Genomic DNA, 57,671 nt, shown 5'->3' with positions numbered 1-57,671 from the left:
TAATCGGTTGATATGTTCCACAATTTCATCAGTCAATTCTTTATGCTGTCTGCAAAGCTTTTTGATACTGTTAACGGTATCTGAGTGTGTAATTGTTTCGTTGTAATTCTTAATACGATATAGTAACGCTATATTATATGCATCTGTTTTATCTGATTTAATTTTTCGGATATTGATATTTTTCAATGCTCCACTTTGAATCGGATTAATTACAATGACTTCGTAATTATGCTTACGAAAAAAATTAGCTAAAATTTGATGATAGTGTGCAGTAGCTTCCATGATAATTACTGCTCTGTCTTCGTACTCATCTTCTACCTTTTCAAGTACATATATGAGCGACTTCATACCATTAATATCATTAGAAATTTTAAGTCTTTTGATGATGTCATTATTGGTTGATAGAATACAGATATCACTGAAAACCTTACTCACATCAATTCCTACAACAATTTTTTCTGACATAATATACCTCCTATAATTTGGGATGCCCTGTTAATCCAAAACCACAACAGGCTCACGAGTTATACAGGTAATCAATAAATGAACCTAACCAACCGAAAAGATGAAAGGCAATGGAATGAGGGTGGAGTCTATTAAATGAGTAATTCCTAGATTGGAAACCCAGCAAGCACATAAAACAATCCCATTTCATCCCTAATATCTATAATTTTATCATAGATGATTAGGTTCATTTTTAAGAACTATGCTTAAAGCTGTTCTTATACTATTAGTATATGAGCAAGCACAGTAAGTGTACGGACACTTACGAAAAAATTGATGAAGCAGCCCTTCGGGATCTGCTTCTTTTTTTATCAATTTTTAGCTTGTTAGGGGGAACCCTAAGACCCCGAAATACATTCAAAGGAGGAACTACCTATGGTAAATAGAGTACGAAACGAAAGACTTGAAATTAAACTAACAAAAGAAGAAAAGGCTCTTTTTGAGGAGAAAAGAAAACTTTCAAAGTGCAGAAACATGAGCCATTTTATCCGCAAATGCGTTTTGGAAAAGGAGATTTATCAAGTAGATTTAGAACCTTTCCGAGATTTACAAGGCTTACTTTCCAATGCTACAAACAACATCAACCAGATTGCAAAACGAGTAAATTCGACAGGTGTAATCTATAAGGATGATATAAATGATATGAAAAAACAAATTGAACATTTCTCAAAAGAGCTATGGCAAATTCATTCACTGCTGCTTAACAGGACTTCCGGAGGTGATTAGTTTTTATGGCTATTACAAAAATACATCCAATAAAATCGACTCTTAATCTTGCAATCGAGTACATTGTAAATGGAGATAAAACAGACGAGCAGCTTTTAATCAGCACTCATAAATGCCATCAAGAAACTGCCCATACACAATTTTTAAGGACACGAAACGATGCAGGAACAAAAGGAACCGTTCTTGCAAGACATCTCATTCAATCCTTTTTACCGGGAGAAACAAATCCTGAAATGGCTCACCAAATCGGTATGGAGCTGTGTAAAAAGATACTCAAAGACGAATACGAATTTGTCTTGTCTACCCACATAGATAAGGGGCATATTCACAATCACATCATCTTTAATAATGTAAATATGGTAACGGGTAGATGTTACCAGTCTAATAAAAAAAGCTATCATAAAATCAGGTATCACAGCGATAAGCTATGCAAAGAAAACAGCTTATCCGTCATTGACGAGTTCTACGAAAGCTATAAGAAGAAGTATAGGACTAACGGTAAGTCTTGGTATGAAAACGAACAGGCAAAGCGTGGCACTTCTTGGAAAAGCAGGCTCCAATTTGACATTGACAGAATGATAAAGCAGTCTAAGGATTGGAATGAATTTCTAAAGAAAATGGCTGAACTTGGCTATGAAATCAAGTACGGCAAGCACATTGCTTTTAAGCCAAAAGATAAAGCGAGATTTACAAGGGCTAAAACCATCGGAGAAGATTATACTGAAGAAAGGTTAAAAGAGCGCATTGCAGAAATATCGTCTATTAAAACCCCTGCCGTCAAAAAACGCATTGGCAATGTTATTGACATGAATACCAATGTGAAAGTAAAAGAAAGCAAAGGCTATGAATATTGGGCAACCAAACATAACCTTAATACAATGGCTGAGTCTGTTATATATATCAGAGAACATGGTATTAAATCCGTTAAGCAGCTTGACGAGTACATCCAAAAAGCAGCCGATGAAAGACAAAATTTACAGGATAAAATCAAGGTTATTGATAAGGAAATGCAGGAGCTTTCTGCCGCTATGGAGCAAGTTCATACCGTTAAAAAATACAGGCAATACTACAAGGAATATAAGGCTAATCCATCTGACAAGGCATTTTTTGAAGAGTACAAAGCTCACATTACTCTCTATGAAAATGCTCTTTCAGAGCTTAAAAAATCCTATTCCAAGCTGCCAAATTCGAAGGATATTTTAGCTGAGCTTGATAAATTACAAGAAAAAAAGAATACCCTAATGCAAGAGTATTCTTCCTCAAAATCTACTATGGACGAGTTTTACAAGATACGAAAAAATTACGGAATTTATATGGGTAAGGAGATGGAGAGATGACATTTATTCATCTCTCTATACGTTAAAAAGGGCATTCACTTTCTGACAGATTGAAATCAATTTCGTCGCCTGTAGTTTCTTCTATATTTAATTTATTTACAATTTCAACTAGCAATTCATAAAAAAACTGCAAAACAGGAACGTCATATTCTTTTTCATTCACTATCTCAAACGAAAAATTATCACCATTTGAATAACTTAAAAGTTCAAAAATTTCATTTGCTTGGATTTTTCGGTTGTCTTTTTTTATCGTAATTATTTCATCATTATTAACGCTAATTACAATATCTTTATTTTCATTCATTTCAATTTTTATTTTTTTATCCATATACTTTTAACCTCTTTTCAATAGAATCTTTTCCACCATCCATGTTTTCTGCAATAAGTTCTAGCATATTAACGCTATCGTCTTCAAATTCCAAACAACCTGAAGTTATATTTATTTTATTATTATTTTTTTCAACATAAATCACTTGCTCAACATCCTGATTCACTACCAGTAACGGATTATGGGTGACAATAATTACTTGTTTCTTATTTCTAATCGAGTTTAAATACTTTATGAGCTTTTTACTAATATTATTATTTGAAATATGATCTTCTGGTTGATCTACTAAAAAAATACATTTTTCTTTTTCAAATTCCGTTATATATTTAAAATATGCCAAAGATTGTTCTCCTAAAGTACTTCCCAAAGATTTCTCTTCATTAGATATATCTACAATATAATTTTTACATTCACACATCTTACTCAAAAATTTATTTAAATTGTTACTATAGTTGGTTTCTAGCTGATCATACGATGTACAACCAGTTATCGCCGCTATTAAGGTTTCCGTATCTTTTATCGTCTTTAATTTTTCTATGTCAGCATAATTTTGGTTAAACATCTTAGATAAAAATTCGTCATGTACATCCTTTCCGTTATAGTTAGATTCTGAATTAAAACTGAATCCACAACTAGGTTTTTTGCTACATCCCTCAAATATATTGGGCTTTTGAGGAAATTCTATTTCTTCATTATCTTTCTTTATTGCCTCAATAATATTTGCAATAAAATCAGCTTTCCTTAAGCTATAATCTCTTTGATCCCTTTCTTGAGTTGAAGCTGCTTCTTCTATTTTCAAATTATATGTTGAAAGCTCCGAAGCTATAATATTCTTTAACTTTTCTTCCATTTCTATAATATTGTAATTTTTATCTATCTCATCAAATATTGACTTTAATAGCTCAATAGCTTTCTTAATTTTAGTTGCATATGTTTTAAAATACTCTTTACCCAATACTGTTTCTAATTTATCTATAATACTTGATAGCTCTTTTTTGGGTGTATTATGAATATTATCTATATTAGAAAAATCTTTATCACATTCAATTTGAATAAAGTATGTAGCTATATTGTTTAATTCACTATACTCTAAATAATTTTTTCTTAATCCATTTATTGCTTCTTCTTTTTTTATATTTTTTTTGATGTATGATAATATATCTTCGGCATAATTAGAATAAGCATCCCTAAAAGAATCATGTGAAACCTGTAAAAAGTTATCTTTTGGGAATAGTGTGCTATTAGCAAACATCTGAACAATTTCTCCTTGCCCGATAAATAGTTTTTTTGCTGAATATTTATTTTCACAATATAATTGATTGATTTCAACTAGATTTTTTACATACTTCGGTGTACTAACTTTATTATTCAAAAGGTTTAGCAATGTGGATTTTCCTGAGCCATTTTCTCCAATTATTGCATTTATTCCATTTACAAGTTTAACTTTATCTTCTCCTATTTTGAATTCTTCAATATAGTTTAAATTTTTACTATTTTGTTGATTTATTCTGGTCTCAGGAGATGTAATAGCCATCAATAATCCTTTGAATGTTGGTAAAATTTTAGCACGAGAATGAGCGAATTGATTATTTCCGTTTTTCTTGTCGTGATTTGGATACTCGTTCCAATCATGGCAATCACTCCCCATTACTAAACCAAGATTTACAGGAATACCTCTCAAATTATTTTTTAAAATACCTTCTACATTCGGTCTTTGAAACTCTAAAGCATTTATATATCCAGTCATAATTAAACCCTCTGAATCCTTAGTTGATTCGCTCAATGAATTATGTTTACCGTCATGTTTATCTAAACTGTTTCTTTGACAGGCAATCAATATCACATCAAGACCAATTTTTTTTAGAATAGACTCGAATTTATCTCTTGTATAATAATCTTCTTTCTTCTCTAGTTTATTTTCATCAATACATTCTTTTATTTTTTTATAATTATCCTCTTTGTTTTTTGCATCAAAAATTGTAATAATATGGCATTTCCCCATATCACTATCTATTTGAACATCAAATTCAACACCTGCAACAATACCTTTTACATTCTCATACTTTCCAGTTTTTATTTCACTGTCTAATTTATTATATAACTCAACATTAAATCTGTTGTGGTCTGTGATAGAAAATAATCCGACTTCATTTTCATCTAACTTGTTTAATAAAACTTCTGCATTATCTATGGTAGAATTATCCACAATGCCATCACTCTCTTTATATTTACTAGCAATGGAATGGATATGTAAATCAAATTTCATATATATTTTCCTTTCCTAAATATCATCATTATTTTCTGTATCAAACTCACTTTGTATCTTAATGCACTCCACTATTTTATCAATATCACAATCTAAAGCATTGCAAATCCTAAGTAAAACATCTGTAGTTACATTTTGCCCATTCTTCATTTTATAAAATGTACTTTTACTTACCTTCGCTTTTTTCATCAGCTCATTGTTTGTCATCTCTAAATCAATGAGTTTTTTGAACAGTCTTTTATAGCTAAATACCCTCATTTATATTATCATCCTCTATAATTGCATTTAGAACCACATATGGCTCTTTTAGTTTAATAAAATCGTCTAATTTTATTCTTCTTCCAAGATATAAAAAATCCATAATATCATTAAATTCTTTTATTTCTTCACTATCCTCATCTATAATTCCATATTGCTTGTAATACGGCAATGCACTTTCAAAATCAATATATAAATGACCTTTCGAATCTATTTCATTTCCGATTTTCATAATTTTATCAATACACAACTCATACATATTTTTATAAGGTGAACTAAATCTAATAAATTCTGCGATTTCTATCCCTTTATTTTTTGCAATCTCAGCAAACACTTTATCTGACATTGTGTCTAAATTAATCAAGTTGTTTTTTTCTTCTTCAATCCATCTGATTGCTTCTTCTTTATCAAATGCTTTAACAATAGCTAATGCCAATCTATCAATAACATGAATGTTATTGGGATATTTGTTATATAAAAATATTAACACCTTGTATCGCACTATTGGAGGTAACAATGAAAATGACCGTAAAACATCACTTCTTGATCCAAATTTATAAGTTTCAAAATAATTAATAAGCATAAAAGAAAGCATATCCAAAAGCTTATCAACAATTATATCAAATTCATTAGATGTAACCTCTCCTAAATACTCAGTATGTGTAAATTTATTACCATCCTGTTTAATATTCTCTAACGCTTCTTTTAAAAACTTACTATTTTTAAGAGTATCAATTTTTTTAGATATTTCATTCGCACCAATCGTCATCTTTTGACTTGGGTCAATGTCTAAAATTTTTCTCACTATCACTTCTGCATACTGGCGAATGGTAGCAATTTTATTTCGATTAGATGTCTCCGAATAAAAAATATCCCCCATTAAATCTTTTGCTAATATTTGATATTTTTCATTATCAAATTTTTTCATTCAACAACCTCCCTTCAAGAAAACTATATTTAGTATATTATATCACAAAATATACTTTTTTCATAAATATATTCTCTTTATTCGAACTCTTGCAAATAAAAAAAAGAGTTGGTGCAGTCCTAAGACCACACCGACCATAAATTTATCTCTCAGCTTCTTTGGAAGCTTCTTTCTTTTCTTTAGGCTTTTCCTTATCTTCAGCCTGATACTTTTTGATAGCTCCAAGCACAGATTCTTTCTTTTCTTCCTGTCCTTTCATTTGTTCTTTTGCCTTTAAGATCTTTGAAGAAAGTATCCTTACATTGCTGTGCTCCTTACCGTTATCATCAATGGAAGTTCTGATTTGTCCAAAGAACTTAACAAAATCTCCCTGCTTAAAATCCTTTGGAATATCGCTCTTTTCTCCGTATGCGGAGCAATTATGATACACCTTATTTCCATCATCATCTTTAGAAACAACAGAGAAATTTGCCACCTTAAAGGCTTCTCCGTTCTTATTTTCCCTTTCAACTACATCTACCATACCTACAATATTGCCCACGATATTTACAAGATTGTCTTTCTCTTCTTGAACATATGGCAAGTCTTTTACCTGTCCCTGTTCTCTTAAATCCTCAATCATGTAATCAAATTCCTCATGCAGTAAATTAAGGCTGTCATTGTCCATATAAGCCTCATAGAGCTTATCTAAAGCACTTTCATCGTTGATACCTTTTTCCATGCTGATAACCGCCTTAACAAAGTCCTTGTGGTTATCACTTACAATATCTTCTATCTGATTTCTTATTGTTTTGTAATCCATGTTTTTATCTCCTTTCATGGTAAAAGGGAGGTTTCCCTCCCTTATCGTACATATTCTTGTTCTTTTGTTGTTTGTTTTTCTTCTGTTTTGCTTTCATTTTGATAGGCTCTTATCTGATCTAAAATAGACGGCTTATCCTCTGTTTTCTGTGTAACTTCCTCTTTGGTATGCAGGTTATCCTCCACATCATAGGTTGACTCAAAATAATCACTGTCCTTAAAGTCATTGTCATATCTATCAGAAATACCGTCATTATCGAGGTCTTTAGAAAGCGGATCATAGAAGTTGCCTTCATCGTCAATATCAAGTCCCATAGCCTGCTTTAATTCTTCTTCATCTACCGAAACAAAGGTATTAAACTCTCCATTTTCCATTTCAAACTTCATAACATCAAGAGCTTTTTCAACGCTACCATTTTCTTTTACATAATCATAATGGCTTACCGCCACATCATTTACATATTGAGTAGCTGTATATTCCTCAAGGTTTAACTCAAATTGAATACCATGCCTTTCATCCGGTGTATTGGTATAGGCGATACCGATATGCTTCAAGTCAGGATACAAGGTATTAAATTCATCATAGCTGTGATTTTCTTCGTACTCTCTGTTGCAGAAGTCAATGATTGCTCTTTTTACATCTTCTACAAGCGGATTATCATTTCTCTTTTCTTCCACTTCTCCCATATCAAGGAGCTTATTTAACTCTGCCAAGCGAAGCACTTTTGATTTTAGCTCATCTGCTTTTTCAAAAGGCTTTTTGAGTTCTTCTTTGGCATTTTCAAGTTGTTCCTTTGCGCTGATAAGTTTTTCTTCAAGCCTGTTTAATTTTTCAGGCATTTTCTCAAGAGCATTATCCAGTCTTGTAATGTTACCATCCGCACTTGTTCCAAGCTCTCCTGAATGCTTTGCAGCACCGTTTAGGCTAAAGTTATGCTCATTGGTAAAGAAGTTATAGCTTACCTCTAAATCCATATTTCTATACTTTCCTATAACCTTGCTTTCATTGATTTTAACCTTTGAAATAGCTTCAAGTAGTCTTTCTCCGGCTAATTTCTTATCGGTAATTTTTTCTCCTGCAATGGTAATGGAAGTAAACTTTTCCTCGCCTTCCGCTTTAGGCTCTACATCAGATATGTCTTTCTTGACAGCTTCTATGAGCTTTTCCGTTCTTGCGATTTCTTCAGGATAATTTTTCGCCACCTTATCCTCTAATCTGTAACGGTTAGACTTATAGTTCGCTTCAAGCATTTTTAGTTTTGTAACCTCATTGTCTAAGTCCATCTTCTCTTTAATCTTTGGATCACCTGTGGCAAGAGCTTTAATCTCTGCATAGTTAAGGGAGCTTTCGTCCACATCTTCTGCAACTCTGACGGGAGTCTTACTGGTCATAATCTGAGAAATGAATTTCTGTTTATTTTCTATCGCCTGCCAAAGGTAGGCATCAAAGGTATTCTCCGTAACATAACGATAGATATTTACCTTCTCATTTTCATTTCCCTGTCTTACAATTCTCCCTGCTCTTTGCTCTAAGTCAGCAGGACGCCATGGAACATCAAGGTCATGCAAAGCAATCAGCTTGTTTTGCACATTCGTTCCGGCTCCCATTTTCTGCGTTGAACCCATTAAGATACGAACTTCGCCTTTTCTTACCTTTGCAAAGAGTTCATCCTTTTGCTTATCTGAATTCGCTTCATGGATAAAGGCAATCTCTTCTTTCGGTATTCCCATTGCTACGAGTTTTTCTCTAATGTCATCATAGATGTTAAATTCTCCATCTCCTTTTGGTGTAGACATATCGGAGAAAAGTAGCTGTGTTGACCTGTTATCTTTTGTCTTATCCCAAATAGCAAATACATTTTTTACGCATACATTAACCTTACTTTCAGGATTATCAGGAAGCAAAGGATTGATTAAACGCTGATCTAAGGCAAGTTTCTTACCGTCATTGGTAATCTTTAGCATATTATCAACATCTGGTTCTACAACCCTATTTCTGACATCATCTGCTCTTTCAGAAAGGCTCTTTAGGATTTCCTTTTGTTCTTCAGAAGGCTCTGTTTTAATAACCTCATAGTTAACTTCAGGTGTAGGAAGATTAAGCATATCCGCAGTCTGAATATCTGCTACTTCCTTAAACATACTCATAAGCTCAGGCAAGTTATAGAACTTTGAAAATCTTGTTTTCACCCTATATCCTGTTCCTTCAGGAGATAGTTCAAAAGAGCTTTGTGTTTCTCCAAAAGTGGAAGCCCAAGCATCAAAATGCTCTAAATGTTTTTTCTTTAGGCTCTCATACTGAAGATACCTTTGCATGGTATAAAGCTCTGTCATAGAGTTACTTACAGGTGTTCCTGTAGCAAAGACCACACCTTTCCCACCTGTCATTTCATCCATGTATCGGCATTTCATAAACATATCGGAGGATTTAAAGGCTTCACTTTGTCCGATTCCCGCTACATTACGCATTTTGGTATGAAGGTACAAATTCTTAAAACTATGAGCTTCGTCCACAAAGAGTTTATCAACGCCTAATTCCTCAAAGGTAATCACATCGTCTTTCTTAAAATCATCATTTAATTTCTCAAGCCTTGTTTCCAGTTTTTTCTTTGTCTTTTCAAGCTGTTTTACTGTAAAGTTTTGGTTTCTGTCATGCTTGTATTCTTCTACATAGTTTACGATTTCATCAATCTGATCTTGGATGTGCTTCTCCTGATATTCTTTTGACATCGGAATTTTTTCAAACTGCGTATGTCCGATAACAACCGCATCGTATTCCCCTGTGGCAATCTTGCCTATAAATCTCTTTCTGTTTTTCGGCTCAAAATCTTTTTTATCAGCCACCATAATATTCGCTGATGGATATAGCTGCATAAACTCACGACCGATTTGTCCTGTTAAGTGATTTGGTACAACAAACAAGGACTTACTGCACATTCCAAGCCTTTTACTTTCCATTGCAGAAGCCACCATTTCAAAGGTCTTTCCACTGCCTACTACATGGGCAAGCAAGGTATTTCCTCCATAAAGACTTCTTGCTATGGCATTTCTTTGATGAGGTCTTAAATCAATCTCCGTATTCATTCCCTCAAAAGAAAGATTGCTTCCATCATATTCTCTATTACGGATGGAGTTAAAACGCTCGTTATACAGTTTTACAAGACGGTTTCTTCTTTCCTGATCATTAAATATCCAGTTCTTAAATTCTTCTTTTAGAAGCTCTTGTTTTTGTCCTGCAAGCATGGTTTCTTTTTTATTTAAGACAGAAGTTTTAGAGCCGTCAGGATTTATAATCTGGTCAAATACCTTTGTTTCTTTCAGGTTTAAGGCATCTTCAATCAGCTTATAGGCATTTACCCTTGATGTACCATAAGTCATTTCAGCAAGGTCATTTCCTCTGTCTTTGCTTTTTCCCTCAATATTCCATTCGCTTGTAAGATTTGAAAATTTAACCTTAATATCCCATCTTGCCCAGCCCGGCGTTTTCAGTGTTTCAAAGATAAACTTTTCAATATCTTTTATTGGTATCCAAGTAGCACCAAGCCTTACATTGATTTCACTTGCTTCAAGCTCCTTTGGTAAAACTTTTGTAAGCTCTGCCTTTTGGTATTCCAATCGGTTCATTTCATAGCTTATAAGTTCTTTTTCTTTTCCGTTTTCTTCATATCCAAGATGAGGCAGCTCTCTTTCGGTCTGTCTGAGCTTTGATAGATAGCTATCTACTATGGCAATCTTGTCCCTGATATTTCCGCTTAGATACTCATCCTTTGTTACATAGCCGTACTTATATGAATTACTGCCGTTTGCACAAGCAAAAGGTAGATCTCCATCTTCAATGTTAAAAGATAATGGTCTATAAAAGTTTTGTTCTTCTCTGATGTTTAGATAGATTTCTCCTCTAAGTTCTTCTATCAAAGTCGGTCTGTCTTTATCTGTAAGGCTTCCCATATACTCAAAATCCACATATCCTTTTTCAGATACCGATAAAACAAGAGCTTCAAGGGAAGTGTCTACATGGTCGATTGTCTTTGCCTTTGTGATTGTTCTTTTTGAAAAAATATCTCCCTTAGCCTTAAAGTTTTCTTCTTCATCAAGGATTTCTATGGAAGATACAAGCGGAAAGTTACTATCTTCTTTTAAGGCTCTGGTATTGCTTAAATTATTTATAAAGCCATGCTTCTTTGAAAAGTTGTCATAGACTTCATTGAGCTTTTCTTGAGCTTTCTTTACCTCATCATCGGAATAGTCCTCTTTCTGCTTGTAGATAACATCTTTAAGGGCAGTATTCAGTTCAAGATAGTCCTTAATCTTTTCCTTATTCTTATCCGTTACTTCTTTCTTTACGAAAAGTGAGTTTTCTCTGTAATAAACCTCATCATCAATAACGGTATATGAAAAGTTCTTGACATCATCCGTTGCAGGAATTGAAGTGATTTCATCATCTAAAAGCTCTATTTCTTCATAAGTTGATCCTTTGGATATTTCTTCACTTGCTTTTGTCAGAAGCTCTTTTAAGTCGGCATTTTCTTTCGGCAGGCACGCAAGTGTGTTTCCAAATCTTCCTGAAACTTCACGCATTGTGCCGAGTACCTGCTCAGGATGATCTACAAAATATTTGTTATATACAAGTCCCTTTTCATCTTCAGATAGATGTATCCAGTCCTCATCTCTTTCTCTGATACTGTCCCTTTTCTTTAGGAAAATAATGTCCGATGTTACTTCTGTTCCTGCAACGCCCTTAAAGGTATCGTTTGGAAGTCTGATGGCTCCTAAAAACTCCGCCCTTGCTGCAATGTAGCGTCTGACACTCTCGTCCTTTTTATCCATTGTGCCTGAAGATGTGATAAAGGCGATAACACCGCCATTTCTGACTTTATCAATGGATTTCGCAAAGAAATAATCATGGATCAAGAAGTTATTTTTGTTATACTCTCTGTCATTTACCTTATACTCGCCAAACGGCACATTTCCAATCACAGCATCGAAGAAGTTATTGGAAAAGCTCGTTTCTTCAAACCCTTTAATCTGCACTTCACTTTCAGGGTATAAGAGTTTTCCTATGCGACCGCTTACCGAGTCAAGCTCCACACCATAAAACTTTGACTTACTCATTTCATCGGGAAGATTACCGATAAAGTTTCCAACTCCCATACTTGGCTCTAAGATATTACCGCTCTTAAATCCCATACCCGCAAGTGTCTTATATACGCTGTCAATCACTGTTTTCGGTGTGTAAAAAGCTGTTAGGGTAGACTCTCTTGCAGCTTCATATTCAGATGGTGATAAATTTTCCTTTAAGAAACTTCTTGCAACTTCCCATTGTCCCTCTTTACTTTCGTCAAATACATCAGCAAGTCCACCCCAACCGACATACTTTGAAAGGACTTCCTGAGCGTTAATATCTAAATCTCTCTCACCTCTTTCAATTCTATTTAACATAGAGATTGCTTCAAAATTATTGTTTAATCTCTCACTTGGAGATAACTTTTCAGGAAGTGTTTCTTCTGTGATTTTAAAGTTATGAGCCTCAGTTTTCTTTACTTCTACTTCCTCAATAGTCTTTTCATGTTTCGTATAGGTCAGATTTTCAAATAGCCTATCAAGGTCGCTTTCAAGACGATAAGGGATTACATCGGAGCCTGTTATCATACCACCAAGATATTCGGTATTGTCCTTGACTGTTATTGTCTTTAGGTTATTTCCCATATCATCAAAGCGTGTGATGGTATAGTTTTTATCCTTATATTTAACTTCATCTCCAACGATAAACGCAGGTCTTTCAGGGCTTACTTGTCTTAATAAATCTTCATTATCCGTAAAGGCTACAATAGGGATTTGATGATTTCCACTTCTTGCCGGATCAATCCATAAATCATTTCTTCTTGTGATTTGGTTTTTAGAAATCTCCCTTACAGTGTATTCTTCATGGTTGAAATATACGGTATCGCCTGTTTTAACTGCAAATTCATCTGCAAGGCTTTCCTCTTTTTCATTAAGCTCTACTTCTTCTCTTTCTTTGAGGTAATCAAATAGTGTTCCCTGAACAGGTGTTGCAGCTATTCTTTCTTCTACTTCTTCAGGTACTTCAAGCTTTGTTTCTTCTTCAAAACTAAGTTCTCCGTTAAAGACTGATTGAAGCTCCTGCTCATCCATCTGCTTAATAAGTTCTGTGTCCTTAAGCTCTCTAAAGGTTTTTGGGAAATCTTCTAAAATAAGCCTTTGAGCATTTAGTTCTTTCAATTCTTCAAGATTGAAATATCCCCATTCAGGTTCAATACCAAGTACAAGTCCAAAGGCATCTCCACTTTCCCTATCGTATTCTGTCATATACCAAGTCCAATTACTTCTAAACGGAATGATATATGCAGCATGAACCTCTTTATCCGCTAAAGATACATCTTCCTGTGCATAAAGCTCAGGCACTCTTTCAAGCATTTCATCGGTAATTAAGTTTTCAGGATCATCTTTAGAATAATATTGTGTTTCTTTTGCTTCTTCTATCTCTACCTTACTTTCTATTTTCTTTTCCTCAAGATAAAGATTTTTAGAAAGCAGCTCATCAATATGCTTTGCCACGCTTGACCAAGTAAGAAATACATCACTGCAATCTTTCTTTTGCAATTTAAGTCCCTTAGCATCGTGCCATTCATCGCTTCCCATTGCACCTGAAACAGCATGAGAGCTTCCACCTATGCCATACTCATCTTTTAAGAAATTTGCTTTTTCTTGAAGTGTATGGTTTTCTTTGAAAAATTTTGTAATTCGCTCTTTTCCCTTATCTATTCCGCTTCCTCTTGACAGGGTAGCAAGAACTTCGTCATCTGTAATAAATGGCTTTACTTTAGGAAGTTCTGTCAAATTGGTGCTATATTCCTTTCGTGGTAGCTCAAGTTCTTGTAATTTCTGATAAAGGCTATCTACCTTGTGATAATGAAATCTTAGTACACCTCTGTTTTCTTTGTAGCCTGCTAAGAACCTACTGTATTCTTTAATTGTGTCCTTTAGGTATTCAGGATTTTTTAATGCCTCAGATAGTCTTTTCGTTTCTTCCGGAAAGCCACCACCTCTTTCTATAAAATCAAAATAACCCTGTGCTTTTCCTTCTTCGCTTAAATCATGGTATAGATACCATAATGACTCTGAAATTCTGTCCCTTTCATAATCATATGCTTCAGAAAGTTCTACATTTGTGGCAAACTCACCGCTATTAAGAAGCCCGTTTATTTTACTTGCTGCATCATTCCAGCTTAAAATTTGCGTATCATCTTCTCTTGCCGAAGTCCCATACGCTAAATGAATGCCTTTATCCGAATACCAGGAAGATACCTCTCTTTCATCAATATATAGTCCGTTTCCACCCTTAAAGGTATCTTTGAAGTATTCTCCTAATTCTTCATTGCTCTTTCCTTTGGAAAACTCAGCAATGATAGGAAGTCTACCACCATCATGGTTTCCTCCGTTAATAAGGACGGTATCTATATCCCTCTGAGTTAATGGAATGGTAAGCCTTATCTGTCCATAGGTATTTTTAGGTAAAGAAAAAGAAGCATTTTCAGCTTCTCTTATCTCTTCCTCAGTATGTTCTTTTAGATTTCCACTACTTCCTTGATGGTCACTTCCTTTAGTGCTGAAATCATCGCCCCATACTGCGGATTGTTCTCGCCCTCTATCTTCCAAGCTGCCATCAGCTTCGGCTTCTCTGTTCTCATAAACTCTATCGCTTGTTTCTGAATATCCATCAGGTGTCCTGTCAGCTTCTTCTCCTTGTATAGATCCAAAAGCATCTCGAAGTGGCTCTGCTCCTCGCTCTGTGAAAGATAATCCAGCCTCATCACTGCGTAAGTCGGATTCGGGAATTCTTTCATGAAGTCCGCCTGTTCCTCCAAGCTGTTTAGCGTATTCTCCCTGATTTTCTCTATTATCTCGTCCGTACTCTCCATTTCGGAGAACTCGCTCGTTTTCATTTCTTTTCTGATCATCTCGTCGAAGTACATTTTCTTCTACCTCCTCAATTTCTTCTCTAATCTTATTATATTCTGCTTCTTTACCTCTTAAAACCTCTTTATCAAGCTCTTTACTTTTCTGAATGGTTTCATCAATAATATTCCCACTAATATCCGATACGGTTTCACCAAGACTCATAAGAGATATACTATCAAGTCTTTGAAAATTTTCTCTTAAAAGTTCGTTATCCATCGGATAATCTAACTTAAATCTTGAAGCTACCGCATAGCTTACCGAGTCCCTTACAAACTTGGTAAATGATATTCTATCCTCATCCGCTACTCTAAGTTCATTCATTAAGGTATCTATTTTTTCATCTCCGTAGAGTCTGCTTAAAGAAAAGATGTTTTCAAGTGTGCTTTCACTTTCCTCATAGCCCTCGCTTTTTATCATTTCCTTTAAGACATCTTGATGGGCTTCTTTATAAAATCTCCAAAGATTGACCTCGTTGACATCCCTGTTTTTTGAAACTGTCTGGCTTATATCAAAGATATAGTCCACTTTTTTGTATGTGCCGTAGTCCTCTAAAATTGGGATACCTTTCTGCCCTCGCATAACTGTTCGGTTAAAGCGTTCCCTCCAGTAGTCGAACTTGGCACAGGCTGTCGCTTCAGGATTTCTATCATAGATACTTAATTGACTTCTAAAGTCATACCTTTGATTGTTTCCTACAACCTTTAGGAGCTTCAGATATTCTGCTTCACTATGAAGCACATCTTGTTTTATTAGCTCTAAAATGTTATGAAAATCATTTATTCGCATTTTTACCTCCTTCTTTTTTACAAACAAAAAAGGTGTTAGATTTTACTCTAATCACCTCTAAATTCTGTGTATTGCAACTTACTGCTATTTAAATTAAGTTTAATATGTTCCTGTTAAATATATAGAAAATTCTATCAATTAAATCTTAAATGTATAACCAGTGTCCTGTTCCATCTATCTGCAAAATACATATATATTTTTGTACTTAACTTTAATCCATGACAATCCTTTAATGCCTTTTGGAAAAATCCATCTACTTCTAAAAGCTTGGTGTTCGTATACTTTGCAAATTCCTTTGGGTTATCTACACTAAAATACATTTGTGCATTTGTATTTCCCGTTTTCTTCACATATTTGTTGGCAAGTTTTAACCCTTTAGAATTTGTAGCATCAAAGACTAATTCTCCATTAGGAATTTGAGCTTTCATCTTTTTAATCATCTCTATAATTTTAGACTCATCAAAATACTGATAAACACCCGAAACAGAAATCAGTGTTGGAAGTATTGTATCTATTTCTTTAATCCAATCAAGCCTGAACATATCACCTGAAATAAGATTTTCGTTATTGCCATTTCCAAGCACTCTTTTTCTAATTTCGATAACACTCGGCAAATCTACTTGATAAAAGTTGGCAGTTTTATTTCCTATGCGATGATAAGCAGTTTCTAAGCCTGCACCTAAAAACACTACATTTCCATCAGGATTATCTTTAAGAAAACTTATTATCTTTTCATCTATTGTCTTTTGTCTACAAACACTCGCCATATAAAAATATTCATTGCTGTTTTTGTCTATGCTGTCTGTCGGTATATGTGACTCTAAGGATAAAGCCTTTTCATCATAGAAAAATTCAGGGAACTTTTTTGTTGCATATATTCTTCCTACAAGCGGGATATACAGGGTATCTTCCACACCATTTAGCATGCTTTCAACACTCATCATTTCACTCCTTTCTTCATCTTAATTGCCTGCAAATCAAAGCTTCTCCTATAGTATTCCTTTTTCATTTTTCCTCATTTGCTTCTACTTTTTCCTCTGCAATTTCTGTATACTCTTTCAGCTTTCTTTGCAACAGACTCTTATCAATAAGTTTTAATGTATACTCCGATACCATTGTAGGCGAAAGACTTCTACTTAATGCAAATTCTACTACCTCATCATCTTTTGAAGCACAAAGGATTACTCCCACGCTTGGATTTTCAGTTTGTTTCTTTACTTCTCTATCCAATGCTTCTAAATACAGGTTCATTTTTCCGATATATTCCGGCTTAAACTCTCCAATTTTAAGTTCAAAGGCTACTAAGCAGGACAAACCTCTATGATAAAACAACAAGTCAATATAGTAATCATGATTGCCAACCTGTACCCTATATTCATTACCTATAAAGGAAAAATCTTTTCCAATTTCTAAGATAAAGTTCTTCAGATTTTCAAGAATTGATTTCTGGAATTCTCTTTCATTTCCAATCTTGGGAGTATCAAGAAATTCCAATACATAGCTATCCATAAATAAATTATGTGTTTCCCGTTTTACTCATTGTATAGTAGGTAAATTATTACCATTTGAAAGCATATAGCGTTCATAATATCCGCTATCCATCTGTCTTTCCAATTCACGCTTTGAATATCTTTCTTTTATTGCTAATTCAATATAAAATCTTCTCTCTTCTTGGCTTTTAGAAGCTGACATTATTTTCAAGTGATTAGTCCAGCTCAATTGTGTCACCAGTGGTGACACTTTTTCATCGTCCTTATACAGCTCATAAAATTGCTTCATTCTGTAAAGACCTCTGCGGTTAAAACCTTTTAATTCAGGATAATTAGTTGAGAAAAATTCAGCTACATTATCAACGAAACCGGAGCCATAAGATGCCTCCTTAGTTTTTTCACTAATGTATTTTCCCACTTCCTGATACATCAAAATCAGTTCTTCATTGACTTTTTTATAAGCACGATCCTTTGCACTTTCAACAATCTTAACAATATCCTCAAACAGATGATTATCTTTTCCAATATCTGTATTCTGCAATGCCACCTTATCCTTATTCATTGTTTCACCTACCTCTAAAAATGTGCCGTTATTTTTTAATGTTTTCTTCAATCAAAACATTGGAATTTTGAATTTCAACTCTATCTTTATTGACTACAAAAGTAACATAATCTCCATTTTCTAAATTCAAAAGTTCTCTTATCCTTTTTGGGATAGTAACCTGTCCTTTTGCCATAACTTTTGCAGTATCCATAAATATATCTTTCATACTTACTTCCTTTCGCCCTACTTTTCCTACAAAAGATTATAGCACTTTTAGGACATTTTTTCCACTCTGAGATTAGTTGCCTCTTACTTTGTATATGTCAGAACAACCTCTTTTATCTCATTTTCAATATCTTTCAAAAATTCTTCCTTTGAAGATTTTCCCTGAGCAATATCCGATAATTCCATTTCCCACTTCGCTGTCGTTTCTGCCGACTTAAAGCTATCCGCTACAATCGTTACAAGGCTAATTCCTTTATGAGTGGCTATAAGATTTTTCTTATCTCTTTCAATAAAGCCTTTGTAAATTAGGTTTTCTATGACCCCTGCTCTTGTTGCCGGAGTGCCAAGACCTTTTCTTTCCACTTCTACACCTTTTTCTAAGGCATCATTTCCTGCAATCTCCATAGACTTTAAGAGCGTATCTTCAGTAAAGTGTTTCGGAGGTTGGGTATATTTTTCTTTAATCTCTTTATTTTCAATGCTCAAAACATCATCAACACTTACATCAGGAAACTCTGCATCCTCATTCTTCTTGGACTTATACTCTTTAATATATTTTGTAAACCCCTCATCTTTAATTACTTTTCCTGAACTTGTAAATTCAAAACCGTCAAATACAGCTACAATCTTTGTTGTGTTTTCCACTAATGGATAGCCCACACTTGCGTGAAGCTTATTAGAAATAAGCCTATATACCTTTGCTTCACTCTCAGGAAAACCTGATAAATCTTCACTCAGCGAGCTTACTGTCGGGATAATCGCATGATGATCTGTAACCTTTTTTGAGTTAAACACCGTCTTGATACGCTCTGTATCAAAGTCGTTCTTTCCTAAAATATTATTGACCGTACTCACAATCATATCTTCTGTTAAACATCTGCTATCCGTTCTTGGGTAAGTGATGAGCTTTTTCTCATATAGACTTTGAGCATAATCAAGCGTCTGCTTGGCACTATATCCAAAATATTTATTGCACTCCCTTTGAAGTGTTGTAAGGTCAAAAGGTAAATCAGGCTTAGTGATTTTTTCTTTTTGAATGACATCTGTGATTTCAATCTTATCTCCCACTAAATTGGTTAGCTGTTCGGCAGCAACCTCATCATCAATCCTATCTGTCGATAATGTAAATCCGTTCATAGAAAGCTCTACCGTATAGTATTTTTCCTTTTTAAAGTTTGCTATCTCATCATCTCTTTTTACGATCATAGCAAGAGTCGGTGTTTGTACTCTGCCAACACTGTAATTTTGCTTATACAAGCAAGAATAGAGCCTACTTATATTCATTCCGACTAACCAATCCGCAATGGCTCTTGCCTGTGCCGATTCAAAGAGATTTTCATAGTCCTTTCCGTCTTTTAGATGATCAAATCCCTCTTTAATGGCACTATCTTCCATAGATGAAATCCAAAGGCGTTTCATCTTCTTTTTGCAATTTGCCTGATTATATACAAGTCTAAAAATACTCTCTCCTTCTCTACCTGAGTCGCACGCATTGATAACTGTATCAACCTCTTTGTCGTTCATCAGCTTTTTAAGGATGTTAAACTGCTTCTTGGTTGACTTTGCCACTTCATACTTATAGTCCTTGGGGATAATCGGTAAATCAGCCATATTCCACTTGGCATACTTTTCATCGTAAGCATCCGGATTTGCCATCTGAATTAAATGACCAACACACCAAGAAACCCTATATCCATTTCCTTCATAATATCCATCTTTCTTTTTATTTGCTCCAATAACCTTTGTAATGGAGATTGCAACACTTGGCTTTTCTGCAATAACTAATTTCATTTCTGTACTTCCTCCTGTTTTTCAATATAAGAGGGCGAAAGATTTTATTCTCCCGCCCTTGATTTTGCACCAAATACTGTATTTTTTTGGTGCAGCATTACTGCTCATCTTCATCCTCTACTTCATCTACATCATTTGTTTCTTCTTCGCTTTCAGCTTCAGAAAAGAAATCATCATCTTCTTCCTCTAAGGCTTCAAGCTCCTTATCTTCTTTCTTTTTTACAACCTTAAAGTAGTATCCTGCTCCCAATGCTCCGCCTACAACAAGTAAAAGAATAATATATGCTCCTAAATTACTCTTTTCTTCTTTTTTCTCAGGCTTTACTTCTTCCTTAACAGGTTCTTCTTTTACTACTTCCTGCTTTGGTGCTTCTTTTTTCTCCACCATGTTAAGTAGGTCATCTTCAGATACTTCTGTTAAAAGCATTACATTCTCACTATCCTCATCGTGGTTGATGATGAGATGAAAAGTCTTACCATTTTTAGTCTGAAAGGTAATAAACTGCCTTGCATCTGCTGAATACATATTCGTTTCTTTGTTATCGCTGCTATCTCCATGATGGATCGGGTAGTCCTTATTTGCATTATCCTTATTCTCCGTAACGGAAGCTCTTGCCTTTGACGGTGCGGAAGCCACACCCTTATTGGTATTTACACTCTTACTTGTACCGTCCATAGATGAATCCTGACTGCTGTTATTAGCAGGAGCTTTTGCTGTCAATTTATTTGGATAGCGAACTTCCTTTTCTTTCTCCTTTGCTTCTGTTTTACCTGTATCTTTTGTGGTATTGCTTGAACTTACTGTATCAGATGAGCCTTTACCGGAACTCTGTGGTGTTTGAGGAGAAATGCCCGAACTTGTTTTAATTCCGGAAATAGGACTAATCGGCGTAATCGAGTGAGATGTTGAAGGCGTACTACTTACTTCTTTCTTTTTCTCAAGCTCTTTGACCTTTTCATTCAGCTTATCCATTTCCTTTTTCATATCTTCTGATAAGTCTTTATTTCCCTTATCTTTCTTCATTTTTTCTTTCAAACTTTCAATCTCATCCTCAAGGTCTTTGATTTTTTCTTTCTGCTTATCACTCAACTTATCCTTGTCTTTAAGCTCACAATTTAACTTATCAAATTTTTCCTGAAGCTCCTTAGCCTCTTTTTCCATTTTGGAAATATCATCTTTAGAAAGCTCCGTCTGTGTTCCCTTATCTTCAGTCTTTTTATCTTCCGTCTGTGTGCTTTCATCCTGCTTTGGCTTTTCTTCCGTCTTAGTTTCTTTATCCTTAACCTCAGTCTTTGCTACCTTACGGATAATCTCATCTTTTCCATCTCCCTTTACCTCATAAAATAGAAATTCATCAATAAATTTCATATCATCAGGGAGCATTGGAAGATCTCCATTATCGAGAAGCTGTCCTTTCTCAGCCTTTATCTTTTCTTCCTTAAAGACCTTTTCATCTTCAAAGATATACTTTACATTTACTTCAACTTCCGTTTGAACAGCTTCATTTTTGGTAGGAGCTTCCGACTTTTGCTCCTTGGCATAAACAACCGTCCAAAGACCTAAAATACAGCTAATACTTACAATTACTGCAAGTGCTACTGTCCAAAATTTATTATTCTTTTTCAAACTGGTTTTCATTTGTCCTCTCCTTTTTCAGTTATGCTTTTTCTCTATTTACCTTTGCCATCAAATCACTGATTGTGATGTTGTTCTTTCTGCAAATGGCAATGATTTCTTCATTTTCAAGCTCTTCTTCACGAATGAATAAAGGCTCCAATTCTTCATCAATCAGAGCCTTTTTATCCTTTAACTTCTTTATTCTGTTTTTTACTGTTGTAAGTTCCTTTTTCAAATTGTTACCTCCTATTTCTTTACATTTGGCGGAAAACCGAATCCTACGGGATGGTGCTTACAAAATGTTGCTATCCAATCATCTAAGGTAGTTACTCTTATTCGACCGATGTTATCAATCACTTTTCCATCTCCAATGTAAATACCTACATGACCATAGGTAAGCCCTGCACTGCTTCCGCTACTGCTGCTTTCAACTGCCACAATCATTCCCACTTTTAGCTTTGACCTGTCTGATGTAAAGGTATAGTTTCGGTACATATCACAGGCATTCCCGCCTATATATCCAAGTCCTGCATTTTGATAGACCTGTGATACCCACATGGCACACCAGCCTGCACCCGGAGATGGCGTAATGTATGCAGCATTAACAATCTTCTTTTGTACTTCCGTAGATGCCTCATACTCTTTTCCACCGCCGATACCTCCATTTGCACTGATAAGGTCAGAATTACCAAAGGCTTCTCTCATATTGCCTTGTGCAAGGAACAAGGCTTCATAGTGCTTTAGATTATCGGGATAGTTTGCAAAGACCTTTCGGATAATACTGTCCATCTCTTTTTTATGAAGCGTTACGATGAGTTTTTTATACTCATAAGGTTCTTCGTGGCTTTCGGTATATTCATTGCCATCTTCATCGGTATAGGTTTCCGTAACCGTCCTGTATCTGATTTCAATTTCTTCCCTATACTCAAGGTCATACATGGACTCAAATAATTCTTTTAATATGGATTCTACTTCCGATACACTCTTTACCTCTCCGCACCTTGATGTAATGTAGGATAAAAGCTCATGGACATTATGACCGATGTATTCTGTATTATTTAAGATATATTCATCATATCCAGGATAATTTTCTTTCACATAGTCAACTTCACTTTGAAGCTCACCCTCCATATCTGAAAATTTCTGATTGATTTCACTTAGGACATTTGGCTTTGATAAATAGCTTGTTGTAAGCACAGAGCTTGTAGAGTTCATAAAGCCTGTCATTCCCGTTCCTGCAAAGTTAATCACAAAAGTCCCTAAGATAATGATACCTATGAAAATAAGCATTAGTCCTTTTGCTTTTCGGATAATCATATCCTTTGAGCTTTTCAGTGTTCCGATAAGTCCCTCTTTAATTCGATCTCTAAGCCTTGACTTATTCTCACGAGAAATTGCTGCCTTTACCTGATTTTTCTTTTGAAATCTTTTATATGCACTTGCTCTTTTATACTCATCCGTCTTTTTCAGTTCCTTTTTGGCATCACGAAATTCCAACTTTGACTTACGCTTTCTGATTTTATAGTCCTTATTTGTAAGGTCATAGCCTCTTTTAGCTCTTTTCTTATCAGAGTACTTCTTTATGCCATGAATGAGCTTGGAGCTTGTATCTGCTGTCTTTTCTCCTGCTTCCACTCCTTGATTTTCATCACTTCCATGAGACAAGTAATCTCTTACAGTTTCACTTCCTTTAGCAAGTCCTGAAAGGGCAGATACCTTTACCATGTCTTTTTTTAGCTTTTTCTTTTGGTCTTTTGATAGGCTGCTATAAACTTTTCCGCTGACAGCATCTTTTCCCGCCTTTTTATCATCAGCCTTATTTCCCTTTGGTGCATCGTCCTTTTTCCTTGTATAAAGGCTTTCAGAATAGTTCTTCCTCTTGTACCTGCTTTTTTGAGTCTTATGATTTTTAAAGGAATTTTCTAATGATTTTTCTTTATGGGAAAGATTATCCTCCACATCATAGGTCGATTCAAAATAGTTGCTGTCTCTAAAGTCATTATCGTATCTGTCTATAATCCCGTCATTATCAAGGTCTTGTCCTAAAGGATCATACACTTTCCCATTCTTAACCTCAGTATCATAGTCAGTTTTCTCTGTTTTATTTATCTGATTTATACTGCCTTTGTCGGAAGCTCTATACCTTGCATTTCTTTTGGAAGTTCCCTCTATCTTCTCATTATCAGAGCTTACCTTACTTATCTTTTCATGAACCTTATCCTGAAATCTTTCTTTGTCATGAACGATTTTCCCTCTATAATCATCGTTATGCTTTAGCTTACCTTCTTCGGGTATGGAGCTTGTTTCAGCTTTAAGCATTTCTCTTTCAAGACTTGCCTTATACCTTTCTTTAAAGTCCTTTTTCGGCTTCTTTCCCATAGGCTACCTCACTTCTTCCGGCTTAGTAGTCATCTTCTGATAAAGAATTGTATCTTTCGGAAACTTATCAAGGAAAGGTACAATGGTATTTCCAAAGAATAAGAGTCCCTCACCCTCATTAGAGTTAGTTACATATCTAAGCTGAGGAAGTGAGATTTTAAGTTTTCTTGCTAAGATTTCTCTATCTCCCGAAGCCTGATTTAGCATTAAGACAAAGTCCGTATTATCAAAGATATTTTCTATCTCCTTACTCATAAGCAGGTCTTTGACATTTTGCGTGATACCTGTCGGGATACCTCCCCATTTTCTAAAACGCTTCCAAATCTCTACCGAGTATGAAGCTGTCTGCTCATCTTTTAACAGCAAGTGAAACTCGTCGATATAGTATCTTGTAGCCTTGTTTCCTCTGTTTTGCGATACCTTGTTCCACACCTGATCCTGAATGACAAGCATACCGATTTTCTTTAGCTGACTTCCAAGCTCCTTAATATCAAAGCAAAGGAGCTTCTTATTTAAGCCCACATTTGACCTGTGATTAAAGACATTTAGTGAGCCTGATACATAGATTTCCATCTCCGTTGCCAGCTTCTTACCGACCTTTTCTTCCTGCCCTTTTAACATATCGTATAGGTCTTGAAGAATCGGCATATTACAAGGCTCCGGATTTTCAAAATACTTTTCATAGATTTTAGGAAGGCACCTATCAATAACCGACTTTTCTTCTGCTGTAAGTCCGCTGCCACCGACTACAAGTTCAAGCATAGACATAATAAAGTTTGCCTTGTCTTTCAGCGGTGCATCTCCATCGCCATAGTTCATGTTTATATCAAGGGGATTTAAGTAGTCTTTTGACTTACTGCTGACCTTAATGACTTCTCCCTTAAACTGCCTTACAAGGTTTCCATACTCTCCTTCCGGATCGCAGATGATAACATCATCGTCAGTTACCAAGATGGCATTTGCCATTTCACGCTTTGCTGAAAACGACTTACCACTTCCGGGAGTTCCAAGAATTAAGCCATTTGGGTTCTTTAATTTCTTTCGATCCGCCATAATCAAGTTATGACTCAGGGCATTTAAACCGTAATACAAGCTGTTTGATGAGTTGATAAACAGCTCCTCTGTGGTAAAAGGCATAAAGACCGCTGTTGATGAACTTGTCAGTCCTCTATCTATTTCAATCTTGTTTACCCCAAGAGGCAGCACACTGATAAGTCCCTGTTCCTGCGTATGATCAAGTCTTTTCAATTTACAGTTATGCTTATTGGCAATGGAGCTTATCTGAGAAATGGTGTTATCGAGCTTTTGCACTGTCCTTGCAAAGTTCATAAAAACAATACTTACAACAAACATACGCTCATCTCTTGTCTGTAAATCTTTTAAAAGACTTTTTACATCTTCTCCGTAAGTAATTAAATCACTTGGAAGAATGTCCATGTCATAGCCTGACCGTACCGCCTTCTTGTTTTCCTCAATTCGCATCTTATCAATATCGGTGTTTTTTCTTTTTACCATCTTAATGGCTTCCGACTGGTCGATTGCCTTAATATGAAAAGAGATATTGATGTTATCATCAATATCCAAAAACTCCGATAGCATACGGTCTGAAAGCTCACTTGCAAGGATTTGAAAATGACTTGCTGCTCCGATAAACTTCCCAAACTTGAAATACCTGCTTGGCATAAAGTTAAATTCATCAGGCACGATATATGTTTTGGTACTTTCCTTTTTCTTCAGGTCTTTGTAGGAAAACTCAAAGGTCTTATTCGGATTTAATATATCGTGAAGAATCTTTAGCCTTTCCTCTCCTGTAAGACTTTCAGCTCTTACCCCCATGCTTTTGAGATTAGATAATATATCTATCTCCAGTCTTTCAAGTTTTGATGTTGCCTGCTCTAAATTATCCGCTTCTACTGTAAAGGTTACATACTTTGATTTTTTCAATCCGTTATTTCCCTTTACAATCTGACTTTTTAGCATCTCTCTAAACTCAAGTCGTATATCGTCAAATCCGTCCCCTTTATCCGGTATCTGAATTGCCGATTTCATTTCTTCGTTTCGTCCAAGCTGATTGATGTAGGAAAACTCAATCGCTATGCTTGGATCAAAGGAATTTAGAAAGTTTGCAAACTGATTAAAAATCAAATCCCTATCTTCATCTAAAGCAAGCTGATAGTTAATGTCCTGAAAGGCTATGCTCTTGCTGAAATGTTTTTCGTCAAGCTGGCATATCCCGCTTTTTAAAAGTCTTAGATAGGGAATGGTATCTTCTACCGTATAGCGTTTTTGTTCTTTCTTAAAGATAAGGTCAAATAGTCCGCTCTTTTCTTTTTTTGCCTTTCCCTTACTTTGCTTTAAGTCCTTTCTCTCCCTTTTTAATGCTTTTTTGTTTTCTTCTAACTTTAGCTGCTGAATTTTTCTTTTCTTGTTCAAGGTAAACCTCCTTTCTCACTCTCTTTTTTGGCTGATAAAACTTATGAAGATAAATATGCTTAAAATATTTCTCAAAGGTCAGTCCGTCCTTTTCAAAAAGTGTGATGAAAAAGATAGGAAGCGTTGACACAATCAGAAATATGACGGCTATATCATTTGGCACTACCTTTCTCATAAATAAATAGACAGGTATTCCAACAAGTCCTGCAATGGTAAATCCGATGAGTTGCCTTTTTGTAAGGTTAAATGCCACCTTTGTCTTTACCTTCTTTAAGTCTTTTGGGATTGGTACATATGCCATAGCTTACCTCCCATCTTCTTTGTCCTTTGACAGCTCCTCAAAGTGTTCATATACAGAGCCGATTTCATCTCGAATAATTGCAAGCTGTTCATCTGTATTCTTGTTATATCTTTGCTGCATTAAACAAAAATCATTGTGGCAGCGACCGATGTCCTCTGTTCTTTCTTCCAATTCTTCTACCTTGTTATAAAGTCTGATTCTGTCAATTACCGCCATAATGCCTGCTCCAATTACTACTGCTGTAAATACTGTTTTTCTTTTATTCATACTGTCTTTCCTTTCTTTTTTAGTGTGCATTTAATACGCTTTTGGCCAGTGTTCCGCTCTTTAGCATCATTAACCCCAGCAAAACCGCATAGCCAAGTATCGTCATGGTACTTGTGTGTATATCTGTTATTTCAATTGTCTTAACTAGTACTGCGTATATTCCAAGACAAACCATTAAAAAGAGTCCTTGTAGACCAAGTGCAAAAAGTCCTTTGATATAGTTTGTTCCAATCTGTCCCCATTCTTTGTTTCCCATCGTAGCAAACGGAATGGCTGATACCGATGAGTAAACATAAATTTCAAACATTCTTCCGTAAACCACAAGCATGATTACAATGGAAATTGCCTCTATGGCAACCTTTATGATTGAGGTTTCAAAGAGAATCATGACAAGCTCCCCAAGCCCCTTATCTTTTAAGGAATCAACCATTGCCACAATCTGATCTCCGGAAACTATGGCAGAGGTGTTTATCACCCCTGCCGCTTTGTTTACAATGTGCTGTGCAACATCAAAGACCGCCATTGAAAACTCAAAGGCATGAGATACAAGCCATACAGCAATCCACATCTTGATGATGTACTTGAAAAATTCAAAGGTATCCGTATCGTGCATATTGTTCTTTTGCATTACCATGTTGATAAGCTCGATACAAAGGACTGCTGTGATGATTAGTCCCGCTATGGGAATAATGACCGAATCGTTAATGCTTTTAATAAAGGCAAATACATCTCCGTTCCACCCCATAGGCGTTTTCCCTACATCTGTTGCAACTGCACCAACCTTGTCGTTGATGTCAAGAAACATGGACTCTAAGTTTGCTTGGATACCGCCCAGTAGAAGCTCTTTAAAGAATTCTTCTATCTTGTCGAATATTCCAAACATCTAAGCTCTCCTTTTCTTCTTACTTGAGTACATTGGCAAGAAGTGGAATCAGCTTAAGTCCGATAAGGACAATACCTCCTCCTGCCATAAGTTGTTTTATCCCCAATTAGGTGTAAAACTCTGCTCGATGGCGGGCGGCGGCGTACAAAAAATCTATATGGTGTTTTTAAGAGAACCGTCCCGGCGGGACAGGTCAGGCAGTGACCTGTTCCACCTCCGGGATGGGTTTGAGATTAAAATGAATTTCGATAGAAATGTGTCTTGTTTTATCTTCGTCAATGCGCTCATGCACGACGATTTCTTTGATTAAGCGGTTAAGGGTGGCTGCGTCCAGCTCTGTGATGTTGGCATATTCCTGAATGGCTTCCACCCATTGTTTTGCGTCATTGGCAAGCTGGACTTCATCGGACAGCCGCTTTCTGCCCTCGGACACTTTTGCTTTAAGCTCCGTCTGCTCGGTCTGTGTCTTTTCCAGCATGGTGTTGAAGTTCTGCTCACTGATACGCCCGGCAATCATATCCTCATACAGCCGCATGATCATTTTGTCCAGAACCTCAATCCGTTCCTCGTCCCTTGTAAGGGAGCGTTCCATTGCTTCCCGCTGTTCCCGCTGCTCTGCTTCACAGGTATTGGTTAGGCGGTCGGCAACCGCTTCTCCGTCCATCAGGGCAGCTCTGGCACATTCCCGGATTTTCCGCAGCACATGGCTGTAAAGGGTGTCATAATCAATCCGGTGCTGGGTGCAGTGGTTCTTTCCAAAGGCATTGTAGGTCTTGCAGGAATAAATCCGCTGGGGATGTTTTGCGTTTGTGTAGCGTACCGTCAGCGACTTCCCACACTCGCCGCATTTTAGCAGTCCGGCAAACAGGCTGATTTCATTGCTCTGCCCCGGACGCTGGCGGGATTTCAGCTTGTTCTGCACAATGTTAAAGCTCATGCGGTCAATCAGCGGTTCATGCTGTCCCTCCACCACAATCCAGTCCTCCGGCTTCTTTTCCCCAATCGTGCCGATTTTGAAACGGTAGTCCTTTTTCTGGGAAGCAATCGCCCCGGTGTAGACGGGATTCATCAAAAGATCTTTGATAACGGAGAAGTCCCACATATACCGCCCGTTTTCCGGGTCTTTCTTTTCCCATTTGGTGCGGGTGTTGCGAAGCCCCCGTTCCCGGTTCCACCATGTGGGGCAGGGGATTTTTTCTTCCTCCAGCCGTCTGCGGATATAGTTCGGACCATGACCGTTCAGGGCATATCCGAAAATCAGCCGCACAATCGGGGCGGTTTCCTCGTCAATGAGCAGATGGTTTTTGTCCTCCGGGTCTTTCCGATACCCAAAGGGGGCAAGACACCCGGTAAACTGTCCTTTCTGCGCTTTCAGAAGATAAGAGGAATGGACTTTCTTGGAAATATCCTTACTGTACATCTCGTTCAGGATATTTTTGAACGGGGCAATGTCGTTGTTATCCCGCAGGGTGTCGATACCGTCATTCATGGCGATATAGCGGACACCGTTTCTTGGGAAAAAGTCCTCAATCAAATGCCCGGTTTGCAGATAGTTACGCCCCAGTCGGCTGAGGTCTTTCGTGATGACAAGGTTGATTTGCCTGCGTTCAATGGCTCTCAACATTCTCTGTAAATCAGGACGCTCCATATTAAGACCTGTGAAGCCATCGTCCTGATAGACTGCCACAACCTCCCATCCCTGCTTTTCGCAGTATTTTTCCAGCATATCACGCTGGTTTGCGATACTGGCACTTTCGCCTTGCAGGTCATCGTCCTTTGACAGCCTGCAATAGACCGCTGCACGATAGCCCCCGGCAAGTACCTTTCCGATTGTTCTGTATTCCATTTCGTTCATCATAGCCATTTACCCGCACAATCCAGACGGTATCTGGCTCTTTTGAACCTCATCTTCATTATACTTCAATTCTTTCTTTTTAGCAAGATATTCTTTTGTATTTATCTTTCCGTATTTCTGGGAAATCAGGCTGACGAACACATCGGTTGCGTCCAGCTCCCCGTCAAACACAGTAGTCACATGAATCTCTGTTTTGTTTTTTGCCATAGGCAGTTATCCTCCATACATGAAAATAGCCAGACAGAGGGTGTCGGCAACGAAGTCCGGCAACGGGCTTCAAAAGACCTTGCAAACAATCTCAATCTGGCGATGGTTACTATTTATACTTTTCTTTTATTTTTCTGTTGTTTTGGTTGTTATAAGGGAGAAAAGCCCGGAAATAAAGGTTTTTCCCCGGCAACCGGCTCGGCAACGGGATAGCAACAGGAGGTGCAACGGGCTGTCCTTTTCAGAATGGAAGCTCCATCTGTTCTGTGACCTCCACAAAACCGTCCATCTTTTTTTCAGACGGGTTGCCGGAGTCCGTTGCCGGGTTTTCACGCTCCCAGCCCTTTTGTCTGCCATATTCTGAAAACATTCTTGGGTTCGGGAAGTACCGCCAGCCGCAAATGCACTGGTTCATAATCTCGTTGATTTCCCGGATTTCCCATTGCTTCGGCTCGTCAAAAGCATGGTTCAAGGCTTCCTTATAGAGCTGCTTGGAGCAGACCATGCTCCCGGTGTACTTATCAAGGTATGCCTGTATCATCCCGGCTTTGGTGTCCTCCGGCATAAAATCCCGCTGGTGTTCTTTGAGATACCGCTGCATGGCGGGGCTGAAAGCCAGCTTGAACCTGCCGCTTTTATAAATCTCCATCGCTTCTGCCCACATCTGCTCGATATAGGCTCTGGAAGCAGCTTCGTCCTCCAAAATGTGAACCTCGGCTTGCTCCGGGTACACCATGACCGGGATAAAGCGGCGGTTGCCGGAACGGTCAAGGGGCAGGAAGTCAAGGGCATTGGAAGTGCCACCAAACACGCACTGACGGGGACGGTCTGCCGGGTGGGTTTCATAGGGTATCTTGTAAACCTCTTTCTGCCGGCTTAAAAATGACTTGATTTCTTCGATGCTCTTGGCGTTGGCGGTTGCCATCATTTCCGACATTTCGATCATCCAGTGACCTTGCAGCTTGCGGTACACATTGTCATCGTCCAGCTTCCGCAAATCATCGGAGAACCACTCGTCCCGGACTGCCAGCAGACGGAAGAAGGTGGACTTGCCAGCCCCCTGACCGCCTACCAGACAGAGCATGATTTCAAATTTGCATCCCGGCTGAAAGGCTCGTGAGATTGCACCCAGCAAGAACAGCTTCAATGCTTCATAGGTGTAATCGTCTGCGTCAGCCCCCAGAAAGTGCCGCAGGCAGAAACGGATTCGCTCTGTCCCGTCCCACACAAGGGAACTTAAATAGTCCCGGATGGGATGGTACTTGTTTTCATTCGCCACAATCCCGATAGCGTTATCAATCTTTTTCTCATTGGTAAGCCCGTAAGTTTCTTCCAGATAAAGAAGCAGATACTTCATGTCCGTATCGTTCAGGGCGGGACTTTCTCTGTGGAAACCGATGGGCTTTATAATATCCTTGCGGTCGGTCAGGATGTTGTAGGCAATAGCCCTGGAAAGCAGCGGGTCACGCTGGAATACGGTCAGGCAGTTCCGTATGCTCTGCCGGACGCCGCCTTTCTCGGTGGTTTCCAGCCCCGCCTTGATTTCCTCAATGCTCTGGGGCGGCTGCATGGCGTTCATGGTGTTTTTTAGTTCTTGCTGCGTCTGCGGCTGCAAGTTCTGCCATTCGCTGTTCAAGCTGTATCACATCCTTTCCGCAGTCCGTAATCAGGGCTGCTTTTTCCTCCGTTTCCCCGAACAGAAGCACATCCAGCAGATATTCCACATGGGATTGCTTCTGTAAGGCTTCCACAAACCGGGGATGAAAGGCTTCCTCCGGGGAGTGTGGGGCGTAGTCCGTTCTCCATGCCATCAGCAGATGGAGATAATCGGCAAGAATACAAAAGCAGCGGTTCTTTGCTTCCTGAAACTGTTCCTCCGGGGATTTCTGCCGGGGCTTGGGCTTTTTCGCCTTTCCCGGTGGCTTCCAGTCCTCATAGGAAAGCCCGAAGTCCTGTGCTATCTGTATAGCGGCTTCTTTCTTTCCCAGCCCATACAGGGCGGCGGTAAAATCAATCACATCCCCGTCAGCACCGCAGCCGAAGCAGTGATAACGCCGATCCAGCTTCATGCTTGGGGTTTTATCATGATGGAACGGGCAGCAAGCCATCCCGTTCCGACCTATACGGATTCCATAATGCTCCGCAGCCTGTCTTGTTGTGACGGACTGCTTCACAGCTTCAAATACATTCAAATCTATCCCTCCTTAAAAAGAAAAAAGCACCTGACATTCTCTGATTGAAAATGGCAAGTGCCTGTTAAAGTTCCATATTTTGTTGTCTGTGTTTCGTCTGTGCCGGGGCGGTTTTTTGGGCTTTTTTCTCGTCTGCCTTATCCTGCAAGGCTTCCTTAATGGGCTGCTTCTTGGGCGGCTCCTTGCTTTCCTCTGTGCCGGGGATGGCTTTCCGTACCCAGTAACGGATGTCCCGCAGCTTCTTCAAATCCTCCTGTACCTCGGTCAGCGGTACTTTCAGATCTGCGATTTCGCTAAGAAGCGTTTCCTGCTCCTGTTGCAGCTCCTTTTTCGTTTTATCCTTATCGTCCGGATGCTTGGCAAGGTAGGCGGCGGCTTTCTCATACCGGGCAACCTCCGGGTGTTCCTGTTTGAATTTCTCCTTTGTTTTCTTGAAAAATATCTTCTGGTACTTCTCATAGACAGGCTTACATTCCTTGCAGTCTGTCCGGCTGGCAAGAATCCCGTCAATCACTTTGCTTCGGGCTTCCTTTGGCTTCATCTGATTGCGGTAATCGGCGGCTGATTTCCCGGAGGATTCCAGAAATGCTTCTAAGTCCTCCACAGTGGAAAGCCCCTTTTGCCGGAGATAGGACAGGGCTTCGCTGACTGCCTTTAAGTCCTGTGAAGTCCCCCGGTTCTGTCCAGCCCTTGTCCAGTCCTTCCGTTCTTCCTTTCGTATCGCCATATACTTCATCAGCAGATTGGGAAGAAGTGTTGCTTCCTCCGCCGCCTTTTGTGCACGCAGCTCTTTCCGTTTTTCGCCCAGCTCGGTAATCCAGCCTTTGAGGTTTTGGATAAGCTGCCGGATGGACTTCATCAGATTGTTGGCAGCTCTGATTTCCCGGTTCAGGTTTCCGATATTCGTCTGGATACCCCGCTTTTCCATCTGCCGGACAGCAGCTCCCTCATGGACAGTAGGGACTATATCAAGCCCCTGTCTGGCATAGGAACGCAAGTCCACACGCTCCGGGCGGTCATTGGCTTCCAGATAGCGGTTCTGGATGACCTCCCATTCATGCCGCCAGATTTCACAATACTTCTGGTCGTTCCAGTCCACCGTATCCTCCTTGTGGCTTTTCCACCTGCCGGACGGGAGCCGGATTCGTTCCCCGTTACCGTCAAGGTCGTAGACTTTCCGGCTCTTGGGAAGCCACCTGCCGGATTCGTCCAACGCCCGCATGGTAAGCAGGATATGGGCGTGTGGGTTGCCCGTCCCCTTGTCGTGAATGGCAAAATCAGCAATCATGCCTTTGGAGACGAACTGCTCCCGGCAATAGTCCCGTATTAGCCCGGCATACTGTTCCGGTGGAAGCTCCCTCGGAATGGCTATGATGAGCCGCCTTGCAAGCTGGGAGTTCCATTGTTTTTCCACGGCCTCGGCAGCATTCCATAGGGTGTTCCGGTCGGTGTACTCCGGCGGTGCATGGGGCGGCAGCATGATTTCTGTGTGGACAATCTCGCTCTTGTGGGAGTAGTATTTCTGTTTCTGGTCGTACTCTGAAAAGAGCCGCTCCCCGCTCTGATAGGCGGCTGACGCAACGGCGGACTGACGGTTGCTACGTTGGACGATTTTGATATCAAAGTGTGGGCATGGCAAGAGTGTCCTCCTTTCTCCCGGTTTCGGGCATGAAAAAAGCAGGGAACCTAAATTAGATTTCCTGCTCGGCGGTGCCGCCGGTGGGCGGCCAATATTCAGTTATAAATGGCTCCCAGATGATACACTGGGGAGCGCTCCAACAGGTACGGGGAAAATATCGCTTATGCGGATTTCATACCCGGAAAGCCTGATGGAATGGGGGCTGTTTCGCCCCTAAACGTAACAGGGAAGTGCTACGCGCTTCGGGTCATGTTGGGGCTGTTGACAAAGTGGTTTTCTAAAAAATCTGTCTTGAAAAAAGTTCAGGAAAAAGTCATTTCTGCCATAAAAACGGCAAAGACCGGGTAGGAAAATCAAACCCTTTTTTCAAAATAGGCTTTTGTCAACGGCTCCATGTTGGCCCGAAGGTGGGTCGGCTCGACAAACTGGCATTTTTATACGGTTTCATCTATTCAAACTATACTTTTCATTCAACTCAAGAATGTAATGACCTAAAATAGTTTTATGAATTATGTCAACAATAATTACAGCATAAGAATTTTTCTGGTTGGTAAAGAGCAAAATATGTTGATATGTGTGTTCATTATTTTCATAAACTGCCTCCACATATTTTTTTGAGAACCCATACTTTGAAATCAAGTTATCTTTCAATAACTGCTTTGCATAGTTCCAAATATTTACCACAGCTTCTGCGCTTTCTGTTACATCATACATTTTAGTTCCCATTGTACACATATATTGAGCTTCGTTTAATTGCTTAACCTCCATTTTTACTCCTGCTTCCTGCAAATTTAGAATATGTCGTTGCCCTCATTATACAATACTCGCCCATATTTGAGAAGTAAAATATCCCGACAAGTCCACAAAAGGGTAGCTGGCGGTAGCCAGCGCAGGGGGAAGTGTAGCGTCCCCTGTGATGATTGACGGCAGCCAGAATGCTGCAGGGAATCATCTGCTCTGCGCCGACCAAAGCGGCAACGGAGACGCCCCCGGCAGGGCGCAACGCACCGCCTTTAGGTGGTGTATAATTGCGCCCTTAGTAAACTAAGGGGTTTCCGGCTTCTTCCGTTCCAGCAGTTTTTTCAATAGTTCCTGCGTGTCCTGCCTGTGAAAAATGAGTTTCAACAACAGCATGACATCATCATCTGTCAGGCGTTCCGGCTCTTGCAGAAAACTTTCCAGCATACCGCCACGGGTACAGAGCCGGTGCGTCCGTTCCTTTCGGGTAAGCTGCTTTAACTGGTGCTGCAATGCCTTTTCATCATTGATGGCTTTCCGCAGTTTCTTTTCGCTTTTCTCCAGCTTCTGGTTTAGCTTTTCCAGCTTTGAGGTATCAGGCAAGGGCAGCGTCCTCCTTTCCCGGCATCAGCACATAAATCCTGTTTGGTTCTCCAACTCCCTGACGCACCCGCATGATAAGTCCGGCGATTTCCAGTTCATTCAAAGAACGCTTGACCGTCATGGGGCTGCGGGACAAGACTGCGGCAATGGCTGTAACAGGGAAGCAGACAAACAGGATTCCGTTCTCGTCCTCCTGCCCTTTGGATAGCATAGCGTCCAGCATCCGGCAATACATGACCTTTGCGGTGCTGCTGACTGGAAATCCTGTCAACGCTCTGGGGAATGGCATACAGGGCGGCAATGGTGTGTCTATCGTCATAAATTCAAAATTCATTCGGTGTGTTCCTCCTTTTTCTTTGCTCGTTTGGATAAATAACGGGGGCAGTCAATCACAACCGCCCGGAAGCTCTGCTTGCACCCATGCTGGCATTTCCGGCATAATTCGTTGTAAGTGACACGCCCCCGGTCATTGAGGTAAAAGGAAAGCTCATGCTTCCTCTTTTTGCTCATTCTCGGCATATTGCGCTTCCTCCCGTTTTCGTGTATAGTTTCGGGGCGATTTTCGGCAAAATTACAGCCATAGAGCCGCCTAAAATCTCCCGAAGCATCAGCGATAGGGTAGACTATCCCCCTATCAGATTGTCGTGTTTCGGTATCATTTCGGTGTCAGTTCGCCAGTTCTCCCCGGTGTCGTTCCTCCCCTGAATCTCACAGCGGCGTATCGCTCCCTTTGGTATGCTCGTTTTGGTAAGGGTTCCTCCATATCCCTGCCAAAAGTCATGGCACTACATCGCCGGGGAAGCATATCCCACACAGGCTGGTCATTCGATTGGAATAATCCATCGATGAACTACCTGTATCATAGAACATTTTTGTGCCCTGTGCCGTATGTCCACAAAGTAGGAATTAAGGGCAAAAATCAAAAATTTCCACGATTGCGGAATTGATATGGTATAATCAATTCAACGGTTATATATGTTGTCAAAAAGGGGGAACTGCTTCAATGAACGGAGCTACTACAATACAGGAACGGCTAAAAGATTTACGATTAAACAAAGGATTAAAACTGGAAGAACTGGCTGAGCAAACGGGTATTTCAAAATCGGCTCTTGGCAGTTATGAAAAAGACGACTATAAGGAAATCAATCATGGCAACCTTATCCTGCTGGCAGATTTTTATGGGGTGTCCCTCGATTATCTCTTTTGCCGGACAGAGAACCGGGCGGAGATCAACACGCCATTAAGGGAGCTGCATTTGAGCGATGAAATGGTGGCACTTCTGAAAAACGGTCGGATTAACAACCGTCTGCTCTGCGAACTTGCCACCCATAAGGACTTTATCAAGTTTCTTGCGGACATTGAGATTTATGTGGATGGGATTGCCACCATGCAGATTCAGAACCTCAACGCCCTTGTCGATACCGTCCGGCATGAAATCATTGAACGGTATCGCCCCGGCGAAGATGACCCCCATTTGAAAGTGCTGCAAGCCGCACATATCAGCGATGATGAATATTTCAGTCACATGGTACGGGATGATCTCAACCTTATTATCCGGGATATTCGGGAAAACCACAAAAAGGACAGTGAGAGTGCGCCCCAGACCACCGTTGCCGATGAACTGAAAGAAAATCTGGAAGCGGTCGAAAATTTCAAGGGCAGCCGGGATGAAAAGCTGGTTGTTCTTTACTGCAAGCAGCTCGGCATCAACTATAAAAATCTGTCAGACGAAGAATTTCGCTGGCTCATTCGGATTCTCAAAAAATCAAAGAAAATGGGAACGCCTATCAGCCAGAGGAAAAAACGATAAAGAAAAACCGCTGTTGCATGGTTTCTTAGTTTCCATGTAACAACGGTTTGTGCTGTGGATATTCAGTTAAAATTCAAAATGGCAAACTTGAAATTATTTAATTCTTTGTGTGCCTAATTGTAATTGTTCAACTTCTATTTTTGCTTTATTGTTATCTTCCTTTTGATGATTTTCTATTTCCGAACTCCGAATAGTCAAAATGATTTCGTCCCCAACCTGTAAATCATCAAGAGTTATATCTACAACATCGTGTGTATCATAATTACAATAAATCATAGGAATTTGAGAACAATCAATAAGACAATTTTCTCCTAAGACACCTTCTTCTCCGCTATCTTTTGTGGTTATGATTTTATTTTTAAATATTTCTCTAACTGAGATTTAATACTTTCCTCTGTTCCTTCCTCTTCAATTTCATCAGCATCATTCGGAAACCTATCGTCTAAATACATTACCATCATGCCATTTAACCACCGATTGTTATAATCTACATCTAAAGCTTTAAATATAAGTTCAAAATCATCAGAAATACACGCAGCCAGATCCTCCACACCAGAAAAGCTCATCACTTTCATATATACTTCTTCACAAATAGATTCTATCAAATCTTTATTTTCAATTTTGTTTTCTAATAAGCTTATCTCCGCATGAATCTCCAACCATTTTCTATCAAATATTTTTTCGTCCCTCACCTCTAAGTATTCATAAAAATCCTCCTCACTATAAAAATCAAGTTCTAAATCTATCAAATTATTCTTGAGGCAAGTATAAAATTGCTCCATCAAAAATCTCTTAGTATTTTTCATATTGTTTCTCCTATATTCACCCTTATAAAATTTTCTTTGTTATTTTTCACTACCATATAAAGTAAACAATTATTCTACCATACCATTATGAATAAATCATCTCATGCAAAACAATTTCTTCTGCCCGGTTGTGAATGTTATTGCAACGCTGCACCCATTCCATTTGTTGGGTTCGCTTCAATTCCTCTGTCACACCCTCGGCGGCTTTCATCTGCTCCATGATGGTATCTAACCGATTCTGTGCCTGTTCGTTCAGGTCAGCAAGGTATGTCCAAAATTCCCCGGTCAAGGTCAATGTGTTCAATCTGACTGGGTGGACTTCTCTTAAATATTCCCGGTGCATCCATCCATACTTTCCAATAGGGCGGTGTTCCTCCGGCAGTTTCAAGTCCGGGATGTAGTAATCTCCAACAAGGATATAATCAATTCCGTTTTCTGTTATTCTTGGTTTTAATTCGCTCATGTTCCTTACCTCCTGTGGAAGCAGGCTCGTCTGGTACTAACTCAATTACATCGGTAATCTCACAATTCAGCGTTTCGCAGATACGGGCTAATGTATCCATGCTGATGTGCTTTCCCTCTTTGCTCATGTTGGCAATCATATTCGTTGTCATACCAGCAGCAAGCCTTAAATCTTCTTTTCTCATATCACGCTCTAACAGTGTATGCCAGAGTGGTTTATAGCTGATGTGCATATTGCTTTCCCGCCTTCCTATCCATACCACCGGGGCGGCTGCCCCGGCAGGAACTTTTCTCTTATTATAGCACCAATCTTGTGAAATCACAATTTATTCTTGTGGACTGCCGCTGATACCGTCTGGATTGTGCTTTTCCTTTCTTTTTGTTCCCTTTAATTAGCCATCAACTGCTTAATACCTTGAGATTTTGCACCTGGATTGTCATTGCCATATCCTTCCATCAGGTTGATAACACCCCATGCTCCAAGTCCTGCACCTACTGCCATTACCAAAATCTTTAATACATTAACTGCCTGTGTAAAAAATTCCATAATTTATTCCTCCTCGCTTTCTTCTTTCTTTTCAATCTTGTTATATGACTTAACTACAAAGTTTTTGTAAGTCTTTCCCTCTTTTTCACGCTTCTTAAAGTAACCAAAGATATGAATCAAATCGCCTTTTTCAAAGTCCTTTGCTTTCTCCGATTTTTCTCCATAGGCTGCACAATTGATGTACTCCTTGCCTTTACCGTACTTCTTTACAAGCGTAAAGTTTACAACTTCTACTTCTTCACCCTCTTTTTCAAAACTTGAGAAAGTAGGTTCTGCCACTAAGTTGGCGTTGATGTTAATCATTTCTTGCTTCATTAAAAATTTCTCCTTTTCATTTCAATAAAAAAACGACTGGAGTTTTTCTTTTCCAATCGCTGATACTCTTACTATTTAGTTTTCGTTTAAGTGGGATTTCTGATCCTTATCATCTTGCCTCCTGATTTTGAATAAAAAAACAGCAAATCTTTTTAAGACTTACTGCATTCTTGTAATAACCGTCTCTCTATTTAATTTTGCTTTTCCTTTTCGCTTCATATAGCTTTCTATGTCAAACAAATTTTTCTTATTATAATCCTCCAGTAGCTTATAGTTCTTATGCTTTGTAATATCGAATTTATCTGATAGAAAAGGTCTGACACCACGAAGCTGAAAAATACATTTACCGCCATCCATGACTGTAATTTCATCTTGGCTCATAAGCTCTTTGCCACAATGTCAAGTGATGAATTCAAAAAAGACAAGCACTATCCAAAGAAAAACTTCTTTTATGGTATCTGCCTATTTTGTTTTCGATAGTTTTAGCTGTGATACATTTAATTTAGGGTGCAAAAAAGCAGGAGACCTTTTCGGATCTCCTGCTTAGTAGAGCTGTGAATATTTAATTGTGGTTGGGTTGCCAGTTATACAAACTGGGGTTGTGTAAATATCAAATACTTGTTATTTTTAGTGCACAATTAAGTTCTTCTGCTTTTAGCAAGGCATGATTGAAAATTGTAATAAAATCCTCACCGTCACTTGTAACAAAATAATTTGATAAATCGGTTATATCATCGCTGATATTTGTTCCCCACGGTGGCTGGGCAGATAGATTTTTTATATTCCATATTACTTTATTTGGAGAATATTTTGCTAATCCTTGCTTCATCTGTTCCAATTCATTGATAGCTTCAGGAATACGGGAACTATTTAATTCACCTAAATACAATTCGTTCATAATGACTGGAAATTTAGTTCCCCATTTTTTATTTTCCAAATTATAAGCAACCGTTGAAAAAAATGAAAATAAAAAATCTTCACTTCCTATTTGAAACCAATAATACTTCACTTTAAACCCAACCATAACACTTTCTCCCAATACATCTGTGACATTTCAATTACACAACTTCTAATTTTTGTTTTTTACTTAACTTTAGTGTAGCTCTCCATACTAAAAGTTTCTAAATCAAACACTACCGCAGCAACACTGTCCTCATTTTCTTCAATAAGCCATAAGCGAGTCCATAAGGTTTGGTCGTTCATATTGGTAGCAGTTTTATCCTCACCATCGGTAATGATTTTTTCGGGATCTAATTTTGTTACAAAAATGTTTTCAGGTTTAAGACCTGGCAGGCTGCTCTTAAGTTCCTCCTCTGTTAGTCCTGCTATATCCATTGCTTCAGCACCTTTATAATACTCAACATCTCCGTACCAGTAGTTATCGTTAACATTCTCGATGGATTTTAACCACATAAACTTATCGTCAACGAATTTATAACCAGCACCAGAGCCGGTATCTATTTCCCATGTTCCTTGTATCAGTGCATTATCATCGTTATTATCTTTGCTGTCAGTAGTACCGGCGCAAGCGGTAAGCCCCAATAGTGTAAAACAGATAATCAGAATAGCTGCTGCAATTCTAAAAAAACCATTTTTGCGGTATTTAATCATATTCATATCATAGTTCATAGGTAACCCCCAAGTTAAATTCTCTTTATTTTTGTAAGCCTTTCTCCATTGAAAAATGAAGAAAATATTTTATTCCCGTTCCCGTCTACTCCGTTTTTTCTTTCGGGAATCTGGCGGCGGAGAGAAGGTCTGAATGTAATCCTGCCGGATCAGCGTCACATCCTGAGAAAGAAAAGCAGCGACACGGTCCTGTTCGGAAGTTTGCTCTGGGAAAAAAGACGCAAATTTCTGTGCCAGCTGTTCTTCTTTTTCATACAGTTTAAGTGTGCCTTCGTATCCAATCAATTCTTTCAGCACAGCAGTAAACTCCTTGTACCGGTCCCCTCGAATATCCAGATCGACTGTCGCTTTGGCAGTCATGCCGTTCAGGTAAAGTACCTTCAAGGAAGTATGGTTTCTGAACCGATTCATTGTGAACCATAAAGCCAGCTTTTTTGAGAGCAGCTTACCGCCAATCAGCATCCAGTTCTGGCTTTGGTATATTTCCAGATACTTTTTCATGCCCTCATCTTCAAACTCTATTGGTTCAAAATGTTCTCCATCCAGCAGTAGCTCCAGCTGATTTTTGCTGAGAATCTGATTCAGTACCGGTATGTTCCGGTAAGGCGCGCAGATATAGCGTCTCATTTTCTGAAACAGCGCCACAACCAGAACTGCTGTACCAAGTAAAAACAAGAAAAGCTCTCCGTCCATTTCGATTTTTCCAGTTGCCGTTACCCAGATGCCACGCAGAACCAGCACGACGCCAAAGCCCCACAGCCCGAAAATCAGCAGCTTTTTCAGCGGATGAAAATGAATCCATTCAATGATCTGTACCTGTTGTTTGCCGCTCATAGGTTCATCACGCAAAAGTCGGCGGGCGATCCACTGATTCAACAGTTGTGGAGTCCATGCAACTCCAAATAGAAAAACTGCAATACCGGCATAAAGGGCAATCCCGATCCAACCAATATCCAGATAAGACTCCAAAAGCAGTAAAAGGATAATTGGCAAAATCATAGTAAGAAAAAACGGTAAAAATGATTTTTTGCGTCCCTTCTGGAGATTGAGGTCATTGAGCGCAGAAGTAATACACAGGGCAAAAATCATCACAGCCGATATCCCGCCAGACACCCAGTTTTTAAGGTCGCCAAAACGCATCACATGCTCGACTCTGTGCATATTCGGAAATTTCCCGGTAATACCTGCATAGAGGCAAAATCCCAAATAAGCCAAAGTCAAAAGTGCCCCTGCCAGCTTCAAAATTGTTTTTCCTGAAAGTTTTCGTTTCTCCATCTTCGTCGTTTTCCTATAAAATCACGGTTCCTGTGTCAATTTATCCTTCTGTATCCCAAACAAAGCTATCTACCATGTCCCTGGCGGCCTGTTCCGTGGTTTCTGATCCGCTGAAATTTGTAAGCTGGATCAGGCAGAACCCGTAATCCCTTACAATATAGTATTGCGTGGTGACAATATCGCCCTCGTCGATGGTAAAGATATAAAGCAGATCTCCCTGCTCGGTATAGGTTCCATCCCCGTTCAGTTGAGCTTCAATACCATCCAGCTGCATCAAAATCTGTTGGACGATCGCATCCCGGAACTGCTCATGCTCCTCCAGACTATATTTGTTCTTTCCTACATGGATGGATATGTTGTCCGGCTTTTCATCATTTTCGTGACCTTCCTCTATGTAGAAAATCTGCGAATCAGTAGAATGCTTCTCAGATTTCTCCCATCCCTCCGGGACGGTATAACTTCCGGGAATCGCATGATCTTCAGATGATATTTCGGTTTCGGAAGAAGAGGGTTTCTGCCGATCCGCCACAGATTCATCAGAGGGAGATTGTGGCGATGAAGCCCCATTTTTGCCGCATCCAGCAAGGAGCAACACCATAGTTAATAACACAATTAAGATTTTTTTCATACTCTGATTCCTCTCACTTTATAATACTGGTTATCCGAGTTTGGAAACAATCTGGCAGAACATCTCAACATTTTCTTTCTGCCCCTGAATATCAGAGCCAATCGCATTGTTCATCAAAGAAATTTTCATTTTTTCTTTTCCAAAATGCAGCATTACGACTTTTCTTCCGGGCAGCAGCCCACCCTTGACTTCTGCCTTTGTTATGCTGCTTAAGGGCAGAGAAAGCCGGTTTTCAATTTTTGAGACATTGACGGAATTTACAATGACCATATTCAGGTGTTTCTCGGTAACTCCCAGATAGCAGTAAGCATTGCTCAGTGCGCCTAATGCAGCGGCAGCACCCCCCGTCAGTGTAGAAAGTCCTCCAATCAGTGCATAGGTATCAGCTCCGGCCATGATGACCGCCCATAACTTGCACTGATAGGCTTCGTTTTCCTTCAAAATGGCTTCCAGCATTTCATTTTTATCTTTTTCATTCATTGTAAGCATAATTGTTCCTCCTAATTATTGTTTTAAGTTGAGAACGCCGGATGCAATCCTTTGATAGATGCACCCGGCGTTCAAAAGCATTAGTCTGCTTTCAAATTTTTGTCCAGGATCACCAGTTCGCCGTTGCGTTCAATGATACCAGGCTGAACCACGACGATTTTCAGACCTTCCTGCAATTCCAGATACTGTGAAGCATAACCCCAAACCTTGACCTGATCGCCTTCCTCAAGCTCAATGGCAGTGCTTACAGTACCATCTTCATTCAAAATCTGGTTAGCAATACAGTAGAGCTGGCCGGTTGTATCCTCTGCGATGTAGAGAGACACATCCGAAGCGAGCGGCGTTCCGGCAATAGATTTATATTCACCGACTTCTTCGCCCCAAATAGTACCTTCACTGTAAAATCCAACGACCATATTTTCTTCATATCCCTCGATGATCGCATTGAAATCCTGAGCATACGGCTCCATCTCGGCTTTTGTAGTATCCTTGTAAGCGGCAATCTTTTCATTAGATGCCTGTTCTTTTACCTCTTGCGGCTGATAATCCTTGTATTCAAAAACATTGTCCGAAGCAAGCGTGATTGCTGTGTAGTCATCATCCAGAATGACTTTATAAACAGCAATTTCATCATCATCAACAGTACGATTGATGTCGATATTTCCTGCGGAATTCAGTTTATATCCGTCTACACCTTCCAGCGCCTTTTGTAAAGCTGCGTTGGACATCGCACAGTTGATCCCATTGAGCGTTACAAAGAAATCAGGATTTGGTTGATCCTTATCGGCAGAGTATTCCAGTTCTACCACCGTTCCGCCCTCAGCAGGCTTGCATGGCTCTGTCCCGGCATTTACGATTGCAACATCTATTTCCTGATCGTCTTTGGAAAGTTCCCCATAAATACGCTCGCCGGGTTGCAGAGAAACCTCTGCTGCATCATATTCTTCCGTTTCCAAACTCCATCCGGCTTGTATCAGCTGGGAAGTTTCCAAAGGAAGCGTATAGTAAGTACCATCCAGTACGAACTCAGGTGTCCCGTCATTTTTCAGCTGAGACAGAATGGCCTCATCCGTACAGCCTTTATCGCTGCCCGCAGCTGCCGGAGCTGATGTCTGAGGTTTTGAGCCGCATCCGGCCAGCATACTGCATACCAGCACACATCCTGTCAGTAAAGCAATCCATTGTTTTTTCATAAGCGTAAATCCTTTTTGCGATTCTATCAAATTTGTTTTATGTATGAACAACTCATATCCTATATAAAGGTCGATTATGCCCCTATCAGCGTCATGACCACATAGAGTACGATAAGCAGGAGCGCAAGACACATTGCACAGAAAACGGCAATCGTCGTTTTGACCCTGTGCCGCTCCTTTAATGTCAGAACCATCATTGCAAGTACATCAAAGGAAAAGAAGAACTGGCAGATTCCAGCTAAAACCGCCAACCATTTCGGATGTATGCCGTCTTTGCATGACTTTATCAGATAAGCGATAGCATAGGGAGCTGCCCCTAATAGAATCCCGTATCCCAAAATCAAAAAAACAATGGTTACCAGTCCGAACAACGCCATCAGCGGCAATGGGAAGAATGCCATCAGCGTTACATATACAGTGATGCTCCCTCCGATCAGGTAGAACGGGATTAGTCCATACTTGATAATCAAAGTGCAGTTCAGCAATGTTTTTCTCGACCACTTTCTTCCTACGGTCAGCACAACAATCAAATTGACGATCCCCATAATAAAGGGCAGAAGGATCGATACTATCTGCAATGTGATTGCATTGCCAAAATGAACTGCCAAAAGAAAGAATGTATAAGACACAATTACATAGAGTACCGGGAGGATATAAGTCATTTAGCAGCCTCCTTTCTGCGCCGGATCAACCAGAGAATCAGCCAGATCAAGCAGACTGGGAACGAGAACAAGCCCAAAATAAAAACTCCGGCTCCAAACGATCCAAGGATTGAGTCCCCGGTGGCGATATTGCTGATGATTCCGAACAGTGCCAGACCAACGCTGAAAGAGAGCCAGCAAAAGAAAGCATATTTACTCTCTTTGGCGCTTGCGGGTATTCTTGATTCTCCCTTTTTATTTCCAAGCTGGGTTTTTAGCTGTTCGCTTAGAAGTCGTTCCTGCTTCTCTAATTCAGTGTCTCCGATCGCCCTTGCGTAATCTTCACGAAGTAGGTGATACCCCAGTTTATCCTGCGTATTTTTTGCTCGATGCAAAAACTGCTCCAAAGTTTCTTCCGCTTCTGTCCAGCGCTGTTGTTCCAGCAGAGCGGAGAACCAGTTCGCTGTAATGATGTTTTTGGAATGCTTGCTGAGTGCCCAAGGACGCCAGCGATCCAATCCCTGTTTCAAATTCTCAAGATTATGGTCGCTTTGATACGCCACCACATAGGGGTTAAGTTTCTTTGCCAGCCAGTGTTCATATTTGCAATATGCGAAAAAGCATAGAGCAAGCAGCGCAAGAAACACTACAACAGCAATCCACATAGTCTCGTAAGAAAAAAAGTGATCATATATCAGGCACGCAGCTCCGGAGAGAGCCGCAATGCTGAAAATTGGCCATGGATTTCTCATAATAGCAATATCTCCAATCATCTGTTTGAATAAAGATTCCGATATGGTCAAATTGTCATATCTATATGCAAACATTATAGCATTTGCATCATCTTTCGTCATCATTTTTCTGCTGTACGGCTAGGAATTTAATTGTAAATAAATTATGAATATATCTATTGCAATTTTACAAAAAGAAAAGCCTCATCCCTCGCTGATTGAGAGATGAGGCGAAATGATTATGCTGTAATCTCCGGGATTTCTCCGACAAAGTTATAAACGATTCTGACTTCCTGCACCTTCTGTCCGTCAATCTTCTTGACTTCGCCCACCAAAATTTTGCTGATGAGCCGGTTCAGCACCGCTTCATCCAGTTCTTCAATGGCTGCATAGCGCCGGATTTCTTTGATGAAGGTGCGGACTTCATTTTCCTGTTCGTCAGAGTGGCGCATCATCAACAGTAGGTCTTGCAGGCGCTTCTGGTTGGCTTCCTGCTCTTGTTCCAGTGTTGCTGTCAGCTTCATAAAACGCTGCTCAGTCAGGATTCCTTTTGCCTTATCGGTATATAGGCTCAGGAACATCTCATCAATTTCACGATTCCTGCTTTCCAGTCGTTGACATTCCTTCTGTGTCTGGGAGACATCCAGAAGATACCGGCGCTCCATCCGGCTGCTCAGCCGCTGATAAAAAGCATCGGCATCTTTGAGCGCAGTCTTTGCCAGTTCCTGAATATCTTTCAGCACAAGGTTGTACAAATCTCTGGCTTCGATCTTGTGGCTGGTACAGGCGTTCTTGCCCAGCCTGTTGTAGGTCTGGCAGATATAATACGCCTTATCAATCGGTTCTCGCTGTTCGCCGGTAAAACGATTCTTTCCGGTTCTGCCAACCTTTTCATACCGCACCTGCATGGACTTTCCGCAAGTCGCACAATAAATGATACCGTGGAACAGGTTATAAAAGGGGCAGGAGTTGCCCTTCATAATGGTTGGTCTGCGGTCAATGATTTCCTGTACCTGCTCCCATTCTTCCGGGGAGATGATTGCTTCATGGCAATCCTCGATAATTTCCCAGTCCTCACGAGGGATAATGTCATAGGTGTTGGAGCGAATCCCTTTCTGATGTGTCCGGCAGACCAGATGTGCGCCCTTATAAAAGGGATTCCGCAGAATATGGCTGATTCTTGCACTTCCCCATGAATAGTAATTTACATCACATTCTGTGTTGCTTTTTACTCTGGTGATCGGGACTTTATCATCCATGAGCTGCTTTGCAATCCGCATGCATCCCCAGCCATCCAGCGCCATATCATAGATTTTTCGGATTACCGGTGCTGTCTCAGGGTCACGGATCAAATGTCCCTTATCCTCCGGGTCACGCATCAAACCGAGGGGCGGCTGCCCACCACAAAACTTCCCCTGCCGGGAACGGGTCATACGCCCTGCCAGCACCTTTTTGGAAATATCCCGGCTGTACATATCGTTCAGGATATTCTTAAACGGCGTAATGTCCATTTCCTGACGGGTCAGGCTGTCCACTCCGTCTGTAATGGCAATATAGCGTACATTGTGTTTTGGGAAAAAGATTTCGATATAGCTGCCAGCTTCGATATAATTCCTGCCCAGCCTGGACAGGTCTTTGGTGATAACGCAGCCTATCTTTCCCGCCTGAATATCGGCAATCATGCGCTGGAAAGAGGGGCGGTTGAAGTTGCGGCCTGTATAACCGTCATCTACATAATACTCATACTGGAACATCCCATTTTTTTCGGCAAAGTCCCGGAGCATAAGTTTCTGGTTGCTGATGCTCATGCTTTCATTATCGCCGCCATCCTCCAGAGAGATACGGCAATAAAGGGCTGTGATTTTCTGATTAACTTGTTTTTTCCTGCTCATAGTGTTCTCCTTCTATGAACAGGGACACGATATCATTATAATACCATGTCCCTGTCCATGATTCAACTGCTTTACGCCGCTTTCTGTGCCATTTCCCGATGCTCCAGCCATTCCTCAAAGTGTTCGCAGGTCTGACGCTCGATCAGCTGCTCAAAGGCTTCTCGCATGGTTTTGTCCCCAGAAAACTCACGAACCACTACAAACTGGACTTTTTTATTCTGCTTCTTGTTTTTCTCCATAGGCTACCTCCATAGAATAGGGGGATTAGACGGTGGTTGCGGCAACGAAGTCCGGCAACGGACATCAAAAAACCTGTAAACTATCGTCTGACCCTGATTTCTTAACTTTTCAAATTTTCTTATAAAATCTCGTTGCTTTCGTTGCCGAAAACATAGATAGATCATAAAAAGCCTTTACTTGCGGGCTTTTTCTATATCAAACCCATAAATTTATCAGCAACGAACCCGGCAACCAACCGGCAGCCATCCCGGCAACAGACCGTCCTTGTCAGGCGATCCACTCCTGCGGAAGTTCCAGCTGACGACATTCTTCTTCACTCAGTTCTACAAATCCACCTTCGTTGCTGGGTAGTTCGTTGCCGGAAGTGTCCCGTTCCCAGCCCTTTTGTCTGCCATATCCGGCAAACATCCGGGGATTGGAAAAAGGCTTCCAACCGGTCACGACCGTATTCATGATCTCATTGATATTGTGGAGCTGCCACCGCTTCGGCTCATCAAAGGTATGTCCCAGCGCCTCCTTGAACAGCTGTTTTGAGCAGACCATGTTTCCGGTGTAGTGTTCCAGAAATCCCTGTATCTGTCCGGCTTCGGTGTCCTCCGGCATGAAGTCTTTCTGCACCTCCACCAGTTGACGCTGGATGGACTTGCTGAATTTCATGGAATATTTGCCGCTGTGGTAAATGCTCATAGCTTCTGCCCATACCTGCAACAGATACGCTCTGGAAGCGTCCTCGTCCTCCAAAATGTGAACCTCTGCATTCTCCGGGTAAATCATGATTGGGAGAAAGCGCCGGTTCCCGGCTCGATCCAGCGGCAGAAAGTCCAGCGTATTCGAGGAACCACCGAACACACACTGCCGAAGCCGGTCTTTAGGCTGAGATTCATAAGGTGTCCGGTAGGTTTCCTTCTGTCGGCTAATAAAGGAACGGATTTCTTCAATGCTCTTTGCGCTGCTGGTGGCAAGCATCTCTGACATCTCAATGATCCAGTGACCTTGTAGCTTTTGGAATACCCGGTCGTCATCCAACTTCTTCAGGTCATCAGAGAACCATTCGTCCCGGATCGCCAGCAGTCGGAAGAAGGTGGACTTCCCGGCACCCTGACCGCCCACCAAACAAAGCATTTCCTCATATTTGGAACCGGGACGGAATACCCGGCGTATAGCACCCAGCAGGAAATGTTTCAGCATTTCTTCCACATAGTCACTTTCATCAGCACCAAGAAAATGGTGCAGACAGGATCGGATGCGTGGTGTACCGTCCCAGACAAGGCTGTTCAGCACATCCTGAATTGGATGGTAACAATTTTCGTTTGCTACGATAGAAAGGGCAGCCGTGATCTTTTTCTCACTGGTCAGCTCATAGTTTCTCTCAAAATAGAGGAGAAGATATTTCACATCCGTATCCGTCAGAGCGCTGGTATTCCTGCGCCAGCCCAAGTCCTGTACAATGTCTACCCGGTCTGTCAGGAGATTAAGCCGGATGGCATCCCGCAGGAGTGGATCGCAGCAGAACACAATCCGGCAGTTGTCGATGGTGTTGGCTGTTTTTCCCTTGTCGGTAACAGAAAGGCTCTGCCGCACCTCATCAACGCTCTGTTCCGTCGCTATGGCTTCGGCTGCGCTCATCACAGCCTGCTGGGTGGCTGGCGATAAACTCTGATATTCGCTGTTCAATTTTCCTCACCTCTTTTCCATACTCAGCAACTACAAAAGCTCGTTCTTCTATGCTGTCAGACAGAAGAAGATCCAACAGATATTCGATATATGGCTGCCTGTGCAGAGCCTCCACAAACAAAGGATTCCAGTCATCCTCCGGTTGTTTGGGCGCATATTCTTCTTTCCATCGTTCCAGCAAACGCAGGTAGTCGCACAGCACCCGAAAGCATTTCTGCTCTGCCTGCCGGTATCGCATTTCCACGCTGATTTTTCTTTTGATTACTCTCTTTTGTGGCGGATCGTGGCCTTTGCGGTCAAAGCTGATTGAGAAGTCCTCTGCCAGCTTTAAGGCAGCTTCTTTACTGCTTAGTCCAAAAAGACGGGAAGTGAAATCAATCACATCTCCATCTGCCTGACAGGCAAAACAATGGAACCGTCTGTCCACCTTCATGCTGGGATGCCTGTCATCGTGAAACGGGCAACAAGCCATCCCGTTGCGTCCTACTGAAATTCCATAAACCAAAGCAGCCTGCCTTGTGGTAACAGACTGTTTTACTGCTTCAAATACATTCGTTTCTTCCACCTCCAAACAATGCAAAAGGCATCCGGTTTCCATAGAAAATCAGATGCCTCACAATTCCATATCCTGTTTTCTTGTTGGAGCAATCCGTCCTTCACGCTCCCAGCGCACCCGGTTCTCCCGATCAGCGTCCAGTTTGCCTTGTGCCAGCTTCTCCTTAATGGATTTTCTGGCTTTATTTTTGATCTGCTCTTTGCCAGCCTGTTTGACCTCCGGTTTTAACAGCACCGCCTGTACCTTTTTGAGAACTTTTTCAGCAGACTGCTGTAATTTTTCTCGCACCCTACTCAGCAGAGTGTTCGCTATCTTCACAACTTCTGGCGAATTTTTGGCATTGGGCGATACCACGCTCTTTCGATATTTCTCAATTACTTCCATATCTTCAAGCTGGGTTTGTTCCCGAACCTTGTCGGTCACAACCTCCACCGCCTTGTCATAGGCTGCACCGGAAACATCTTCCAGCAAGGTTTCTACATCCTCAATTTTTAGCGTCAGTTCCTCCAGCTTTTGCTCCTGTGTCGCCAGCTGCTCCTTCTGCTTCATCAGGATATAATCCTGCTTTTCCAAATAGTCACGCCCACCATAAGACGGCTCCTGTTCCAGATGCAGCCCATGCCGTTTGGCAACGTCAAATAAGATTATCCGACAGACTGCATCAAAAGTCTGTTTCCGGTTATTGTGCTTTCCTTTTGGCTGTTCCGGTTTAGGGAGAGGGATACCCAGTTCCTCCAACGCCTTTTCCTGCTGGGGGCACAGCTCTCCATACCGATTTTCACAGTCAAATACATGGCGCTCATGGATGTGCGGAGTTCCTTCATCCAGATGGAGCGCCCAGTCTAAAATGTGGATATGAGAACCGAAACGGTTTTCAAATTCCTCATAAAATTCACTGACAATGAGCGCTAAAGTCTCTGGCGGAACGGATTCTTCCATAGTGCCGATCTGGTAGATGCTTTCTTCTGGACAGGTCTTGTTATTTTTCAAAAGATCATCCACAGTGCGATTGCGCTCAATGTGCCGGGTTTTCTCGTTCCGGGCGTTCTGAGCATTGACATGGTCGGCATAATGCTCGTAGTAATACATCCGTTCAATTTCCTCAAAGCTGAAATCCGGCTGCTCTGAGTTTTCCCGAAAGTCGTGGGTGGTAAAGCCCCGGTAACAGTCCCAGTACACATTTTGTCTGGCACGCTCAGCGTCAATGTGTTCGCTATTTTCTACATCGAACCGACGGTCATTGTGCCGGGGATTGTAAGTGCCATGCTTCCCAGATCGTCCATTGTGTCTTGTTAATTTCAAATATTTTTCCTCCTTCCTGCAAAGATGTTCTGGGCTGGGGAGGGCGGCAAAGCCGCCAGACCTGCGAAGTTTTGCGTCAGGTAATACCCAGTACAAGTTGACGCAGGCATCAACTTTCCCTGGGCAAGGCGTTTCACCCTTGACCCGATGAGGCTGGCTGCCCTCAACCCGCCAATGGGCATTGCCCCTTGACCCCAGCAGTGCGCTGCCGCCCCTGCACCCCGGCACAAAGGGCTGGCTGCCCTCTGTACTCCCGCACCGGCGAAGCTGGCCTTCACCGCAGAAGCGGTTTTTGCCAGTTTCACCGGCTCCGTATCCGTACATTTACGCCCATAGGCGAGAAGTGGATACAGAATACGCCTGCGGAAATTGCCGATCAAAACAGCGGGTGCAGACCCGATATTTTTTCGTAAATCGCCCTCATTTTAAGCGATTTTTTCTTCTGTCTGTATGACCTGAAAGCCATGCTCTTTTGCGCACTCCCTTGCAGCTGCCAGCCGTTCTTCGCTGTACGGCGGCACCAGCCGGATCGAAAGTCGTGACTTGTCCATCACATAGGTCACGCTACCTTCCGGCGTACTGCGTTCCAAGCGGCACAGCAGAGGGTACTTCCGGCTGAAATCCTCCAGTCTGCGTTTCAAGCTGGCATTGAAGGTGTAGATACTGGCAATCGTCTCGCCCTCATTCCAGTTGATGATGGTTTCTTTTTCATATTTAGACAGCTTCCTCATACAGTTCCTCCTCATAATCGGTGTTTGCTTTCAGCGCACGCAGACTGCGTCTAATCCGGCGGTATTCGTCCATCTCCATACGCAGATGATGGTAAAAGGCTTCGTACCACCTTTCCTCTGTCTCTGTCTCAATTTTACGAGCAAGATGAAGCATCTGGCTTTTCGCCTCCGGGTCAACAGTCAATGCTGTCAGCCATTTCAGCCTTGTCACTGTGTTGTGATGGCTGGGGCAGGCGTAAGCGTAAAGAATTTTCTTTTCCTTCATATTCAGTTTCATAATGATCTACCTCCATTCATTTGATGCGGTATGTTCCGCATCGTTTATTTTTCTGTCTGCCGGTCTGTCTGCAAAATATTCCTGCCCGGATTCTCTCCCAGCGTATTGTCCTCTTTGGTGCGCTCTTATCGTGGCGTCACTTCCCCGGAGGTCGTCCCCCTTGCAGTCGGTCATTCATTTTTCAAGGTTCTATGTCTCCTGACAAGAACCAGTTTACCGAAAAAAGAGGGCTGCTCCCGTATGTCCAAGACGCAGGAAAAACACATGAAAACCGCATATTTCCACGCTCTCGGAAATGTGCTATAATGAAAAACAAAAACCGATGGCAAGGAGGTGCTTTGATGTACACAAAACTGTCAATCCCGGAACGGCTCAAAGACCTGCGAGTGGTGGATAAGCACCTGACGCTGGAACAGCTGGCAGAACAGACCGGCCTGTCTAAGTCGGCACTGGGGAAATATGAGAGCGATGACTACAAAGACATCAGCCCATTTGCGATTGCGACACTGGCAAAGTTTTACGGAGTGTCCACTGATTATCTGATGGGCGTGTCAGAAAATAAAAATCACCCAAACACGGAGCTTCAAGCTCTGCATCTGAGTGACGCTATGGTGGAACTTTTGAGCAGCGGAAAGATCAACAACCGCCTGCTTTGTGAACTGGCGACTCATCCAAATTTTTTGCGGCTGATGGTTGATATGGAAATCTTTATTGACCAGATCGCTGATATGCGGGTGAACCAGATGAATCTGATTCTGGAAGCTACCCGGCAGACCATTCTTAAAGAACACGCACCTGGAGAAAATGATCTGTATATGCGGACGCTGGAATTGGGTCAGGTACAGGAGAACGATTTTTACAGCCATATCCTTCATGATGATCTGGACAGCATTGTCCGGGATATACGGGAAGCCCATTTGAAAGACAAGACCACAGCCGACCCACAGCCAACACTGGATGAGGTCAAAGAGAATTTTGAACAGGCCATACAGATGGGAACCGACACAGAAGCTATGATCCATGAGTTCTGTGATAAAATGCAGATTCCTTTTGAAAAAATTTCATCCGAGGACTTTTCGGCTTTTCTGCGGATACTGAGCCTGTCCAAACTGCTTAAAAACCCAAACAATATGCGGGGAAAAGCCAAGTCACAGCCGTATTATATGCCAAAAAAGAAAAAGCGCAGGTAGCAAAAAGGCCATCCACTATAAAAGTGAATGGCCTCAGTTTTTCCACCTTCTCAGACGAAAATCATCTCAGACCGAATGACTTCCTCTGCCCGGTGGCGTATGCTGTTCATGTGACCGACCCATGCAAGCTGGTCTTTTGCTTTCAATTCCTCCGTGACTCCCTCTGTTTCTTTTATCTGGGCAATGATACAATCCAGACGGTTCTGTGCCTGCTCATCCAGATCGGCAAGATATGTCCACAGCTTTCCAGACAGAAGCAATTCATTGTACCGGTCGGGACAATACTCTTGCAGATATTCCCTGTGCTTCCGTCCCCACCGTCCGATTGGGCGGCTTTCCTCCGGCAGCTGTAAGTCTGGAATATAGTAGTCTCCGACCAGAACATAGTCCAGACCGTTACTGTCATCATGGATATGCTTTTTCAATTTCTCCATAGCGACCTCCTGTTTTCGTTTTATCCGAATCCAGTTGATCGTGTCCCTGTTCATCTGTTATTCAAGGCAACTGAACTCGTCACCATGAATTATGGCATATCCTTACCTGTCTTTTGATAATTAAGTCCAAAACTCTTTTGATTACTTCTTGTTTCAGATGTGTTGTAAAGGTCAATGGTTTCTTTACCAAGCGTTTCAGAAAGCTCTTTAAGTGTTGTTTTCTCCTTTCCACCAAGAAATAAGGTGCTATCACAGTTGCCCACGATTGTGTCAGCATTATCTTTGTAAATTGCCTTTATCTGAGATTGTGCTTGAAGAATTATACTTGCTGATATTTCTCTGGAACGGATTGTCGCTATTAGCTTTTCAAACTTTGGAATTAAGCCGATGTTTGCAAACTCATCAAGTAGGCATCTTACATGAACAGGTAATCTTCCTCCATACACATCATCTGCCTTATCACATAGCAAGTTAAATAGCTGAGAATACATAATAGATACCACAAAGTTAAAAGTATCATCTGTATCAGAGATAATGACAAAGAGTGCTGTCTTTCTATCTCCCAGTGTATCAAGCTCCAGTTCATCCTCACTCATCAAGTCCCTAAGCTCCTGTATATCAAATGGAGCAAGTCTTGCACCACAAGATATAAGAATAGATTTCGCTGTTTTCCCCGCAGCCAATTTGTACTTTTTATATTGCTTCACTGCAAAGTGTGTTGGCTCTTTCTTTTCTAATGCTTCAAAGAGTCTATCAATCGGATTCATGTAAGTTTCATCATCTTCTCTTACCTCTGAAGCGTCTATCATATCAAGTAGTGTTGCAAAGTTCTTTTCTTCTCTTGGAGCTTCGTACCAGATATATCCGATAAGTGCCGTATAGTAGAGTTTCTCAGCTTTCACCAAAAAATCTTCGCCTGCTTTTTCTCCCTCGCCCTTAGTGTTTGCGATGATTGTCTGAACAAGCTTTAGAATATCTTTCTCAGAACGGATATAGGCAAATGGATTGTATTTCATGGATTTTTTGAAATTGATGGTATTTAGGATTTTTATCTCATATCCATTATCCTCAAGCATCTTACCACACTCAATCACTATCGTTCCTTTAGGATCGGTTACACAATAGCTACTGTGCATTTGCATTAGGTTAGGCTTTACATAAAATCTCGTCTTACCGGAGCCTGATCCACCGATGACAAGTACATTCTTGTTACGAGCATATTTAGGATTTTTAGGTCTGCCGTTCATGGTTAATCGTTCTGTTTGTGTAAGCAAGATATTGTTCTGGAACTTTTCATCCATGTACGGCTCAATATCTTTCTTCGTTCCCCAGCGGGCTGAGCCATACTCTTTCCCCTGTCTAAACTTTTTAGCATTTTTGCCTTTGGTATAGACGATAAATTTAATTAAGGTTGCTACTAATATCCCTGAAAGTATATCCATTATATGAAGACTTGGAATAAAGCTCATAGTATTAAGCTCTAATATGCCCTGAAAGATTTTGTCGATAATATCGCCACCTATATAAACTCTTACATGATGTGAGAAGATATTACCTACATAGAAAAATGCAAGATATGGAATGTTCCGCTTAAAAAACTTTGCCTTATCCTGCACCTTAAATAACCCTTTTATGTCTTTTAGTATCTTATCTATCACAAGTATCATCACCTCCAATTAGGAGTAAAAGAAAGTGTCTGCCTTTAGGTGTTACAAAGGTTTGAATACCTACCGCATCATTATCATTTCTACACCATTCCTTAATCTCAAAATATCCCTTGTTATTCTTGGCGTAAGGAAGAAGCCTATTTTTCTTATCCCGATAGATAAGTTCTTTGTCTATAAGAAATTGAATGAATACTTTCTGCGGAAGATGAAGCTCCTTTGCCGTATTTCTAAAATTAGTAAGCAAGTTATTATCTACCAGTTCATCGAAATACTTGGCTTTCAGCTCTAAATCCTCAATCACTTTCTCCTTTTCAGCAATGAGGTTATTTGCAACAATCACCGCATTAGCGAGTATCTCTTCTTTTGACAAATTCTCTTGATTTTTGATATATCCGCCGTTTTTACGAATACTCGGAAGTACATCTTTGGTAACCCACCTCTTAAACTCTTTTGCCTGTGGTAGCTTGGAAGAGAGGATAAGAGAATAAAGACCGGACTCGTTGATGATGTACATATTTCTACCTTGACCTGACTGAACGAATCGTTCGGTCAGCTTGTCCTCATCTTCAATATGATCTCGTATAGCTTTTTGTGGATTGATATATCCTAATTTTTCAGCTACTTCTTTCCCAATAAAGAAAAACTCACCGCCTTTTTCAATTACAGTGAGTTTCCCAAATTCCGTATTTTCAAATGTTATTAACTTATTCATAGGCTCTGCTCCTTTTGTTTATTCTTGATTTTATCTTTTGAAATAGCATTTTTAGCCATCTCCTTAAACTTCTCTATGTTCTTATGAATGGACTCTTTCCTTTCCGTTTTCTTTTCTGATTCTGACAAAGCATGCTTAAAGGCTTTATCCATAACTTTCATATCTTTAGCTTGAAAGAATACTGAGTATTTCCCACTTTCCTTATCTTTCATCACCGAAAACTTAACACCATATCTGTTCAGCTCTTTTTTCAGTTCCTTAAGTTCCGCTTCTTCTACCGGAATTTCTTCAAGCTGTCCCTTTTTAACTATATCTTTAAGCTTTACTTCGTTTCCTTTGCTACTTACGAGTTTTTCAAGTCCGCCAAGTTTTTCTGCCTCTTTCATCAGTTTCTTTAGTAATGTAAAAAGAAGTTTTCCCGTTACCTTAGCAGCCTTGATTTCCATATTCAGTGTTTTTCTTGCAATTTCTTCATTGATCAAATTCTCACACCTCCATTCAGTAGTCTGTCTTTATTACGATTCAGTTTATCCTTTTGAATAACCTTTCTAAAATCTTCTCCTACAACCATCACAGGAATACACATCTCTATAATTCGTGAATAAATCCTTTGATATTCCACACTTTCCGTGCAATTTAGAATTGTGTCATAGGAAAGATTGGTAGTAAAAATAGTCGGTTTCTGTTTTAAGTACCTGTTGTTGACAATGTTATATACTTGCTCTTTAGCATAGCTTGTATCTCTTTCAATTCCTAAATCATCTAAGATAAGAACGGAAGTATTTACAAGGGATTCAATATATGCGTTTTTATCAAAGTCAAAACTGCTTTTTTGTAGCTCATTTATGATTTGAGCAAAGTTTCTTATCTTAACACTTATCTGATACTGTTCAGTTAGAGCATTGGCGATGGAACAAGCAAGGTATGTCTTACCACTTCCTACTGAGCCATAGAATAGTAGTCCGATATTTTCTTTTTTCATCTCCTCATAGTCTTTTACAAAGTTTTTAGCGATGATAAGACTTTGATTTTCTTTTGCCTGATAATTCTCAAAGGTATATGCCCACTGGATAATGGAATTAAAGCAGTTCCTTTTTAATCGTTCTATTTCCATCTGCTTTTCTCGTTCCTTTTCTTTGACTTCTCTATCTCTGTCGCACCTACAAGGCATTTTGAAAATCATCGGCTTATTTAACATTTGGATTGGCTTTCCATCTTTTCGTTCGTGGCAGACCTTACAATAGGCGTGTCCCTCCTTGATATACTCTTTTTCAGGATCGTAAGAATACTCTACATCCTCTATCATTATTTTTTCTAATTCTTTCATCATAGGTGTTCTCCTTTGTCATATTCTTCCCATGTCGGGATATTTGATGCTTTGGTGTCTTTAC

Annotated in this window: 58 protein-coding genes and 3 pseudogenes (2 of these 61 only partly in view); 5 read left to right on the top strand and 56 right to left on the bottom strand. The window is 40.2% G+C overall.

Annotated elements, in window-relative coordinates; genetic code table 11:
- Positions 1-465 carry the 5' portion of an IS110 family RNA-guided transposase gene (locus tag BUC22_RS11715; RefSeq protein WP_073382191.1) on the bottom strand. 813 nt of this gene lie to the left of the window's left edge, so only the first 465 of its 1,278 coding nucleotides appear in the window; its start codon is at positions 463-465; the stop codon falls past the left edge of the window.
- A 414-nt stretch (positions 466-879) separates the two neighbouring features.
- On the opposite strand from BUC22_RS11715, the gene BUC22_RS11710 reads away from it, so the two are divergent.
- Entirely contained in the window at positions 880-1,230 is a 351-nt protein-coding gene (locus BUC22_RS11710; RefSeq protein WP_017767252.1) for a plasmid mobilization protein, read from the top strand.
- A gap of 5 nt (positions 1,231-1,235) precedes the next feature.
- Positions 1,236-2,567 carry a relaxase/mobilization nuclease domain-containing protein gene (locus tag BUC22_RS11705; protein ID WP_073382983.1) on the top strand — a complete coding sequence of 444 codons (1,332 nt, stop codon included), beginning with the start codon at positions 1,236-1,238 and terminating at the stop codon, positions 2,565-2,567.
- Between the two features lie 22 nt (positions 2,568-2,589).
- Here the strand turns inward: BUC22_RS11705 and BUC22_RS11700 are convergent, their stop codons facing one another.
- The 21 genes from BUC22_RS11700 to BUC22_RS11600 all read right to left on the bottom strand — a co-directional run bounded on the left by BUC22_RS11700 (position 2,590) and on the right by BUC22_RS11600 (position 29,907).
- Positions 2,590-2,895: a hypothetical protein gene (locus BUC22_RS11700; protein ID WP_073382981.1), complete on the bottom strand. Its 306-nt coding sequence runs from the start codon at positions 2,893-2,895 to the stop codon at positions 2,590-2,592.
- Positions 2,888-5,161: an ATP-binding cassette domain-containing protein gene (locus BUC22_RS11695; RefSeq protein ID WP_073382978.1), complete on the bottom strand. Its 2,274-nt coding sequence runs from the start codon at positions 5,159-5,161 to the stop codon at positions 2,888-2,890. The genes BUC22_RS11700 and BUC22_RS11695 overlap by 8 nt, the downstream gene beginning before the upstream one ends.
- Before the next feature lie 15 nt (positions 5,162-5,176).
- Complete coding sequence (locus tag BUC22_RS11690) at positions 5,177-5,419, bottom strand: helix-turn-helix domain-containing protein (protein WP_073382977.1); 243 nt, start codon at positions 5,417-5,419, stop codon at positions 5,177-5,179.
- Positions 5,406-6,347 carry a hypothetical protein gene (locus tag BUC22_RS11685; RefSeq protein ID WP_073382974.1) on the bottom strand — a complete coding sequence of 314 codons (942 nt, stop codon included), beginning with the start codon at positions 6,345-6,347 and terminating at the stop codon, positions 5,406-5,408. The genes BUC22_RS11690 and BUC22_RS11685 overlap by 14 nt, the downstream gene beginning before the upstream one ends.
- A gap of 142 nt (positions 6,348-6,489) precedes the next feature.
- Entirely contained in the window at positions 6,490-7,149 is a 660-nt protein-coding gene (locus BUC22_RS11680; RefSeq protein WP_073382973.1) for a DNA-binding protein, read from the bottom strand.
- A 41-nt stretch (positions 7,150-7,190) separates the two neighbouring features.
- Positions 7,191-15,914 carry a helicase-related protein gene (locus tag BUC22_RS11675; RefSeq protein WP_073382970.1) on the bottom strand — a complete coding sequence of 2,908 codons (8,724 nt, stop codon included), beginning with the start codon at positions 15,912-15,914 and terminating at the stop codon, positions 7,191-7,193.
- Between the two features lie 134 nt (positions 15,915-16,048).
- Complete coding sequence (locus tag BUC22_RS11670) at positions 16,049-16,855, bottom strand: class I SAM-dependent methyltransferase (RefSeq protein WP_073382968.1); 807 nt, start codon at positions 16,853-16,855, stop codon at positions 16,049-16,051.
- Between the two features lie 64 nt (positions 16,856-16,919).
- Complete coding sequence (locus BUC22_RS22555) at positions 16,920-17,423, bottom strand: PDDEXK nuclease domain-containing protein (RefSeq protein WP_073382966.1); 504 nt, start codon at positions 17,421-17,423, stop codon at positions 16,920-16,922.
- Positions 17,424-17,450: 27 nt separating this feature from the next.
- A complete protein-coding gene (locus BUC22_RS22550) occupies positions 17,451-17,966 on the bottom strand; it encodes a DUF1016 N-terminal domain-containing protein (protein ID WP_073382963.1) in 516 nt (171 codons plus the stop codon).
- Between the two features lie 28 nt (positions 17,967-17,994).
- Positions 17,995-18,174 carry an AbrB/MazE/SpoVT family DNA-binding domain-containing protein gene (locus tag BUC22_RS11655; protein ID WP_073382961.1) on the bottom strand — a complete coding sequence of 60 codons (180 nt, stop codon included), beginning with the start codon at positions 18,172-18,174 and terminating at the stop codon, positions 17,995-17,997.
- Between the two features lie 83 nt (positions 18,175-18,257).
- Positions 18,258-19,964, bottom strand: a complete 1,707-nt coding sequence (locus BUC22_RS11650; protein ID WP_073382958.1) for a DNA topoisomerase 3 — start codon at positions 19,962-19,964, stop codon at positions 18,258-18,260.
- Positions 19,965-20,061: 97 nt separating this feature from the next.
- Positions 20,062-21,603, bottom strand: coding sequence for a CD1107 family mobile element protein (locus tag BUC22_RS11645; protein ID WP_073382956.1), 1,542 nt, complete (start codon positions 21,601-21,603; stop codon positions 20,062-20,064).
- Between the two features lie 19 nt (positions 21,604-21,622).
- Positions 21,623-21,817: a conjugal transfer protein gene (locus BUC22_RS11640; protein WP_073382954.1), complete on the bottom strand. Its 195-nt coding sequence runs from the start codon at positions 21,815-21,817 to the stop codon at positions 21,623-21,625.
- Positions 21,818-21,828: 11 nt separating this feature from the next.
- A complete protein-coding gene (locus BUC22_RS11635; RefSeq protein ID WP_073382951.1) occupies positions 21,829-23,961 on the bottom strand; it encodes a CHAP domain-containing protein in 2,133 nt (710 codons plus the stop codon).
- 3 nt (positions 23,962-23,964) lie between these two features.
- Positions 23,965-26,394, bottom strand: coding sequence for a VirB4-like conjugal transfer ATPase, CD1110 family (locus BUC22_RS11630; RefSeq protein ID WP_073382949.1), 2,430 nt, complete (start codon positions 26,392-26,394; stop codon positions 23,965-23,967).
- On the bottom strand, positions 26,306-26,695 hold the full coding sequence (locus tag BUC22_RS11625) for a PrgI family protein (protein WP_000332200.1): 390 nt from the start codon (positions 26,693-26,695) through the stop codon (positions 26,306-26,308). Before BUC22_RS11625 ends, BUC22_RS11630 begins: the two co-directional genes overlap by 89 nt.
- A gap of 3 nt (positions 26,696-26,698) precedes the next feature.
- A complete protein-coding gene (locus BUC22_RS11620) occupies positions 26,699-26,962 on the bottom strand; it encodes a conjugal transfer protein (RefSeq protein ID WP_073382945.1) in 264 nt (87 codons plus the stop codon).
- 19 nt (positions 26,963-26,981) lie between these two features.
- Positions 26,982-27,845, bottom strand: a complete 864-nt coding sequence (locus BUC22_RS11615; protein ID WP_073382942.1) for a VirB6/TrbL-like conjugal transfer protein, CD1112 family — start codon at positions 27,843-27,845, stop codon at positions 26,982-26,984.
- Positions 27,846-27,864: 19 nt separating this feature from the next.
- Entirely contained in the window at positions 27,865-27,933 is a 69-nt protein-coding gene (locus BUC22_RS11610; protein WP_425323659.1) for a Maff2 family mobile element protein, read from the bottom strand.
- A 105-nt stretch (positions 27,934-28,038) separates the two neighbouring features.
- Positions 28,039-29,709: a recombinase family protein gene (locus BUC22_RS11605; protein ID WP_033118361.1), complete on the bottom strand. Its 1,671-nt coding sequence runs from the start codon at positions 29,707-29,709 to the stop codon at positions 28,039-28,041.
- Positions 29,710-29,907 carry a hypothetical protein gene (locus BUC22_RS11600; protein ID WP_033118360.1) on the bottom strand — a complete coding sequence of 66 codons (198 nt, stop codon included), beginning with the start codon at positions 29,905-29,907 and terminating at the stop codon, positions 29,710-29,712.
- Here BUC22_RS11600 and BUC22_RS22545 point away from each other — a divergent pair.
- Positions 29,881-30,120, top strand: coding sequence for a hypothetical protein (locus BUC22_RS22545; protein ID WP_021682886.1), 240 nt, complete (start codon positions 29,881-29,883; stop codon positions 30,118-30,120). The genes BUC22_RS11600 and BUC22_RS22545 overlap by 27 nt on opposite strands.
- Before the next feature lie 28 nt (positions 30,121-30,148).
- Here BUC22_RS22545 and BUC22_RS11590 read toward each other — a convergent pair whose 3' ends face one another.
- The 7 genes from BUC22_RS11590 to BUC22_RS11560 all read right to left on the bottom strand — a co-directional run bounded on the left by BUC22_RS11590 (position 30,149) and on the right by BUC22_RS11560 (position 35,598).
- Positions 30,149-31,486, bottom strand: coding sequence for a virulence-associated E family protein (locus BUC22_RS11590; RefSeq protein ID WP_073382937.1), 1,338 nt, complete (start codon positions 31,484-31,486; stop codon positions 30,149-30,151).
- Positions 31,455-32,099: a CHC2 zinc finger domain-containing protein gene (locus tag BUC22_RS11585; RefSeq protein ID WP_002596510.1), complete on the bottom strand. Its 645-nt coding sequence runs from the start codon at positions 32,097-32,099 to the stop codon at positions 31,455-31,457. Before BUC22_RS11585 ends, BUC22_RS11590 begins: the two co-directional genes overlap by 32 nt.
- A 64-nt stretch (positions 32,100-32,163) precedes the next feature.
- Positions 32,164-33,738: a MobQ family relaxase gene (mobQ, locus tag BUC22_RS11580; protein ID WP_073382935.1), complete on the bottom strand. Its 1,575-nt coding sequence runs from the start codon at positions 33,736-33,738 to the stop codon at positions 32,164-32,166.
- 444 nt (positions 33,739-34,182) lie between these two features.
- Positions 34,183-34,506 carry a hypothetical protein gene (locus BUC22_RS11575; protein ID WP_002596481.1) on the bottom strand — a complete coding sequence of 108 codons (324 nt, stop codon included), beginning with the start codon at positions 34,504-34,506 and terminating at the stop codon, positions 34,183-34,185.
- A 276-nt stretch (positions 34,507-34,782) separates the two neighbouring features.
- On the bottom strand, positions 34,783-35,079 hold the full coding sequence (locus BUC22_RS11570) for a DUF3847 domain-containing protein (RefSeq protein WP_003500114.1): 297 nt from the start codon (positions 35,077-35,079) through the stop codon (positions 34,783-34,785).
- A complete protein-coding gene (locus BUC22_RS11565; protein WP_003500115.1) occupies positions 35,072-35,413 on the bottom strand; it encodes a DeoR family transcriptional regulator in 342 nt (113 codons plus the stop codon). The genes BUC22_RS11570 and BUC22_RS11565 overlap by 8 nt, the downstream gene beginning before the upstream one ends.
- Positions 35,410-35,598, bottom strand: a complete 189-nt coding sequence (locus BUC22_RS11560; protein WP_002304353.1) for a hypothetical protein — start codon at positions 35,596-35,598, stop codon at positions 35,410-35,412. The genes BUC22_RS11565 and BUC22_RS11560 overlap by 4 nt, the downstream gene beginning before the upstream one ends.
- A 484-nt stretch (positions 35,599-36,082) precedes the next feature.
- On the opposite strand from BUC22_RS11560, the gene BUC22_RS11555 reads away from it, so the two are divergent.
- On the top strand, positions 36,083-36,889 hold the full coding sequence (locus BUC22_RS11555) for a helix-turn-helix transcriptional regulator (RefSeq protein WP_073382932.1): 807 nt from the start codon (positions 36,083-36,085) through the stop codon (positions 36,887-36,889).
- A 344-nt stretch (positions 36,890-37,233) separates the two neighbouring features.
- Here BUC22_RS11555 and BUC22_RS11545 read toward each other — a convergent pair whose 3' ends face one another.
- From BUC22_RS11545 to BUC22_RS11450, 21 genes and pseudogenes are all read right to left on the bottom strand, one after another.
- Complete coding sequence (locus BUC22_RS11545) at positions 37,234-37,695, bottom strand: hypothetical protein (protein WP_073382930.1); 462 nt, start codon at positions 37,693-37,695, stop codon at positions 37,234-37,236.
- Between the two features lie 85 nt (positions 37,696-37,780).
- The gene (locus BUC22_RS11540; protein WP_073382928.1) at positions 37,781-38,158 is read right to left on the bottom strand and encodes a TnpV protein; all 378 of its coding nucleotides are present in this window, start codon (positions 38,156-38,158) and stop codon (positions 37,781-37,783) included.
- Positions 38,118-38,480 (bottom strand): helix-turn-helix domain-containing protein, encoded by a 363-nt coding sequence (locus BUC22_RS11535; RefSeq protein WP_321540993.1) that lies wholly within the window; start codon positions 38,478-38,480, stop codon positions 38,118-38,120. Before BUC22_RS11535 ends, BUC22_RS11540 begins: the two co-directional genes overlap by 41 nt.
- 71 nt (positions 38,481-38,551) lie before the next feature.
- Positions 38,552-38,704 (bottom strand): annotated as a pseudogene (locus tag BUC22_RS11530) (Maff2 family mobile element protein); the annotation flags it as partial.
- A gap of 3 nt (positions 38,705-38,707) precedes the next feature.
- Positions 38,708-39,019, bottom strand: coding sequence for a single-stranded DNA-binding protein (locus BUC22_RS11525; protein WP_073382921.1), 312 nt, complete (start codon positions 39,017-39,019; stop codon positions 38,708-38,710).
- Positions 39,020-39,178: 159 nt separating this feature from the next.
- Positions 39,179-39,412 (bottom strand): annotated as a pseudogene (locus tag BUC22_RS11520) (VirD4-like conjugal transfer protein, CD1115 family); the annotation flags it as partial.
- 217 nt (positions 39,413-39,629) lie between these two features.
- Positions 39,630-40,043 carry an immunity 70 family protein gene (locus BUC22_RS11515; RefSeq protein ID WP_006775153.1) on the bottom strand — a complete coding sequence of 138 codons (414 nt, stop codon included), beginning with the start codon at positions 40,041-40,043 and terminating at the stop codon, positions 39,630-39,632.
- Positions 40,044-40,102: 59 nt separating this feature from the next.
- Positions 40,103-40,648 (bottom strand): hypothetical protein, encoded by a 546-nt coding sequence (locus BUC22_RS11510; RefSeq protein WP_006775152.1) that lies wholly within the window; start codon positions 40,646-40,648, stop codon positions 40,103-40,105.
- A 69-nt stretch (positions 40,649-40,717) separates the two neighbouring features.
- Positions 40,718-41,923 carry a hypothetical protein gene (locus BUC22_RS11505; RefSeq protein WP_073382919.1) on the bottom strand — a complete coding sequence of 402 codons (1,206 nt, stop codon included), beginning with the start codon at positions 41,921-41,923 and terminating at the stop codon, positions 40,718-40,720.
- 40 nt (positions 41,924-41,963) lie between these two features.
- The gene (locus BUC22_RS11500) at positions 41,964-42,551 is read right to left on the bottom strand and encodes a hypothetical protein (RefSeq protein ID WP_073382916.1); all 588 of its coding nucleotides are present in this window, start codon (positions 42,549-42,551) and stop codon (positions 41,964-41,966) included.
- 30 nt (positions 42,552-42,581) lie between these two features.
- Positions 42,582-43,040, bottom strand: coding sequence for a hypothetical protein (locus tag BUC22_RS11495; RefSeq protein ID WP_002592082.1), 459 nt, complete (start codon positions 43,038-43,040; stop codon positions 42,582-42,584).
- Positions 43,041-43,120: 80 nt separating this feature from the next.
- A complete protein-coding gene (locus BUC22_RS11490) occupies positions 43,121-44,233 on the bottom strand; it encodes a hypothetical protein (RefSeq protein ID WP_004613374.1) in 1,113 nt (370 codons plus the stop codon).
- A gap of 74 nt (positions 44,234-44,307) precedes the next feature.
- Positions 44,308-44,895, bottom strand: coding sequence for a DUF6652 family protein (locus BUC22_RS11485; protein ID WP_004613375.1), 588 nt, complete (start codon positions 44,893-44,895; stop codon positions 44,308-44,310).
- Complete coding sequence (locus tag BUC22_RS11480) at positions 44,892-45,728, bottom strand: AAA family ATPase (protein WP_242946559.1); 837 nt, start codon at positions 45,726-45,728, stop codon at positions 44,892-44,894. The genes BUC22_RS11485 and BUC22_RS11480 overlap by 4 nt, the downstream gene beginning before the upstream one ends.
- Positions 45,729-45,844: 116 nt before the next feature.
- Positions 45,845-47,497, bottom strand: a complete 1,653-nt coding sequence (locus BUC22_RS11475; protein ID WP_004612783.1) for a recombinase family protein — start codon at positions 47,495-47,497, stop codon at positions 45,845-45,847.
- A 71-nt stretch (positions 47,498-47,568) separates the two neighbouring features.
- Entirely contained in the window at positions 47,569-47,736 is a 168-nt protein-coding gene (locus tag BUC22_RS22105; RefSeq protein WP_002594253.1) for a hypothetical protein, read from the bottom strand.
- 268 nt (positions 47,737-48,004) lie between these two features.
- A complete protein-coding gene (locus BUC22_RS11470; protein WP_002594254.1) occupies positions 48,005-49,363 on the bottom strand; it encodes a virulence-associated E family protein in 1,359 nt (452 codons plus the stop codon).
- The gene (locus tag BUC22_RS11465; RefSeq protein WP_073382910.1) at positions 49,323-50,009 is read right to left on the bottom strand and encodes a CHC2 zinc finger domain-containing protein; all 687 of its coding nucleotides are present in this window, start codon (positions 50,007-50,009) and stop codon (positions 49,323-49,325) included. Before BUC22_RS11465 ends, BUC22_RS11470 begins: the two co-directional genes overlap by 41 nt.
- Before the next feature lie 15 nt (positions 50,010-50,024).
- On the bottom strand, positions 50,025-51,593 hold the full coding sequence (locus BUC22_RS11460) for a serine/arginine repetitive matrix protein 2 (RefSeq protein ID WP_330581134.1): 1,569 nt from the start codon (positions 51,591-51,593) through the stop codon (positions 50,025-50,027).
- A 101-nt stretch (positions 51,594-51,694) separates the two neighbouring features.
- Positions 51,695-52,000 carry a hypothetical protein gene (locus tag BUC22_RS11455; RefSeq protein WP_002594257.1) on the bottom strand — a complete coding sequence of 102 codons (306 nt, stop codon included), beginning with the start codon at positions 51,998-52,000 and terminating at the stop codon, positions 51,695-51,697.
- Entirely contained in the window at positions 51,984-52,277 is a 294-nt protein-coding gene (locus BUC22_RS11450) for a hypothetical protein (RefSeq protein WP_002594258.1), read from the bottom strand. The genes BUC22_RS11455 and BUC22_RS11450 overlap by 17 nt, the downstream gene beginning before the upstream one ends.
- Positions 52,278-52,618: 341 nt before the next feature.
- Between BUC22_RS11450 and BUC22_RS11445 the strand changes: the two genes are divergently transcribed.
- Entirely contained in the window at positions 52,619-53,467 is an 849-nt protein-coding gene (locus BUC22_RS11445; RefSeq protein ID WP_002594259.1) for a helix-turn-helix domain-containing protein, read from the top strand.
- Positions 53,468-53,517: 50 nt separating this feature from the next.
- Here BUC22_RS11445 and BUC22_RS11440 read toward each other — a convergent pair whose 3' ends face one another.
- The 6 genes and pseudogenes from BUC22_RS11440 to BUC22_RS11415 all read right to left on the bottom strand — a co-directional run.
- On the bottom strand, positions 53,518-53,901 hold the full coding sequence (locus BUC22_RS11440) for a TnpV protein (RefSeq protein WP_073382908.1): 384 nt from the start codon (positions 53,899-53,901) through the stop codon (positions 53,518-53,520).
- Positions 53,902-53,996: 95 nt separating this feature from the next.
- Positions 53,997-55,517 (bottom strand): annotated as a pseudogene (locus BUC22_RS11435) (VirD4-like conjugal transfer protein, CD1115 family); the annotation flags it as partial.
- Between the two features lie 31 nt (positions 55,518-55,548).
- A complete protein-coding gene (locus BUC22_RS11430; RefSeq protein WP_073382905.1) occupies positions 55,549-56,280 on the bottom strand; it encodes a BRO family protein in 732 nt (243 codons plus the stop codon).
- Complete coding sequence (locus tag BUC22_RS11425) at positions 56,277-56,762, bottom strand: PcfB family protein (RefSeq protein ID WP_073382903.1); 486 nt, start codon at positions 56,760-56,762, stop codon at positions 56,277-56,279. The genes BUC22_RS11430 and BUC22_RS11425 overlap by 4 nt, the downstream gene beginning before the upstream one ends.
- Positions 56,759-57,610, bottom strand: coding sequence for an ATP-binding protein (locus BUC22_RS11420; RefSeq protein WP_073382900.1), 852 nt, complete (start codon positions 57,608-57,610; stop codon positions 56,759-56,761). The genes BUC22_RS11425 and BUC22_RS11420 overlap by 4 nt, the downstream gene beginning before the upstream one ends.
- On the bottom strand, positions 57,607-57,671 hold the final stretch of the coding sequence (locus BUC22_RS11415; RefSeq protein ID WP_073382898.1) for a replication initiator protein A. It continues 715 nt past the right edge of the window; the window shows 65 of its 780 coding nt (coding positions 716-780); its start codon lies off the right edge, out of view — the gene reads right to left on this strand; its stop codon occupies positions 57,607-57,609. The genes BUC22_RS11420 and BUC22_RS11415 overlap by 4 nt, the downstream gene beginning before the upstream one ends.

Source organism: Eubacterium callanderi (genome assembly GCF_900142645.1).
GTDB classification, from domain to species: Bacteria; Bacillota; Clostridia; order Eubacteriales; family Eubacteriaceae; genus Eubacterium; species Eubacterium callanderi.
Note: the sequence above shows the minus strand (reverse complement) of the source record. Positions and strands in the feature narration are given on the sequence as shown.

Coding starts and splice junctions, on each gene's coding strand:
- BUC22_RS11650 (WP_073382958.1), bottom strand. CDS start 19,964: ATGAAATTAGTTATTGCAGAAAAGCCAAGTGTTGCAATCTCCATTACA.
- BUC22_RS11505 (WP_073382919.1), bottom strand. CDS start 41,923: ATGGAGAAACGAAAACTTTCAGGAAAAACAATTTTGAAGCTGGCAGGG.
- BUC22_RS11690 (WP_073382977.1), bottom strand. CDS start 5,419: ATGAGGGTATTTAGCTATAAAAGACTGTTCAAAAAACTCATTGATTTA.
- BUC22_RS11620 (WP_073382945.1), bottom strand. CDS start 26,962: ATGAATAAAAGAAAAACAGTATTTACAGCAGTAGTAATTGGAGCAGGC.
- BUC22_RS11475 (WP_004612783.1), bottom strand. CDS start 47,497: ATGAGCAGGAAAAAACAAGTTAATCAGAAAATCACAGCCCTTTATTGC.
- BUC22_RS11450 (WP_002594258.1), bottom strand. CDS start 52,277: ATGAAACTGAATATGAAGGAAAAGAAAATTCTTTACGCTTACGCCTGC.
- BUC22_RS11515 (WP_006775153.1), bottom strand. CDS start 40,043: ATGGTTGGGTTTAAAGTGAAGTATTATTGGTTTCAAATAGGAAGTGAA.
- BUC22_RS11420 (WP_073382900.1), bottom strand. CDS start 57,610: ATGATGAAAGAATTAGAAAAAATAATGATAGAGGATGTAGAGTATTCT.
- BUC22_RS11510 (WP_006775152.1), bottom strand. CDS start 40,648: ATGAACTATGATATGAATATGATTAAATACCGCAAAAATGGTTTTTTT.
- BUC22_RS22555 (WP_073382966.1), bottom strand. CDS start 17,423: ATGGATAGCTATGTATTGGAATTTCTTGATACTCCCAAGATTGGAAAT.
- BUC22_RS22105 (WP_002594253.1), bottom strand. CDS start 47,736: ATGGAGAAAAACAAGAAGCAGAATAAAAAAGTCCAGTTTGTAGTGGTT.
- BUC22_RS11525 (WP_073382921.1), bottom strand. CDS start 39,019: ATGAAGCAAGAAATGATTAACATCAACGCCAACTTAGTGGCAGAACCT.
- BUC22_RS11465 (WP_073382910.1), bottom strand. CDS start 50,009: ATGGAAACCGGATGCCTTTTGCATTGTTTGGAGGTGGAAGAAACGAAT.
- BUC22_RS11555 (WP_073382932.1), top strand. CDS start 36,083: ATGAACGGAGCTACTACAATACAGGAACGGCTAAAAGATTTACGATTA.
- BUC22_RS11670 (WP_073382968.1), bottom strand. CDS start 16,855: ATGAGTGTTGAAAGCATGCTAAATGGTGTGGAAGATACCCTGTATATC.
- BUC22_RS11430 (WP_073382905.1), bottom strand. CDS start 56,280: ATGAATAAGTTAATAACATTTGAAAATACGGAATTTGGGAAACTCACT.
- BUC22_RS11545 (WP_073382930.1), bottom strand. CDS start 37,695: ATGAAAAATACTAAGAGATTTTTGATGGAGCAATTTTATACTTGCCTC.
- BUC22_RS11490 (WP_004613374.1), bottom strand. CDS start 44,233: ATGAAAAAACAATGGATTGCTTTACTGACAGGATGTGTGCTGGTATGC.
- BUC22_RS22550 (WP_073382963.1), bottom strand. CDS start 17,966: ATGAATAAGGATAAGGTGGCATTGCAGAATACAGATATTGGAAAAGAT.
- BUC22_RS11705 (WP_073382983.1), top strand. CDS start 1,236: ATGGCTATTACAAAAATACATCCAATAAAATCGACTCTTAATCTTGCA.
- BUC22_RS11710 (WP_017767252.1), top strand. CDS start 880: ATGGTAAATAGAGTACGAAACGAAAGACTTGAAATTAAACTAACAAAA.
- BUC22_RS22545 (WP_021682886.1), top strand. CDS start 29,881: ATGAATCTCTGTTTTGTTTTTTGCCATAGGCAGTTATCCTCCATACAT.
- BUC22_RS11615 (WP_073382942.1), bottom strand. CDS start 27,845: ATGTTTGGAATATTCGACAAGATAGAAGAATTCTTTAAAGAGCTTCTA.
- BUC22_RS11680 (WP_073382973.1), bottom strand. CDS start 7,149: ATGGATTACAAAACAATAAGAAATCAGATAGAAGATATTGTAAGTGAT.
- BUC22_RS11685 (WP_073382974.1), bottom strand. CDS start 6,347: ATGAAAAAATTTGATAATGAAAAATATCAAATATTAGCAAAAGATTTA.
- BUC22_RS11575 (WP_002596481.1), bottom strand. CDS start 34,506: ATGGAGGTTAAGCAATTAAACGAAGCTCAATATATGTGTACAATGGGA.
- BUC22_RS11540 (WP_073382928.1), bottom strand. CDS start 38,158: ATGAGCGAATTAAAACCAAGAATAACAGAAAACGGAATTGATTATATC.
- BUC22_RS11445 (WP_002594259.1), top strand. CDS start 52,619: ATGTACACAAAACTGTCAATCCCGGAACGGCTCAAAGACCTGCGAGTG.
- BUC22_RS11470 (WP_002594254.1), bottom strand. CDS start 49,363: ATGAGCGCAGCCGAAGCCATAGCGACGGAACAGAGCGTTGATGAGGTG.
- BUC22_RS11455 (WP_002594257.1), bottom strand. CDS start 52,000: ATGAGGAAGCTGTCTAAATATGAAAAAGAAACCATCATCAACTGGAAT.
- BUC22_RS11590 (WP_073382937.1), bottom strand. CDS start 31,486: ATGAACGCCATGCAGCCGCCCCAGAGCATTGAGGAAATCAAGGCGGGG.
- BUC22_RS11565 (WP_003500115.1), bottom strand. CDS start 35,413: ATGAATTTTGAATTTATGACGATAGACACACCATTGCCGCCCTGTATG.
- BUC22_RS11495 (WP_002592082.1), bottom strand. CDS start 43,040: ATGCTTACAATGAATGAAAAAGATAAAAATGAAATGCTGGAAGCCATT.
- BUC22_RS11500 (WP_073382916.1), bottom strand. CDS start 42,551: ATGAAAAAAATCTTAATTGTGTTATTAACTATGGTGTTGCTCCTTGCT.
- BUC22_RS11460 (WP_330581134.1), bottom strand. CDS start 51,593: ATGTACGGATACGGAGCCGGTGAAACTGGCAAAAACCGCTTCTGCGGT.
- BUC22_RS11635 (WP_073382951.1), bottom strand. CDS start 23,961: ATGGGAAAGAAGCCGAAAAAGGACTTTAAAGAAAGGTATAAGGCAAGT.
- BUC22_RS11695 (WP_073382978.1), bottom strand. CDS start 5,161: ATGAAATTTGATTTACATATCCATTCCATTGCTAGTAAATATAAAGAG.
- BUC22_RS11560 (WP_002304353.1), bottom strand. CDS start 35,598: ATGCCGAGAATGAGCAAAAAGAGGAAGCATGAGCTTTCCTTTTACCTC.
- BUC22_RS11625 (WP_000332200.1), bottom strand. CDS start 26,695: ATGGCATATGTACCAATCCCAAAAGACTTAAAGAAGGTAAAGACAAAG.
- BUC22_RS11485 (WP_004613375.1), bottom strand. CDS start 44,895: ATGACTTATATCCTCCCGGTACTCTATGTAATTGTGTCTTATACATTC.
- BUC22_RS11655 (WP_073382961.1), bottom strand. CDS start 18,174: ATGAAAGATATATTTATGGATACTGCAAAAGTTATGGCAAAAGGACAG.
- BUC22_RS11600 (WP_033118360.1), bottom strand. CDS start 29,907: ATGGCAAAAAACAAAACAGAGATTCATGTGACTACTGTGTTTGACGGG.
- BUC22_RS11605 (WP_033118361.1), bottom strand. CDS start 29,709: ATGGCTATGATGAACGAAATGGAATACAGAACAATCGGAAAGGTACTT.
- BUC22_RS11440 (WP_073382908.1), bottom strand. CDS start 53,901: ATGGAGAAATTGAAAAAGCATATCCATGATGACAGTAACGGTCTGGAC.
- BUC22_RS11700 (WP_073382981.1), bottom strand. CDS start 2,895: ATGGATAAAAAAATAAAAATTGAAATGAATGAAAATAAAGATATTGTA.
- BUC22_RS11675 (WP_073382970.1), bottom strand. CDS start 15,914: ATGCGAATAAATGATTTTCATAACATTTTAGAGCTAATAAAACAAGAT.
- BUC22_RS11480 (WP_242946559.1), bottom strand. CDS start 45,728: ATGACGAAAGATGATGCAAATGCTATAATGTTTGCATATAGATATGAC.
- BUC22_RS11645 (WP_073382956.1), bottom strand. CDS start 21,603: ATGAAAACCAGTTTGAAAAAGAATAATAAATTTTGGACAGTAGCACTT.